The sequence below is a fragment of the Bartonella sp. OD88NMGDW genome (assembly GCF_042193775.1).
Lineage (GTDB): Bacteria > Pseudomonadota > Alphaproteobacteria > Rhizobiales > Rhizobiaceae > Bartonella > Bartonella grahamii.
The window spans coordinates 105,630-161,931 of the sequence record NZ_JBHIMA010000003.1 but is presented as its reverse complement, the minus strand read 5'-3'; the positions used below and the strand labels follow the sequence as shown (position 1 = coordinate 161,931).

Here is a 56,302-nt window from a genome sequence, read left to right as displayed (position 1 = left end):
TCAAATCCCAAATACATTCAAATCAAAAACACTTTGGTTGCTAATTCACATGCGTGTTTTAAAGAAACATCTCTCAAAACCCTCAAGCCCATTTTGCGACAGCACCCACAAGAATATAAAATCTATAGAGCACCATCTTTACACTTCATAAAAGTGCAAGATAAAAGTACAAGCTGGCACCATCCATCATACACTCCTACCCCCCAATGATGCCCTTGAAACGGTTTATTAAGAGGCATTTTTATTCATTTTTTGTAAAATTTCATTCCACAATAGCGCATCCAGCTTGCAATGTACAAGAGACATGATTTTGGTCAATTTAAAATAAACAGACTTAAAATGAGAGAATCCTATGGTATTCGAGGTTTTTCATTCAACATGCAAAACATTGAACACTGTTTATCAATTCCACATGTTTTATAAATCAACACGATGCGCCATAACAGGATAAAGGAAAATATTTATGAAGTGGTGCGGGTGGTCGGACTCGAACCGACACTCCTCTCGGAACCAGATTTTGAGTCTGGCGCGTCTACCAGTTCCACCACACCCGCACATTGCTATAAAAGACAGGACTATAAGAGACAGACTTGTCGATTATTCTTTTGCACTATATGAAGAAGCACAGATTCGTCAACAGAAGACTTCTCATTTTTTAAGAATTCATATCATTTTCTTATCTGTTTTATGAAATATTTTCTTTATTGGATTTCTCTACCGGATTTATAACAATCTCATTTGTAAAGTCTTTACCTCTTAAATTTATAGAAAGCCTCATGATATTAAACAAATTAAAGCTTTGGACGATTTCTTTAGCAAATCGGCGTACAGCACCACACTGGCTTGGTTTCATTGCCTTTATTGAAAGTTCTGTTTTTCCAATTCCGATAGATGTTTTATATATTCCGATGCTGCTTATCCATCAAAAGCGGGTTTATTACTATGCTTTGATTGCGACTATCTGTTCTGTATTAGGAGGCATTGCCGGTTGGTTTATCGGACATTTTGCCTATGATACTCTTGCCAAACCCATTTTAGAAATTTACGGTAAGGTTGAAAGTTTTGAATCTCTGAAAAATAGTGCAACCCTGCAATTTCTAGTCATTTTACTGATAACATCAGGTTTTTTTCATCTTCCCCCCATCAAGATTGTCACAATTTTGGCCGGTGTAATGAGTGTACACCTTGAACTTTTCATTCTTATTTGTATTTTTTCTAGAGGCGCTCGTTTTTATCTTCTCGCATGGCTGATTAAACATTTTGGACAAAAAGCAATGAATTTTCTAGTACAGCATTTCAAATGGATTATTCTCATTGGTTGTGTTAGTCTCGTTTTAATTTATGGGATTTTCATAGCTTTTTTAAACAAAAAGCTTTTATAAGGAACAGACTTAATGGCGTGCCTTTTGTCTTCTCACCCACTTTTATACAAGCACCTTCATCTTGAACCCAGCAGAAAAGAACAAAGTTTATGGGCTTTTTTTCTCGCTTTTTGCTTGTCCGCTACAATAGGTCTTGCCCTTGGTTTTGAATATTTTGGAGGGTATCTTCCTTGCGATTTGTGTCTCATAGAGCGTTTTCCCTATTATGGGGCCATACCCTTTTTGCTCTTAGCAGGTTTTGGGGCATATTTTTTTCGCATAACTGCTTGGATACAACTTTTATTTTTGTGTGTTTTTGTCTTAATGTGCATCAGCCTTGTTTTAGCCGTTTATCATGCGGGTGTTGAATATGGCTTTTGGGCAGCTCCCCTCAGTTGTGGTTTAAGCGCAGTCAGAAAAACCTCAGACATTAACCAGCTACTTAACCAATTAAACAACATTCATCCCCCTTCTTGTTCTGAAGCATCCGCACGCTTTCTTTTTCTTTCATTTGCCGGCTGGAATGTCGTCTCAAGCCTATTTTACATGCTTATCAGTTTTTATGTTGCCTCAAAAGGGCTCTTTTCAAGCAATAAAAAACTCTAATCATAAAATAGAAACAAAACCGCGTGCACTCGTTCTCTCCAATCGCTTCCCCCTAACCAACACCCTCCAGTCACCAATCACCACCCAAAACCACCCACCGCCAAACCAACCCACCAACACCAACGAGTCACCAACATCCCTCCTCTAGCGTTGTACACAAAAGACAAAAATAAGCAGATATATCCATTTTATGGTTTCACCTCTCTGTACTTATGAGCAACATTTTGATAAAAACCCGTGATAGAAAAGCCGTAAAATAATAAGTGAGGGGACCGATAAATATAAATGGTCTGCTATGGCTGAAGATAAGAACACAGCGCCTTCTACCCTATCACCTATTTCCTTAGATATAACCAAACTTGAAGAACCATGTGTTATGATGGAACATGATCATAATGCATGGCGCGAGCATATAAGAGAAACGGATTTAAATGCTCCTTACAAAAAACCACCTCACATAAAACCACGAATCAAATCGGCACCACGCATCAGACAAGTTTTTTGGTGCGATTTTCCTCATGATTCGATACTCCCTGAATTTTGGAAAAAGCGGCCTGTTTTAGTGCTTTCTAAGAATGCAAAATTATATGGAAATGTGACAGTTTTACCTTTTTCAACGAAATCACAACCCAATAATCCCGCTGCGTATCCAATACAATCTCCTATAGAGAATAAAAAAGCATGGATTATCTGCAATTATGTCACAACAGTTTCTGTAAGTCGTTTAAGTTGCTCACGTACCGTTCCAAGGTTATCCTGCGAAGATTTTCATAAAGTTGTAGCTCTGATGCTCAAATATTTACCGCATTTACAGTATTGACTTTTGAGAAAAATAAGTGTACCTATATCAGCATACACGGCATCAGTAATGGTGGCCGCTTCCCCGAAAGGGGAGATAGGAACGAAGGAGTGGGAAACCGCTCCTTTCGTCATTTTTAGTATTTTTTTTGAGAACTTTTTAGCCATTTTTTGCAACCTTCCCTAGAACATATCCAACATTCATTCTCCACCGTTGTTGTTTTGAAATATCTGCGATTTTGGGTAAGAAGAAGGCACTCTCCGTACTGTTAATCCGGTAAAGTTTCCCATGGAGATTACCGTGATGTTGTACATATTTATCATTTCATTGCACAAAAAACCGTGCTGCCGTTGCTTAAACTTTATATGATTTGCCGCAATGGGAATATCTTTCCAAGATTGAAAAAAACATTTTCATAATTTGGCATAACAAACAATCCCTTGTTCTTCGCGCTCTTGAAGTGTTCAATCGCTCAATTTACCAAAAGATATTCGACCTCACAACTTGTTTATTTACGTCCCTCAATACGGATGAAGCGGATGAAAAAGCCAGCATTTTTGAAAAGAAAAAAATAGTAAAGAGCATTTAATGATTCAAACGCTTTAAGACTACACAGAATACTCCATTCATCTTTGAACGCATCTGTTTCTGTAAAGAAAGCTAACAATGCTTATGTAATCTGAATAATATTAGTTTACTTACCATATGATAACCGATTGATAACGATAACGCTAAACACAGAACTTATATCACCAAACCGCAAAATAGTGTTTTTACGATATAACAAAGAAAATTCTGTAGTAAAACAGAAATCAACACCCAACCGATTTCTATCTCTTCACCAATAACAATTGTTTATTGCCCTAACCACATTATTTCACCGGTCACACGACCTAACATAGCTTTTGCAGATAGACTTTTCTTCCTCTTCTCCGAAAAACGATATATGTTAAGCTATTTGGGGATTTACTGCTAAATTGCTAATGCTTGCGCTTTGAATGCCTTTTTCTCGCCGTATAAAAGGTAGATAAAAAAATAATTTCGTTTATCAGCTTTATTTTAAAGACACACCTATTTTTTACAGGATGCGTTCTCCCCTCTATCAGCCCTATCGCATTTAATACACTTGTCGTTTCTAAACATGAACAACCAAGCATCAGAGTGGAGCAATAGACTCTCATCACTTTCATGGGCACTTGCATTGACAAGAGATAAACAAGAGTATTGATCATCACACACGGAGCAAAAATCTATAGCGACTACGCCATAGACTTTCGCCACGCACGGGTTATTCTTAGAGCATATTTATGATGAGATAATCATTTATGACATTCTTTTTGTTGCGCCACAGAACGGGTTTTGCTAACCAGTTTTACTATTGTGCAAATTTTTCAAGAGAAATCCTCACTCGCTCATAGATGACAAGATTTCTTTATGGAGAGCGCACATGGCGCTCAGTTTTGACCTTTTCCATAACAACGATAAGTTCAAACTTTAACCAACACGATAATAGACCTACTCTAAACGATTTACGCACCACCTCATCCGCAGCACATTGCCAAATATCCGTACATTTCCCCGAAAAATTTTCACACTTTTACGCATAGTAAAAAAAAGATTAACTTTAATCATGTTACTCTCCTTAAATTGACAACGGATTGCAAAATGCCCAAAAAAATCAAACAAAAATAGAGAGGTACGTTACGAAAACTACAGGGTAAATTTTACTGCCCCAAAATGTCTATTTTCCCCGTCTGAACCGTCAGAGGAACACTATAAAAATTATTTTCATTGAAAAACAATTACTTATAATCTAGGGAAGAAAAGTAAAAAACTCCCCCAGAAAAAGAGATTATCTTCAAAATTATCAAAAAAAGCAGCACAATTTTAGTGATCTTTTTATTTTTTTTCTTTTGATAAAAGAGAGCTGGCAGGTGTCTTAGGCGCCCCTCCGGTAGGTTCCCAATTCGCAACAGCCGCTAATTCCTCAATAACATCCTTTTTTAACTTACCATTTTTCTTATTGTGTAAATCATATTGATCAGCATTCTGTTGCAACCATTTTGCAAGCGTTCCTTTAACAGTTTTACCACCCTCAACCTCACTCACCGCTTCCCATGCCGCAACAATAGCAGCAAGCTTTGGAGCATAACGTGGATGCGTTGGATCTTGAAACGCATAATATTTTTGGTCCTTAGTCTCAGCAGAATCATCCTCAGGGAAAAAAAATGGAGGGTACAGACCACGCGATGAAAGCCATTCTTTTAAATCATCAACGCGAACATATGAGGAATCTGCATCTATAAAATCCGAAAAATTATAGTACGACCATTCTATCTCTAATCGATTGCTTTTTCCCGCTTGAACGATAGCATGATAAGCTGCACGGAAATTAGCAGTTTTCTCTGATGATACGGAAAGGTTATCTTCGTAAATATCACTTTTTTCTGGTTCTAATTTGTTGACAAACAAATACTTTCCTGGATTTAATCCAACTATTAAAAGCGCTGCCTGCAGTATTGTTAGTTTTTCAGAAAGCCGCCAAAATTTCAAACCATCACTATTTTCCATATATGCTCCCTTTTTTATCTGCACAATTTCGCTCTTTTTTAAAAACATCAAAAACGTTTGTTAACGCATAGAGATTATGCACTTCTCACATTTCAACTCATCCCATACTTTAAATAAAAACACAGCACCCACACCCCTCCTTGTGATCCACAAGAAAATGATTTGAATTGTTTCAATATAAGAAGTTTTGAAGTGAGAGAATCCTACTGAATTTTGGGCTTTCATGCAAGATATCAGGCAAGTTACAAGGCGATAAATGCCCCTTCATAAAGCATAAATTTTTATGCGTGATCTCAAACAATTTAATATGGATAATATCTCTTCATTTATGCACTCCCACCCTTAAACCTGTCCCTGCAATTACAGCACAAAAGATAATTCGTTACACGCTAACAAATCCACCTAAATGCAAAAGCTGTAACAACGCTAAAATGCGCGTAAATATCATAAGAATACTGTCTTACACCTCCACAAGTGGGATCAAGTGGCGTAAAACTGTACAATAAAATGCCATGCCTATAATGAACCGTGCTAAAGACTGTCACAACACTGGGAGCTAAGGTGTACGATGATGCCGGCTTGCTCTTTTATGAAGCGTAAAGATTAAGAAGACTCAATGGAGTTTATATTATTTCATGGAAATTTTGCGGCTCTACCCTTCTATACTCTTCACAGGGGCCCCCTCGCGAAATGGGCTTTTATCCCTTGAAAAAGATCTCTTTTTAAAGAATCATTTCAAAGTCCAAGAGCTGTTACAGTCTTTTGAACGCATCAAATGAATGATGATGCTAGCTTATTCCTTTCCTATATTCTCGAGCATCAATACATTGAAATACTTCATTGAAACGCCCCTTTAGCAAAATAAAGCACATTGTCTCTTAAATTTTTTCACGCAATTATTTCTTTCATGCGCCCCTGTCGTCTCCATTTGATAAATCTCCTTGTACTTTCTCAGCATCCCATCACCTTTTTTCTCAGTGCAACCTTTTTGTAATTTGTCAGTTTTTAACTTTTAGATTGACTTTTGGTTTATTTTTCTTATGTTTTAGAATTATTCTAAAGTGCAAAGGAACAGAAAATGTTGAAATTGTTTTTTTCATTTGTACAACGTAAAGCTCTGTCCTTTCGTTCAGCACAAAACGTGATGCTTAAAGCGCTCAAATTAAAAGAGCAACATGCGGCGCTCTATTTAAAATATGCAAAAGCTCTAGAACCTTATTCCTCTAAGGAAGCCGCGGTTTTTACCGCCATGGGGCTTCAAGAGCTTAAAAATTATAAGCAACTTTTGTGTCTTTCTTGCCATAATCGTGCAAACACTATCGGTTCATTATGTGACAAAACTTCTCTTGTGAAAGGCAAGAGCCGCCATCCATCCCCAAAAACAACAGCGGCAAATCACACCATAAAAAAACCTTCGAAAACGCAAAGACAAACACTTTTGACTTGGATTCAACCAGGTCTTGCAGGATTAATGGATGGCTCTGTCTCGACCCTTGCCCCCATTTTTGCCGCAGCTTTTGCCACGGGAGACACGCACCAAACTTTTTTGATAGGGCTCTCAGCTTCAATTGGTGCAGGACTTTCAATGGGTTTCACAGAAGCAGCCCACGATGACGGAAAATTATCAGGGCGTGGTTCGCCATTAAAAAGAGGTATTGCCAGCGGCATTATGACAACATTAGGAGGATTAGGCCATACTCTTCCCTATTTGATCAACTCTTTTTATGTAGCAACAATTATTGCTTTTATCATTGTTTTTTTCGAACTAGGCGCCATCGTCTGGATTCAGAACAAATTCATGTCAACTCCCTTTTGGCGTGCATCGTTACAAGTTATTATTGGCGGAGCGCTCGTTTTTGCTACGGGTATCTTCATTGGTAGTATTTAAAACAAACAGCATGAAAAATAAGCATTTCCCATACAAAACAAGCAGCAAAACCCATCGTCCCATCTATAGATTTTTCGCTGCTTGTTTCAAACGGAATCTTTTGTTAGAGTTGTGTTTGTTTTTTCTATTTTGGAGATGCTTTGACCATGCCTTCTACGCACCTGAACAGCCAAAAGAGTCCTTCTTCCTCGAATGCATTTCCTTCTCCCCCTCCACAACAAATAACCTTATCGATCCAGCGTCTTGAGCATGGACAAGGTTTAGAACTTCCTCACTACGCAACGGCTGGTTCTGCGGGTCTTGATCTACGGGCAGCAATTAGAGAAGAAGAAACGCTTGTTCTTGCCCCAGGGCAGCGCGCACTCATTCCAACGGGTCTCATTTTTCACCTTCAACCTGGTTTTGAGGCACAAATACGCCCACGCTCTGGCTTAGCCTTAAAGCACGGCATCACATGCCTCAACACTCCAGGAACGATTGATAGTGATTACCGTGGTGAAGTCAAAGTTCTTCTTATCAATTTAGGCCAAGAAGACTTTTCTATCCAACGGGGAATGCGCATTGCCCAAACAGTCATCGCCCCCGTATTCCAAGTCAAAGTTTGCGCTATTGAACCAGAGCAAAATACCCAAAGCCATAACGAGAGCCGTGGAACAGGAGGTTTCGGTTCAACGGGACATACTTAAGAAGCTCTGAAAAAATCACTCCCCTCAAAATATAACACTCGCTTATTCTAACTACTCTTTCACTGAAAGTCTTTCGGGCTTTTAAAGTATAGAAGGAGTGCGCATTTGCTTTCAAAGTTTTTTTTACCAAACACCCCTCTAAACGATCATCCTTACTCTTCCTCTGTCTCTTCTCAATCTTCACATGCCCTAACTTTATCCCTTCAGCGTCTTGCACTTGGAACAAGGAAACTTCTTCACTACGCAACGACTGGTTCTGCCGGTCTTGGATTTACAAGCAGCAATTGGAGAAGAAGAAACGCTTGTTCTTGCCCCAGGGCAGCGCGCACTCATTCCAACGGGTCTTATTTTTCATTTATCACGTGGGCTTGAAGCACAAATACGTCCACGCTCTAGCTTAGCCTTAAAACACGCCATCACATGCCTCAATACTCTAGGAACGATTGAGTGTGATTATCCGGAAGTGAAGTCAAAGTTCTTCTTATCAATTCGAGCCAAGAAAACTTTTCTATTTAAACGGAGAATGCGCATTGCCCAAACAGTCATCGCCCCCGTATTCCAAGTCAAAGTTTGCGCTATTGAACCAGAGCAAAATACCCAAAGCCATAACGAGAGCCGTGAAACAGGAGGTTTCGGTTCAACGGGTCATACTTAAGAAGCTCTGAAAAAATCGCTCCCCTTAAAATATAACACACACTTATTCTAACCACTCTTTCACTTAAAACCCCTTGGGCTTTTAAAGTGTAGAAGGAGTGCGCGTTTACTACTTTCAAAGTTTTTTCACTAAACGCACTTCTAAACAATCATCTCTCAATTACGTTTCTTGTACTACACAAAACTTCATTATCACCGGATACCCCTCCCCCATAACAAAAACATTGGCATTAACCATTAAAAGCTCACACACCGCTTGTAATGTCGACAATCTATATATCATATTGATTTATAATAATGAATTGTCTTTCAACTTAAATGAGAGATCTCAATACTGTAAGATTGTTTCATTGCAAATCTATTTATATTAAATCAATCAAAAGCATGTCTCTCACGTTCCAAACGTGGCTAGCATGTGGATAAAAACTGGAAAAATGCCTATAATGAATACTTGTACTCAGCACTGTCACAACATTGGGAGAAAATATAAATACTATAATGGTGCTCGCTTGCTCTTTTGTTAAGCATAAAGATAGTGAGGTTCAATAGATTTTTTATTATTTTACGGGAGGCTTTACCGTTATACCATTTATAAACACCGTCGCAAAAAGGGCTTTAAGATATATTAAGGCACACAACAATCACCCTTGCTGTTTTTCTTGATCGCACCTCTTGAGGCAAGATGAGCAGTGCTTAATCCTAAAAAAACCGATTCAATATATAAACCCCCTGCATAATATAAACCCCCTGCATATGCCTCCCCTGCGTAATATCAAACTCATGCGTATTGGGTTTAATAAATCCACGACAAAACCCTCATCAATTTCACTCTACGACTTTGAGTCATATGCTTTGCTTCCTGCAACAAAGGCTATTTTTATCACTGGTCAGAGGGCATCGGCTGGAATATTAGCGTTTACCGCAGTGCCCGTTATTACGGCATTCACATGCCCCACAACGTTACCACCCGCGCTACCACCCGCTCCATCGACAGCAACGTCCTCTACCCCTGTTGTTTTATTATTGATCTCACCTCTTGAGGTAAGATTGGTAGAGTTTTGCAATCCTACAAGACCGATTTTATTATATCCAGCCATGCGTATTTGATTTAATAAATCGATGACAGTACCATAATCAATTTCGCTATCGGCTTTGATTAAAATTTTTGTCTCTAAATTTTGCGTAGTTTCCCTCAACAAAGCTTCTCTTAAAGCTGCCTGTTCTACAAGATGATCACCAATGTAAAGAGAACGATCTTTTTGCAAAGTAACATAAAGGGGTTCATCAGACTGAACCACTGAAGGTGCTTGAGTTATAGAAGGAAGCTGAACGGAAATGGCAGATGTTGCCAAAGGCGCTGCAACCATAAAAACAATAAGCAACACCAATACAACATCAATAAAAGGGGTCACATTGATTTCGCTTTGCAACCCACTCTCGTCCATATCCCAATCATTATTAAGGCTTGCTTTCATTTTTTATGACTTTTCTGTTGTCTTTGTCTATCAAGTTCACGGCTCAAGAGCCTTTCAAGAGCAGCAGCGATATCACCTAAATCATTGCGATAACCACTCAAAGCACGCATAAGGCTATTATACATAACAACGGCGGGAATAGCTACAAAAAGCCCAATAGCCGTTGCGAATAAGGCTTCAGCAATTCCAGGCGCCACCACATCAAGTCGCGTTGTTTGAGACTGAGCAATCCCAATAAAAGAATTCATAATGCCCCAAACAGTTGCAAAAAGACCAACAAAGGGAGCAATTGCGCCAATAGTTGCAAGAACAGCGCTTCCACATGCAACACGGCGTGTAGCAGCCAGCAAGCAGCGTGACAAAAGTGAATGAACCCTTTCTTTTAAACCTTCATGAACATCGCGAGCCTTAGCATCGCGAACATCGCGGGAAACATCTTCATATTGATTGCTCTCCTCATAAAAGAGAATATCTTCAATCGTTTGTGCACTTTCCCCTGCACTGGTTTTTTCACCAGAGCTTTTATTTATCCCTTCAGGAGCAGAAAAATGAACCTGTTGTGTAGAAAGATACACCTCTTTAAGAACTTCTTTGAGAAAAAACACCCCAGCCCCTTTGCTTTCTTTCAAGCTAGCTGCCAAACGCGTAAGAGTCTGAGCATTAAGAACCAATTGAAGTTCATGACGTACTCTTCGTTTTACCAAAGTGATCTCAACAATTTTCACAAAAGCAATTGTCCAAGACATAAGTGAAGCAAGTAACAAAATAATGATAACGGCTTTCACCACCCAATCAGCAGCCATAAACATAGAAAGAGGAGAAAAATCATGCACTGTCAATATAGAAGACATATTATCTAAAGGGACTGTTTTATCTAAAGGGACTGTTTCAGATTCCATTTTTATCTCACATTCTTGTGCTCTTATCTTTATTTATGAGCTGGATCGTCACCCCGCACAGCATCACTGTTCCACAATGCCACTACCCTTTTAACGTCGCTTTCGCATTCCTCTTAAGAAAGAAAACTTGATAAATCAAGTATAGTTTTATTCCACAAGCTCTCTCTTATTCTAAAGAAATCACTCAAGAAATTTTTCTCTAACAATTCAACAAGTTTATCTTACTCAATCAATTTATTGCATAAATTAGGCAAAATGATAAACTTACAAGAAATATTGCATATAATATTTTCATTTATAAGAATAATTTATCATCGTTCCTGTTGAATAAATCCCTCATATCGCAAAGCTTCTTTCATTTCAGCGGCTCTTTTAAATCCAACAAAATAATTTCTTTCATGGAATAAGCAGCAAAAATATCATAAAATCCTTGGAGAAAAGGATATGCACTTCTCTAACAATCAGTGCACTAAAGTACCTTCTATCCAAATAAAAATATACCTTTTTTTAAAAAAGAACGATCGCAATATCTTAAACTGACCAAAAGTATAATGGGAGAGCGCGATTAGCCCTCAAATACATAGAGAGCAAAGAACAGAAATAGCATTTTCTTTTTCTTCTGCAAAAGCATAAAAATGACATTACTTCTGCCGCAAAATCACAATAACCATGTTTTTTATCTGTCACAAGCCCAAAAAATAAGCCTCAACACGCTTTTTAAAAAAACTTTTATAAAAAAACTGTGCCATGAGAAACTGAAGAATGGTGCTAAATTCCTGCAAAAGCATAAGACAATTTTCAACCGATGTAATCCTTTACGAACAGAGCATATTGTATAGGAAAGATTTATTTTATCAAAAACAGTTTTAAATTCGACAAAGTGAAAGGAACCAAAAAAAACTTTTGGCGTTACTCAAGCAGTGAAAATTTTCACTCCAATGCAAATGATCACTATGAACACACCAATGCAAATATAATGAATCAAGAGGGAAAAATATCATGGCCCATAATAAAACAACACAGCACGATAAATCAGCCGTAGAAAAAGACCTACAAGGACAATTAGAAACGTTACGCACTGAAATTTCAGGGATTACCTCAACCCTAACAGATCTTGGTGCAAACAAATTCAACGCCGCCAAAGACAAAGCGGAAAAACTATATCACTCAGCGAAAGAAAGTGGTGAAGACATGATGTCTCAAGCAAAAGAAAAAATCAGTGATCTTGAACAAACCATGAATCAATGCGTTCGCAAAAATCCTGGTAAAAGCGTTTTGTTTGCTGCAGGGGTTGGTTTTATTCTTTCTCAATTACTGCGTCGTTAAGCAATGCATAAGTTTATCGCTCCTCTTTTAAACCATCTTGTCGGTGGAGGGCTTAAAAGCACAGTCAAACAAGTACGCCTTCAAGCAATTTGCTATGGGTTTATTGGCATTTCATTCTTCATGTCTTTGCTTTTTTTATGTATCATCGTTTTTATTGCATTATGTTCTGTTATGAAACCTCTTGCCGCCGCTAGTATCATGTTTTTAATTTGTCTTTCTCTTGCAGGATTAGGTCTTATTATCAATCGTGTTCTCAAGGCTTATCAACGCTATGACCAACAAAAAAAGACAGAAGAACAACGCCACAAACTCATGACAGACGCGACCGTTTCCAGCCTTGCAGCTCTCAGTCAACATTTCCCTTTTGCCAAATTGAGAGTTCCCATTCTCGGACTTGTAACTTATTTTTTGTGGAAAAAAGATAAAAAAGACCGCTTTTCAAAGTAAAATATGTAAAGCTGTCACTCTAATCCCCCCAATGTGCTTTCTTTTGCTATAAAAGAAAGCACATCTTTTTCCTCATAGTCTCTTTAGCTTCTTCAAGTTCCTGAAAAGAAATCCCCTTTATTTTCGCTAAAAAATCCATGGATCCGATTAAATCTCTTTCAGATTGCAATCCATGTTTCATGAACATAGCAACATGAGGCAAAGCTTGCGTTAAAAATTCTGATTTGATTGGAAGCAATGTAGTGTTTTTTGAAGATAGGGATAATTCGCTTCTACCTTTCTCTATTTTTTCATAAGCCTTTTTTTCATGACCGAAGGTCATGTTATTGATTTGAGTATGTTCAGATTTTTCTGAACACTCGTTTTTGTTACAATTACAATCATAGTTAGGGGTTGTATTATGTAATTGCATAACATTTTTGTTATTTGTGCATAACATTTTTGTAAAAAATAAACGATCTAGGAGCCAATTAAAAAGCTTAATAGCTTTTTCCAATTTAAAGGTAGACGCTTTAAAAGGGGACCCAAGAACAGATTTAATCTTATTCATACGATTTAAAAACATTGAAGCAATAGATGTAAATTTTATCTCTTCAATACGAAGCTGCAATCGATGACAAACACCACAAAAGGTCCTAACAACCATATCATGATGTTTCTTTTCTTCTTTAATCGTTAAAATAGAGTGCTGAAGTTCAGGGTAACGCGCGATTAAAATGCTAAGGTCAATACCACAAGCAATTGGTACGTGATTAGCAGAATTAAAACTATAGCGTTTATAATTACCAGAATCCCGCATCACAATAAGACCTTTATCAAAAAGGCGTGAAAGTAATCTACTTACATGAACAGACGTACAACCAATTTCCAGACCAATTTGATGGTTGCTTTTAAAAACTAGTGGAATTTTACCTTTTTCAAAATGCGAAACGGGTACAGTATTCAAAAGTTTGGTTAATAAATGGACTTCCGTTCCTTTGATAAGACCAATTATAGGTAATTCTTGTACAAGAAAAATAAGTTGGCTTCTACTAATGTGTCCAATATCAGTATTATCAGCAATTTTTATATATTCCCAGTGCTTTGAAGTTAATTTTCTAGCAGATGTTTTATTAACCATAATTTTTAAAACCTCTCTATTGGAGGCAAAAAAATGCTAAAAATATCCCTTTTCTACAAAATTTCTCTTGCAGAATGCATCACGATAAATTAAATTGGAAATTACTTTGTATTTTTTTTAATTTACCGTACAGGTATTTAGAAACCCTTCTGTTAACGCAGTTGGGTTTTTATTTTTTTGCCATTATATTTCCCTCTATTTGAAACGACTCATAGCTCGAAAAAAGCGTGTCAAGGTCAAAGCTATATTAAAAAAAAAGATTTTCAATATGGTAAAGATTTTACAAACAAGCTACCAAAACAAATTCTAGATAAAAACATAAGAACCATTTTTAGTTCTTTCTTATACAAATTTGATCCACACACTCATCCCGCTTGTTATGTGCAAGCGAGTGGTTTTGATTGATTCAACATAAACAGGTTTGGAATGAGAGAATCTTGCGTTATTCGAGGGTCTAATTCAATATGAATAACGCTAGATTATCATTATAAATCAATATGATTGTATCTTTAATAAGAAATAAAAGTTTGTATTTTAGCGTCGAATAGAACCTCTTTTAAAGGTAATTTTACCGCAAGTAGTATTTCACAAAATTACAATTAAAACAGAAAAATAATTGAAAAATTTTTCTTCTGAGAAGCTGATTTACGCAACAACTATTCTTTATTTCAGCCCAAAAAAACCTTTTTAAAATTACTTGATAAAGCAGAGCATTGCATATTTCTTATTGCGATTGAAGTGAAATAACCATTGAAATCAAGAATAATACTTTTTGAATGAACTTAATAATTAAAATGGAAATTAGCTGATCAAAAGAGTTTTTCGATTTATACCAGTATAGGCCAATTTGTTTTCCAAACTGAATATTGCGTAATACAGTTAAATTGACTTTACAATTATAAAGTTATAAGTCTTCAGACTTTTTACAAAATACTAATTGTCTTGAATATAAATAAGGCACATAATAACAATATGAGGAGGATATTATGATATACGGGGGACAAATAAATTTGATCGCGTGTGGAAAAACATTGAAACAGTTAAGAATCTTCAACCTCTGCAAAGTATAGGAATAAGAGCGACAGTTACCAAAGAGATTCTAGAAAATATTATTAATTTTATCGATTTTTGTATAAGCAAAGATGTCCATTATATCGGATTCAGGCCGCTCGATACGTCGTCATTTAGTTTTTCTAGAAAAAATAATACAAAGGATCGATCTAAGGCTTTAAGAAACAAAACTCTTCCGCCAAACGCCTCACTTTTTCATTTGAGAGATGAATTATCAAGGAAAGAATCCCCCCTCCAGATTTATATAGATAAAAAGTTCCAAGAAAAGAAAATCTCATGGACGTCACAAAATTTTGTAAATTGTATTAATTATTACTTAGGCGAAAATTCTACGTACGTTTCGTCGCCGTTAATGTGTTTATTTCCATTTTCATCCTTGGTATTGGACTATAATGGAGATTTAAAAAATTGCTTTTATTCAGAAGCTTTTGGGAATCTACAAAATTATGAGGCAATAGATTGGTCTGCTCAAAGCGTTTTAAAATCTTTGAAAGAATCTGGCGCATGTAGCGGATGTCGTGGGAAGGTATTTTGTGGATAAGGTTAAGCAATTTAAGATTTATAGTGTTAGCAAGTCTACTGCTCTAGTGGTTGCTGTTTTACCACTTTTTTTGTCGGAAAAATTGCATTTGTCGCAAGCGGATATTGTTTTAATCGGTAGTTATTTTTTATTGCTTCCTTTGATCTTAGAAGTCCCCTTGGGTTTATTATCAGATGTTTATGGAAGTAAGCGCGTTATTTATACTGGTCTGTTTTTCTTTCTTTGCGGTTTTTTAGCTCTTTTTATGAATTATGCATATTTTGCTTATGCCACTTATTTGTTGTGTATTACATTAGCAGCCGCTTGTTTCTCAGGTGCGGAAGATAGTTTACTCTTTTCTGTAGTACCAAAGCATCGCACACTGTTTTCCGTTAAGTCCGAAGTGGCTGCTGTTACCTATAGTGTGACAACGGTACTTATTTTTTTAGGGGGAATACTTTATTATGTGCATCCTGCATTGCCTGTGATTTTTCAAGTCCTTTCATTAATTTTTGCTATTTTTATGTTTTCAAAACTGACGAAGGGATTAGATAGTTTTCATATCAACGCTCATCCGAGTATTTTCACAGTTATGTGCGCCAGTCGTAAAGAAGTCAAAAATCCTTATCGCTTCACTCTTATTTTTTTAAGTGCAGTTTCAGCTTTTGCTATTTTGGTTAATAATCGAACTGTTTCTATCGCATTTTCTGATTTTTTGCCATTTCAACCTGCTATTTTGGTTTCGATTATTTTTATCATTGGGAATTTTTTTTCAGCAAGTTCCAATATATTGTTTCAGAAGTATTTTTCAAAGTTTCAAAATCCTATTTTTCCTGTCTTAATGATTGGTTGTATGGTAACCATTGCTTTTTTTCTCATGTCATTTCAAATCATTGCGGCTCTTATATTAGGATTTTTACTGCTATGTGTTTTTAAATCTGCTTATCGATCTTATCTGTCGTCTCTTCTTATAAATTCACTGATTGATCCCAAAGCTATCGCGACTGTTTTATCATTTACAGCCATTATTACAGCTGTTGTATCCTTTGCATTCAGTTTTTTATACGGTCATGTTTTTTCAACATTCTGGCAAGCTAATTTGTGGTTAGCAGTGATTATGGCTGTGATTTTTGGGGGGTCTGCTTTAATTATTTTTGTCAAAAAGCAAGAAATCATTTGGTTACAGCCTGAAAATGCACAATCGTCAAAACAACATTTCTTGAAACGCAAGCATCAAGAGTTTTGCTATGGGCAAATTTATCCGGAAGCATCGTGCATTAATGAAAACATCAAGGATGGCTCTTTTCGACAAAGTCTCTATCCTGCACCAAATTTGATAACACTTTGCGATGAAGTAGTCGAATGGGAGTTTATCCGGGGTACTGTATTGAGCCAAATGGATTTTCTACATCAAAAGGCGATTATTGATCAAATCAATAAGATCTTTCAAGATCGATTAAGCAAGAATATAATCTTATCACATGGAGATTTACATCCTGATAATATCATTGTTACTCCTGATAGTTCTTTTATGGTAGTGGATTGGGATTTATGTCAAGAAGCCAGTCCGGAATTGGATATCTTAACATTTTTCACCAGTCCAAGATTATCTCTCAATTTAGAAGAACGGATAGACTATATTTCTCATTTGCTGTCTATATCAAAGGATGAAGCTTTACCAATGATAAAAGCGTTTGTGGCTAAAAAAATTTCTGATCTTTCTCTATACCAAAATATTTTCATGAAACAATTAGTATTGGATTATATGAACTTGAATAAGAAATTTCATGGGCGATAATATTGTAATTTGTAATGAAAATTGCAGTGCGGGCTGCAATCATTGTCCGTATTCGATAGAATGTATGGTGAGAGATGACGCGTTGCCTGAATCTTTATATCCAATAAATGACATAAAATCTGATTTTATTATTCTTTTTGGTGGAGAGCCTTTTGAGCTCGATTATGATTTACTTCATAAATATATAAGAGTTTGAGAGGCAGAAAGCCTTTCATTTAAAAAGCAAAACGAAATGACGTATAGCCAAGGGAACGCGCTCTTACATAGCGCTGTAGTGAGCAACCTATATGCATACGCGAGCTTTAAACACAATAATTTTTCATCATGAGAGTTGTCCACCAAGGACTGTGTGGATTATGATTAACTTTTACCTAATAAAGTTTGTAATGGAATATTGTCTTGATTTTTAAATAGCGCTTGAAAAGACGCTTTATCAATAATGGTCAATATTAATTATGGTCAATGGGATTATAGCTCCCGTGATCTCTTCGCCAATCTTCTGGTTGTTGAAATTTGCTCGACCATAAGCCATTTTGTGCTTTTTGAGCAGCAGATTGTAGAGTTTTATAGTCTGCTGGAGATGGAAAATTATGCTGATCTTGTGTTAACACCATCAACCCTTCTGCAAGCCCCAAACGTGCCAGATCAACCCCGTCCACAAAACATTGTGCATAATGAACCTGTTGAATGACACGTGCTTGCCGACAAGTAACATTTTTATCGATTGTTTTTGAGACAAGCCAAGCAGTAACAAAAGCACCACATGGCCACTTAACTCCGTTGCGTGAGGCAAATTGCCTCATTTCACAGCTTTCCACACCATATAAGCGGATATCACGGATAATCTTTTTTCTCCATCCATCGTCCACAAGCGTAATCATTTTAAAGGTCACACCACTTGTAACCTGTATAGCACCTGAATAAACCGGCACATTTTCTTCATAAAATTGTGATGACAATGGTTCTGGATGCAATACCACATTTTGTTGGTTTACATCTTGTTGGTTTGCATAATCTATCAATTGTGACTTCGGATTTTGAACGGGATTTTCTATTGTCTTTTCTGATCCTTTTAAAAAAGAATTTTGAGTAAGTTCTTCATTATTTTTACTTAAATAAAAGTATCCCCAAATAATAATACAAATTAAGACAATATATTTAGGCGCTGCTCTAAGAGATTTTAAAAGTATCATTTTGAATATTACTATATTTTTTGTTCATTAAATAATAAAAGATTAAATATTGTTAATTTATCGATAGAAAAATTTATTTTTTTCATTTATATGATTCATGATTAATATTTTGAATATTAATCTTACGATCAACTTAAACATAAAGCGGGGAATTTTTCATGAAAAACATGAATAATTTGTTCAGTTGTGAACATACCTTACAAAAAACTACTCTATCCAACACCCAAAAGAAATGGTTAACAGCAGCATTGATGCTGTTTATTGCCTTCATGGCACTGAGTGAACCAGCATTTGCTGATGGCGGCTTCGGAAAAATTGAAACTGCTCTTGATAAAATAATTGAAGCTTTAACAGGAAAAATTGCAACATCAATTGCAACCATTGCGGTTGCTGGTATTGGGCTTGCATGGATTGCTGGTTATGTTGAAATGCGTAAAGCTTTTTTTGTTTGTGTTGGCATCGGCATTGTTATGGGTGCAACGCAAATTGTATCAATGTTTTCCCATTAAACGTTGCCTTTCAAAGCCATGAAAGAGCACGACAAGCTAACAGAAGATACGTTATTTCTTGCTTGCACGCGCCCTGCAATGATCGCAGGCGTGACGGTGGAAGCTATGGGATTAAATGGGATAGGAACGATGATATTGTTCATTATGGCAGGCAATATTTTTCTTCTCACCTTTGGTGTGATGCTGCATTTCATATTCAAGGAAATCCTAAAGCATGACCATAACAAATTTCGTATTCTTCTGACATGGCAAAAGACATCTATTTTTGCCAGAAATTCGAGTCTATGGGGTGGGGGAAGTATTTCTCCATTACGATTAATTCGTAATTATGAGGAATTATAATGAATAGAACAGAGCGCAAACGTGAAAAGCAGCCAGAGGCGATCATTCCTTATGTGCGCCATGTCAATAAACACATCATTGCGCTGGATTCACGCGCTCTCATGTCCGTTATTAAACTTGAAGGCATTAACTTTGAGACAGCGGATATTATTGATCTGAATGTGCTTCACGAACAGCTCAATAATCTGTTTAAAAACATAGCGGATGAACGGATAGCGCTTTATAGCCATATTATCAGAAAGCGTGAAACCGTTTATCCGGATGGGACTTTCAGATCGGCATTTGCCAAGCAATTAGATGATAAATATCGCGAGCGGATGGTTTCACAGGAGCTTTATCGCAATGATCTTTATCTTTCGATTTTGTGGAATCCACACGTTGATCAAACGGATAAATTAGTGGAGTTTTTCAAACGTTTAGGCAAAGCCAAGCAAGAAAAGACAGAAGTTGATGCAGAGTCCATTCGCAAGCTTGAAGATATTACCACAGATCTTATTCAAAATTTAGAGCGTTATGGTGCAAAAAGACTGAGCCTTTATGAACATGAAGGTAATATTTATTCGCAGCAAAGTGAGTTTATCCACCAATTGGTGGGAGGTCGTCGTGAACGTATCCCTCTCACATGGGGGACGATAGCTTCGACTGTTTATTCAGACCGTCTCATTTTTGGAAAAGAGATCATAGAAATACGCACCGAGGCGGAACAACGGTTTGCGGGCATGTTTGGTTGGAAAGAATATCCAGCAAAAACCAGGGTAGGCATGGCGGATGGTTTGCTCACCCTTCCCTTTGAGTTTATCTTCACCCAATCTTTTGTTTTCAAGAGCAAAAACATTGCCAAGCAGATTATGGGGCGCAAACAAAACCAAATGGTCAATGCAGGAGATCGTGCGGGCTCACAAATTATGGAGCTAGATGATGCGCTTGATGATCTTGAATCCAATCGTTTTGTTTTAGGGGAGCATCATTTATCATTGGCAGTTTTTGCTGATACGCCGCAAGAGTTAGCGGATAATCTTGCCAAAGCGCGTTCTCGTCTCACAGATGGTGGGGCTGTGATTGCGCGGGAAGATTTAGGGTTAGCAGCAGCTTGGTGGGCACAATTGCCTGGTAATTATGCTTATCGCACCCGCTCTGGTGCAATAACAAGCCGCAATTATGCAGCGCTTTCTCCTTTTCATTCTTTTCCGGTTGGGAAAATAGATGGCAATGTGTGGGGACCAGCGGTAGCCTTGATGAAAACCTCTGCTGGTTCACCGTTTTATTTTAACTTTCACTTTGGTGATTTAGGCAATACGTTTGTTTGTGGTCCCTCTGGTTCTGGGAAAACGGTTATTGTCAATTTTCTTTTAGCACAACTTCAAAAGCATGATCCCAATATGGTCTTTTTTGACAAAGATCGGGGTGCAGAACTTTTTGTCAGAGCGGGTGGCGGCACTTATATGCCCTTGAAGAATGGTAGACCGACAGGCATAGCACCGCTAAAAGGCTTAGACTATAACAATCCAGCAGATAGAGTTTTTTTACGCCAATGGATTATAAAGCTTGTTTCGTCTGAAGATCAAAAGATCAGTGAATCAGAAAGACAAGACATCACGGCAGCTGTTGAGCAGCTTGCCTTGTTGCCAAAAGAACAACGGACAATCTCGGCCTTACAAATGTTTTTTGACACCACGCACAGGGAGGGGATATCGGGTCGTTTAGAAAGATGGTGTAAAGGCAATGCCTTAGGGTGGGTTTTTGACAATCCTGATGACGACATTGGCATTGATGCAAAATTTATTGGTTATGACATGACGGATTTTTTAGACAATAATGAAATTCGTCCACCTTTAATGATGTATCTTTTTCATAGGATTTTATCTCTGATTGATGGGCGTCGTATTATCATTGTCATTGATGAATTTTGGAAAGCCTTAGAGGATGATTCCTTTAAAGCCTTTGCGCAAGACAGGCTGAAAACTATTCGTAAACAAAATGGTTTGATGTTGTTTGCAACGCAATCTCCCAAAGATGCGATCAATTCGACCATTGCTCACACCATTATAGAGCAATGTCCAACACAGATTTATTTTCCCAATCAAAAGGGCAATCATGGGGATTATGTAGAAGGTTTTAAATTATCGGACAGAGAATTTAACCTGATACAATCAGAATTAAGCCGTGAGTCACGGCGTTTTCTCATCAAACAAGGGCAAAGTTCAGTTGTAGCAGAGCTAAATTTACGCGGCTTTGATGATGAAATAGCCATTTTAAGTGGCACCACCAAGAATATTGAACTCCTAGAGACCATTATGGATGAAGTTGGACAATCTCCAGAAAAATGGCTTCCTATTTTTCAAGAAAGGTCAAAGAAATGAAAAAACTTTTATTGGCAACAGCCGTCTATGCAGCTTCATTTGGCTTTCAAACAAATGCCTTCGCACAAATGCCTACATTCGATTTACAATCTTTTACGCAAGGGGGAAAGCAACTTGAACAATTGAAGCAACAAGTTGATAAAGCAAAACAACAAATTCAACAAGGCAAACAACAGCTTGAGCAATTAAAGAGCCAGCTCGATCAAGCGAAACAATTATATAACTCCTTAAATGTCAAGCCTGACATCTCGGGATTGAAAGACATGTTTAACAAGCAAGGGAGCAGTGGCGCCCTCCCTTCAGATTTCAACCACTTTCAACAATCAATGGGCAGTGGCGGTGGCGGTGGCGGCGGCGGCGGTGGCGGCGGTGGCGGCGGCAGCAAAAACGCGCAAAAATGGCAAGAAGAGCTTAAATACAAAGAGCCCTCAGGGGGCGCAGGATCAAAAGAAGCAGTAGATGATTTTTACGCACAAGAAGTGAAAAAAGCCGAACAGAACACGGTAGGACAAGCAGCAAAAGGCCAAGACGTCTACGAAGAAGCCAGTGAAACACAAAAAACCATTAACAAGCTCCTTGACGAACTTGGAAGTACTAAAGATTCGGGTAAAATTCAAGGCATTCAAGCACAATTATCAGCAATACAAGCAAAACTCCAAACACAAGTTCTCCAAATGCAAGCCGCCGCGATGATTCAACAAGCGGAATACAAAGCTGCCGAACAACGAGCTTACGAAGAATTTGCAGCGCGATATGCAGATTATGCCAAAAAACTGCGTGGTCAATAAACGAGAAAAAAGAGGGGCTTGAATATGAACAAGATCATCATAACAACATTGCTACTTTGCACAGGGCTAATCACCACTGGATGTGAAAAAACCCATAGCGTAGAAGAATTTAAGAAAGATCACAAATTATACGAAAAATGGAAAATGAAATGTATGACATCAGGGGATCTCGATTCGCAAAATTGTAAAAACGCAGAGCAAGCTTATCGTGAGAGTCTTCCAACATGGGGATGGGGGAGAACTGGCTCAACAAATGACAATAAACAAGAATCTGAAAAGAAACAGGACAATAAATCATGAATAAAGTTCTCATAACAACATTGCTACTTTGCACAGCGCTTCTCGCTGCTGGATGTGAAAAAACCTACAGCGTAGAAGAACTTAAAAAAAATAAAAAACTGATGGAAGAAGTATTAGTGAAATGTTTGACGTCAGGGGATTTGAATTCGAAAAATTGTAAAAATGCAGAGCAAGCTGAATTTGAAACCCGTAAAAAATGGAGAGGCTTTGGCTCAACAAATGACGATAAACAAGAATCTGAAAAGAAACAGGACAATAAATCATGAATAAAGTTCTCGTAACAACATTGCTACTTTGCACAGGGCTCATCACGGCTGGCTGTGAAAAAACTTACAGCGTAGCAGAATTTAAAAAAAATGAAAAATTGATGGAAGAATGGGGAGCAAGATGTGGATGGTCAGGAACTTCAAAAAATTGTGAAAACCTAAGAGTAGCAGCTTTAGAACTTGAAAAGGAACGTCGGAAAAAAGCTGAAGAAGAAAACCGTAAACTAGATGAAAAATTTAAAGCTGAACACAAAGCTTGGATTGAAAAAATGAGAGCTGAGAATGAAAAATTCCGAGCCGAACAAGAAGCAAAGCGACGCGCTGAAGAACAACAAGAAGCAAAAGAGCGCGCTGAAGAAGAACAAAAAGCAAAAGAACAAGCCGAAAGAGAAGCAGAAGAGCGCGCTAAAGCTAAACAACAGGACAGTCATTAATCATGAATAAAGTTCTCATAACAACATTGCTGCTTTGCACAGGGCTCATCACGGCTGGCTGTGAAAAAACTTACAGCGTCGCAGAATTTAAAAAAGATAAAAATTTACGCCTAGAATGGGATGCTAAATGTGGATTTGCAGGAACTTCAAAAAATTGTGAAAACATGCGGTTAGCATTTTTAGAACTTGAGAAAGAACGTCAGGCACAAGCTGAAGAAAGAAGCCGGAAAGAGGCAGAGCGCTTCAACAAAGAGATCGAGAAACTTGTAGCCAAAGAAAAAGCTGAAACTAAAAAATTACAAGCCGAACAAGAAGCGAAAGAACGAGCCGAACGAGAAGCAGAAGAGCGCGCTAAAGCTAAACAACAGGACAATAAATAATGAATAAAGTTCTCATAACAACATTGCTACTTGGCACTGGAATTATCGCTGCTGGATGTGAAAAAACTCACAGCGTAGCAGAATTTAAAAAAGATAAAAATTTACGCGATGAATGGAGACGTAAGTGTGGATGGACAGGAGATTCACAAAATTGTAAAAATTTAGACAAAGCAATAGAAGAAGTACGTCAAGAAAATTTTGATAACTATCTAAATAAATATCGTAAAAATGACGATAAACAAAAAATGAAAGAACAATCTGAAAAAGAACAAGACAAAGGCAATAACTAAATCAGTAAAAACATTTATGGCAACATTATGTCGCTGCCCTAGATTTATCATCACTGGTTATAAAAAACCAGAACATAGCATAATTTAAAAATTGTGCTCAAAACTTGTAAAACTGAAAGAAAGAAGGGGAAATATCTATGAATAAAGTTCTCATAACAACATTGCTGCTTTGCACTGGAATTATCGCTGCTGGATGTGAAAAAACCTACAGCGTCGCAGAATTTAAAAAAGATAAAAAATTGATGGAAGAGTGGAATGCTAAATGTGGATTCGCAGGAACTGCAAAAAATTGTGAAAACTTAAGATTAGCACAACTTGAACTTGAAAAGGAATATGAAGCAAAAGCTGAAGAAAGAGCGCGTGAACGCGAAGAAGAAGATCGTAAAGCGATGGAAAGATATGAAGCAGAAATAGAAGCTAGACATGAAAAATGGAAAATTGATTTTGAAAAAAGAAAAGCTGAAATGGAAAAAAGAAACGCTGAAGAAAAAGCAAAAGAACAAGCCGAACGAGAAGCAGAAGAACGCGCTGAAAAAAAACAAAATAATAATTAAGACATAATGAAGAGCGGAGCATCTCAATGGCAATAATAACCAAAGGCGTATTTACTGACATAGATGATATGTTGATGAAGAACCTTACAGATACAATGGATAAAACCATTTCACATTACTATTGCGCTTTAGCTGCTCAACTTAAAGAGCTTTGTGCACTTTATAATAGATTTATGGCAACATTATGTCCGTGCCCTAGATTTATCATCACTGGTTATAAAAAACCGATAACACAAGCATAATTTAAAAATTGTGCTCAAACCTTGTAAAACTGAAAGGAAAAAGGGGAATATCTATGAATAAAGTTCTCATAACAACATTGCTACTTTGCACAGGGCTCATCACAGCTGGATGTGAAAAAACCTATAGCGTAGCAGAATTTAAAAAAGATAAAAAATTGATGGAAGAGTGGAATGCTAAATGTGGATTCGCAGGAACTGCAAAAAATTGTGAAAACTTAAGATTAGCACAACTTGAACTTGAAAAGGAATATGAAGCAAAAGCTGAAGAAAGAGCGCGTGAACGCGAAGAAGAAAACCGTAAAGCGATGGAAAGATTTGACGCCGCAATGGAAGCTCAACATCAAGCAAGGCAAGCAGAAATAAAAAAACTAAAAGCTGAAATGGAAAAAAGAAAGGCTGAAGAAAAAGCAAAAGAACAAGCCGAAAGAGAAGCAGAAGAGCGCGCTAAACAAAACCAACATAATAATTGAATCAGAAATAATCATATTTGCAAAAATTAGATAGAATGGACGTGCAATGACATTCGAAGAAGTAGCTTACTTTACCATGGTAGAAAATATGTTAACGAAACCTATAATGAAAATAATGAATGATTCCGTTGAACATCTCTCAACAGGTTTAAGTACTCCGCTTAAAGCATCTTGTACAATCTACATTATATTTATAGGGTACAATATCATCTCAGGGCGTTCTTCTATGCCCTTATGGGAATTTATAACGACAGCTTTCAAACTTGGCATCATTGTTTCACTCGCCACTAATGCTGCTCTTTATAATGAGTGGGTCGGTAATATATTTTTTGAGGCTCTGCCGAATGCCATTGCACATGCCACACAAGGTACAATACACTCAGATAAAAATATATGGGATGATCTGATAAATAAAGCTATTTCACATATTTTAGATTCAACAAAATCTTCATCATGGCTTGCACTGGGGGCGTATCTTGTTTCATGGATTTATGCTTCGCTCTGTTACACAATTGCTATTATTTTTTGCCTAATTGGTTTTATCGTCACACTGTTTGCTAAACTTGGTTTGTTTCTTGTCATATCAGTAGGACCGCTCTTCATAAGCCTCTATATGTTTTCATCAACAAGGCGTTTTACAGAGGCATGGTTAGGACAAGTTGCAAACTTCATCATTTTACAGGTATTAGTCATCTTGCTTGGTAGTATGTATATCGAACTTGCAATGAGTGTCTTTACAAAAAACATTAAAGATTTCGTGTTAGCCTACGGCGAATTCTTCGTGGTTGGCGTTGGTGGTATTTTTCTTTTCTTCAATTTACCTAGTATGGCTTCCGCTTTAGCCTCTGGGGGGGCTTCTCTTACAGGCTCAGGAGGAGCTAAAACGATAACGAACGGTGCAAAAAAATTAGCATCACTAATAGCACAATTAGCAAAGGCCTAAGTTCAAATGCGGAAATTTAAAAAAATTGGGATTATCTTACCATTTCTCTTTCTCAGTGGCTGTGTGTCTTCACCAAACACACTGAAGTCACTCCCAAAATGTGATGGATATTCTAAACGTCCACTCAACAGATCAATGTGGAATTGGGAAGGGAAAAAACCCACGCCCACGCCCATTATCATTAGTAACAACACCCCTTCACCCCTAAAAGAAGGGAAGCTGGAAATGCTTCTGGCACAAAAATTAACGGATGAAGAAATCAAATCTTACAAAAATTGCGGGCAAAAAGCATGAAAGAAAAAGACATAGAACAATACATTGCTGAAGCGCGCTCGTTCGATCAAGATCGCATGCTCGCCTCACGCCGCACCACGCGCGCCTCGCTTGCCATTGCCGGCATCGCGGTTGCTGTTGCAATAATGTCTTCTCTCGCGGTCATCACCCTCACACCCCTTAAAACCGTGGAACCTTTTGTCATCCGTGTAGACAATTCAACCGGCATCACCGAAGTTGTGGAAGCCTTAAAAGAAGGTCCCACCAATGTCGACGAAGCAATCACACGCTACTTTGCTGCAAAATATGTCCGCTCCCGTGAAGGCTTCACCACAGAAGAAACACAACACAATTTCCAAACCGTCTCCCTCCTCTCTTCTTCTGAAGAACAGGAAAGATTTGCCAGCTGGTATGGAGCAAGAAATCCCCAAAGTCCTCAAATTCTCTATAAACACGCCGCCGTTACAATAACAATAAAATCAATCTCCTTTATCAATGACGATGTCGCCCAAGTGCGTTACTACAAAACCATTCACGACAACGACAACAACAAAGAATTCATCACCCACTGGGTTGCAACACTTACCTTTGAATACATCAATGCCCCTATCTCTGTCCAAAACCGTTTGATAAATCCTCTAGGGTTTATTGTTAATGAATATAGAACCGATCCGGAAGTGGTCAACTGATCATGACAAAAAAAATTCTTTTTCTCATTCTTAACATCGCTATTACCCTCTCTCCTATACCGATAAGCCATGCCAGTATTTTTCCCACCCGCGCGCCAAGCGATAGCCGCATTCGCTTTATCAACTATGATGCCTATAATGTCACAAAAATTATTGGCTCCATACGCTCATCGGTACAAATAGAATTTTCTCCCAATGAAGAAATTGCCCATGTAGCAATTGGCAACAGCGTTGCATGGGAAGTCGCCCCCGCTGGCAATATTCTTTTCCTCAAAGCGCGGGAAGTCCAACCCATTACCAATCTCCAAGTCGTCACAACAAAGCTTGATGGCTCAAAGCGCTCCTATCAATTTGAACTGATGGTCAAAGATGGAGAAATTTCCTCTGGACAAGAAACATATTTCCTTGTGAAATTTCGCTACCCACAAGAAGAAGCAGAACAAAGAAGACTCGCAGCCCTTATGCGACAAGAAAAACAACAAGCCCAGCGTATCGATAATGTCTTCAACGCTTCTGAAACCTACGGACCACGCAATTGGGCTTACACCGCTCAAGGATCAAGCGTGCTCGAACCCTCCTCCGTTTATGACAATGGCAAAACCACAACATTTACATTTCCAGACAACCAAGAAATCCCTGCCATTTACATTGTCAGCAATGACGGTACAGAATCGCTGGTTCCCAAAACCACAAGAGGCAACATGGTGATTGTCCATGCCATTAGCGCACGCTTCACCCTAAGACAGGGAAAAAACGTCCTATGCGTCTTTAACGAAGCCTATCAACCAAAAGGCACCAATCCAAATACCGGAACAACCTCACCATCTGTTGAACGTAAAGTTGCATCAGATCTTTAAATAAGCGGGAATTGAAGGGGACAACACATGAGTGATAAACCAATCATCGAAGATCGCGGATCTATTGGGGATGGCAAAAACAATAGCGCCAAAACCGCCGGCAAAAAAATAGTTGTCGCAATAGCCTGTATAGGAATCTGCGGCTATGTGCTCTGGAACATCTTATCCACCCCCACAGAACAAAAAGACACCGCAAAAGCTCATAAAAAACAAGCACAAAACTTTCACAATTCCCTCGCCCCTTTAGAGCTCGCGCCCTCTGACCCGCGCGCCAACATAGCGCCAATAACCTTACCACCCCCACAACCACTCGCACAAGAACCCAAAAAAGATGACCCACTACTTGATGCCGCAAGACGCGCCCCTGTTCTCGCTTTTGCCAAAGGCTCTAAATCGCAATTAAAAGACATCGTCAACACCACTCTCAACCCCCTTGAAAAATTCCATGCCCTTGAAAATCTCGCGAATGCGCAAAATTCTCCTGCCCTTCAAAACACACAAAATTTTGCAACCCTCTTAAAACCCACCACAACAGAAGAAACAAAAGCAAAACTCATCGGCAATAGAAACTTTATCATTGCCATGGGAACCTCTATCCCCTGTATCTTAGAAACGGCATTAAACAGCGACCAACCAGGCTTTGCAAGCTGCATCATCAACCGTGATATCCTCTCTGACAATGGGCGCGTTGTTTTGCTTGATAAAGGAACCCAAGTCGTTGGAGAATACCGCGGTGGAATAAAACAAGGTCAATCTCGCCTCTTTGTGCTCTGGACAAGAGCAAAAACCCCAACCGGCGTTATCATTCCCCTTGCCTCTCCAGCAACCGACAGTTTAGGCAGAGCCGGTTTTGATGGCAACATCAACACCCATTGGTGGGAACGCTTTGGCTCTTCCCTTTTACTCACCGTTATTGATGGTGCCACAACCGCCCTAACAAATAAAACAAAAAACAATTCCAACGCAGGTGCCAACAACTCTGGAGGCGGTGGTTTTGAAGGCGCAAACAACACTGGAAAAGAAGCCGCCAATATTGCCCTTGAAAATCAAATCAACATCCCCCCTACCCTAGAAAAATTTCAAGGCGAACTCGTCAACATCTTTGTAGCAAGAGATCTCGATTTTTCATCTGTCTATAAACTAGTCGTAAAGAGCAAAAGAAACCGCTCTACTACCAGCTATTCCTTTTTTCATTAAGCCAATAAAGTCACATTATGCCCTCAGCAAAAAATGCAGAACGCGCCTCTATCGTTTTAACAAAATTAAAGATCTTAGATGACTTCCTTAATGATGAAAATTTATTTGAAATTGTCATCAATCGCCCCGGCGAAGTAATCGTTGAGGGTCCCAATGGTTGGCAAACCCACATCGTAAAAGAACTAACCTACAGCGAACTAGAAGGGATTGCAAAAGTTGTTGCTGCCTACACAACACAAAAAATCAGTGTAGAAAACCCCGTTCTCTCCGCAACACTGCCAAACAACGAACGCATACAAATTGTTATGCCTCCAGCAGTTGCTGCCAATACCATTAGCATGACCATTCGTAAACCTTCATCACGCACTTTTTCTCTTGAAAGTTTACATGAAAACAATCTGTTTTCTGTTACCCAAAACACCAGTTTCACACCCACGCAACAAATGACAGAACGGTTATCTGAACTCTCTGATACAGACAAAGAGCTAACAGATCTCTTTATCGCTAAAGATTTTTGCACCTTTTTAGAACGCGCCGTTATTACACAACAAAATATCTTAATATCTGGCAAAACCGGTTCTGGTAAAACAACCCTCTCTAAAGCTTTAATTGCAAAAATCCCTGACTATGAACGAATTCTCACCATTGAAGACACGCCAGAACTTGTCGTTCCGCACGCCAACAAAGTCCAACTTTTTTATTCAAAAGATAACCAAGGCTTAGCAAAAGCAGGCGCAAAAGAACTGCTTGAATCAGGATTACGCATGCGCCCCGACAGAATCCTTCTACAAGAGCTGCGTGATGGTACAGCCTTTTACTATATCCGTAATGTCAACTCTGGTCACCCAGGCTCCATTACAACCGTCCACGCCTCAACAGCACTTGCAGCCTTCGAACAAATGACCCTTCTTGTCAAAGAAAGTGACGGTGGTGGTAATTTAGCACGCGATGATATCCGCGGCTTATTAATCTCGATGATAGATGTCATCATCCAATGCAAACGCCTCGAAGGAAAATTTCGTGTAACAGAAATCTATTACGACCCCTTCAAACGCCGTGATGCTTTCTAAAAAAACGCGACCCTCACACCCCTTTTATACCAATAGAGCTTTCTTAAAAACACGATTATAAGCCGCGGATATCATCGCGTGCTAAATTACCACCATAGCTTCAAGTTCATTTTCAATGAATTGAAAGCAAAAAGAAGTAAAAATATCATCCCCATTCCCAATCACGCATGCGCCCCACAAAAAAACCACAACGTGCCGAAAATGATATCTATAACCCAATATTTTTTCTGATTTTTTTGACATCAACATTTGCAGGAATATAGATACCAAATTTCGTATCCACTTCACCTTTAGCTTCAGACAAAAGCTTCACAAACACCTTGTAATATACGAGATCCTGCTTTATGTGCCTTATCCATTATTATTCTTTTCGATATTCATCAAGGCGCAGTATAAAAATTTTCTTCCACGCATTCCTTTCTGATTTTATCAAATTGCCTCAAGATAATTGACTGTAAACATCTTCGATCAACACCGAAATATTTTGACCACCAAAAAAGGGTATAACCCTATATCTCCCTCTTTTACCCCTCATGCTTTAAAACCTAACTTTCCTTGGCTTCCCTCCCGTACCTTCCATAAAATCACCAGCATCTGGATGAGTAGCAATAAAAGAAACAATATCAAATAATTCTTCAAGCGATATGCCTTCTTCTTTTGCAGAAATTCAATAAGCTGCCGTTTCAATCACGGTTTGCATACATCATTCAATATACGGAAAACACCCATAACGATAATGATGTAAATGAAAAGCTAATTTGAAGTGAATGATCAGAAATATCAAATATCCAAATGATGAAACAAATCTTACCTATCTTTAGCAATACATATCTCTTAACCCTTATCACTTTTCTCAAAAGTTTTAAGCGTTTCCAAATTAGGAATATACATATCAAATGGCAATCCCTTTTCATAAACAACTTTTGTCAAAGCAATACGGATGAAATCAGACACCGTAAGTCCTAAATTTGCTAATATTTCACCGGATTTTTTTAACGCCCTATCTATGCAGGCACGTACAACATCTTTTGTCACACCCATATTAAACACCTTTTGAGTACCTCTCTTTTGTCATATCGCTTAATAGGGCTTATACAGCATAAGGCTTTATCCTTGCCCTCACCGTATCATATCTATTGATCTTGCACGCGCTATTGCGTTGATTTTCTCCTGTTGTCTCTGTTGCAAAAATTTAACCGCCATTTGAAACTCTTTTATGCAATCTTTATCATGAGACTGTTCTTTGGGGACCACTTTTGATAAATCAAAACCATATTTATGAATGGCATCATGTCCAAAACGTTTATCTAAAGCACTTTGTAGCTTTAAAAACTCTTGATTGATCTGCTCTGGTATCTTTGAATAACTATCACGACCAGCTTCAACATTTTTCATAAAAGTCACTGCTTCTTGTGAAAGCGAGGGGACTTCAACTTTCAATCGCTCACGCTCCCGTGTAAGCCTATTTATATGTCTCTCATAAGAATTCTTATAAAAGGATTGAAGCTTTTCAATAGAAGAAAGTGTACGAGGAACATGAGAAAGCGCTTCTTTTCGTTCTTTTCCTGTAGCCTTCAATTTATCGATAAAACGATCTGATCCACGCAGTTCTCCTGCTCTATCAGGTTCCCTTTCCAAAATATCAGATAATTTATCGCCTTTACCTGCTAAAATCGTTTGCTCAATCCTAAGCGCAGCCTCTTGTGGATCTCTATAAATAAATGCTAAACGACTGTTTAACTCCTTAAACATATTAACATAAGATTTTTCATTCCTAAGAGCGCTGAGCACCTTCTGTTCTAGATTAGAGTTATCCGTATAAGCAGCAAGGTATGGGGCTTTTTCTGTTGCTTTTAACGTAGCATTAACATCCCTTTGCGATTGCTCAACTTCAAGTTCTTCTTTTTGAAGTCTGCTAAAAGCTGTCTTTTCTCTATCCCAAGGAGTTTCAATCTTCTCTTTTTTTGTTCCAAGCACTCTTTATTAAGATCAATGCAAAAAGCAATATTTTTGCCAATACCTTGAGAAACATCATCCCTTTTATTTTCTGTAAACTTGGTAAGGTTCTTATAGATGAGTGCAGACAGATATTCTGAATTACCAAAATGTGCTTCAATTGACGCACGTGTCATTTCTTGTCGCTCAATACCCTTCCAGTTGATACGATAACCAGCTTCACAAGCAAGTTGCACCATAAATTCGCGCTGAGTGCGCCCATTCCCCTCTCGAAACGGATGCAACGCATTCAACTCGCCCATGTAATACCCAGCCCTTTGGCTAAAGTCATAAGCGCCAAGACCACGCAGATACTGTTCTTTTGCAAGCTTTTGTGTAATCTTCGGTGCATAACTTTCAATCTGATTATAACTAGCAAACATACTATTGCCTTTGGCAATATCCACTAAACGAACTTGTCCCGCGCCATTCATATATGTCACCAAACAGTCTTCTATGAATCTCTTTCATGTAATTCAGATCAAACTTACCACCAATAGGAGTATGTACAAATTCGAAAGATTTTACATAAGAAATCGTAGATTCTACACGCTGCAGTGTGGCTTTGTCTTTAATACCAAGCCGATTATACATCACACCAGTTTCATGATCAGTATAAGGATCACCGCTCCCCTTATACTTCCCCACGTTTTACCCGCTCCATATAATCTTTGATGATATCACTTATTTCAAGCTCTCCAATAATAACACGTTCCATTTGCTCAACGACTTTTGGATCTGGCTCTAATCCCTCTAAACGTTGGCTTGCCAATGCATTTTTAGCAGCAAAGCGACGTCGCTTAATTTCCTCTTCACTCAACATATAAAACCCTCCTTTGCTTATATTTATTATAGCCAAGCAGACTACAGAAACAAGATTTTATTGCCTTATCTTACCGTGTCACATCTTTTGCCTTTATCCGCACTATCGCGTTATTTTGCTCTTCCACATGTCTTTGTTGCAAAAATTTAACAACCATTTGAAGCTCTTTTATGCGTTCTTTATCATGAGACTGTTGTTAAAAAATTGCTTTTGATAAATCATAGTTTGTTTGCATAGCAAGCCAAGCACGTGCTGTGCTTACACCAGACATTTCAAGCCTAATAGCAAGATTAGCACTCATAGCGGCTTTTCCATTTAAAACTCTAGAAAGTGCTCCACGAGATATACCAAGCCACTCTGCTGCTTCATTAACGGATAAACCAAGCTCTTTGATCACATCTTCACGCAATAACTCACCAGGATGTGAAGGATTCTTCATCATTATTTAGATCTCATTTTTGATGATAATTTAGATAATCAACCATTTCGACATCTATGCTATCAAAGCGAAATATTACACGACAATTTCCATTTACAGTAATTGACCAATAATCCTTGAAATCGCCTTTTAGCAGATGTAATCAAAAAGACGGATAACTCAAATCTTTTGGCGATATAGCAACTTCAAAAACACCCAGAATACGCTTCAATTTTTGAGCATGGGCAGTTCTAATCCCTTTAGTCGTACCAGTATTATAGCAGGATTCAATCCTCTTATATTTAAATCCTAAAATCATAAATTAATATAGCCTGTAACACTACAAGATACAAAAAACGTTCATTATTTTTATACCACAGGGCTTTTTTTACTTTATAAACATTAGAACTGTCGTGAAAAAATTGCTCATTCTCATCTCTCTCATTATTCTACTCATTATTAGAAAAGTATAAGTTCATAATTAGGAGGAGCTAAACGTAATAGGAGCGCATCATATCCCCAATTGGCAGCTGCACTTAGAAACATAACGACGATATAACCAATGACCATTGCTGTTTGATGTTCATAAGGATCTGCCCCCGCTGTATATCCAGTAAAAAGAATGAATAAGACTAATAAATCCCCCCTGCTATAAACTCTGTTAAAATAATAACTGGTTTACGAATAAGTAAAAGAAAAAGGAAAATCAAAAAAGGTATATTTTAAATATCTTACGAACTATAGAACACTCTACGCGTTATATTTATTAGAACTCTATTTTTCTCTTTTTTATTTAATTGATTAGTAGATAGAATATCCATTACCGTTATTACATCACTCACATAGTTAATAATCACAACTTTTGTAATTGCCAAAATCCCACATTACAATAAGATCTTTATCAAAAGATAATCTGATAATTTTCTCAAAAAATTCAAGATTCCTCAAGTGCAGTACCCATGCGTACATCATGATGAATAATAACATCCATCAACTCTGTCACGACTGTGTCCAATACTTCTCGTGCATCGCCTTCAGCCATAAGGCGGATAACCGGCTCAGTTCCAGAAGCACGGATCACCAGCCGTGCCTCTTTTCCCAACCGCTTCTCTGCTTGATCAATGGCCGCTTTGACTGGATTTTTTTTCAAAACATTTTTATTTTTAATCGTTACATTTTTTAAAATTTGCGGTACAGGTTCAAACCGTTTACACAATTGGCTCATAGGACTTTGACTTTCCTTCATACAGGCTAAAATCTGCAATGCAGCCACCAAGCCATCACCCGTTGTACCAAAATCACTGAGCACAATATGCCCAGAAGCCTCACCACCCACATTATATCCCTTTTGGCGCATAGCATCGACAACATAACGATCTCCAACATTTGTCCTTACAAGGTGCAATCCTTTACTGTGCAAGAAACGCTCCAGTCCAAGATTTGACATAATCGTTGTGACAACACCATTGCGCCGTAATCGTCCCATTTTATGCCAATTTTCAGCAATTACAGCAATCAACTGATCTCCATCAACCGTTTGTGCTTTTTCATCAACAATAAGAACACGATCTCCATCTCCATCAAGAGCAATCCCCACATCAGCACGCACTTCATGCACTTTTCGTTTTAAAGAGCTTAAATCGGTTGATCCACATTTTTGATTAATATTGGTACCATTGGGCTCATCATGAATAGCAAAAACCTCAGCCCCCAATTCCCATAAAGCACGGGGAGCAGCTTTATAAGCAGCCCCATTGGCACAATCCACAACAATACGCAAAGCATCTAAGCGAACATCACGCGGCAAGGTTCGTTTGGCATATTCAATATAACGATAAATATCCCCCTCAACCCGCTTTGCATAACCAATTTCAGCAGAACTTGCTAAAGACTTTGAAAGATCTGTATCGATCAATTGTTCAATTTTAGCTTCCATATCATCTGAAAGTTTAAAACCATCAGGACCAAAAAGTTTAATGCCATTATCATAGAACGGATTATGAGAAGCAGAAATCATCACCCCAAGATCCGCTCGCAAAGAGCGGCAAAGCATTGCAACAGCAGGTGTTGGCACTGGACCCAATAAAAAAGCTTCCATCCCCGCAGAAGTCAACCCTGAAACCAAAGCATTTTCCAACATATAGCCAGATAATCGTGTATCCTTACCAATCACCACACGACGTGATTGATGTTGTGAGCGGAATAAAACCCCTACAGCCATCCCCACCTTCATGGCAAAATCGGGTGTCATAGGAAATGAATTGGCTTTCCCCCGAATCCCATCTGTACCAAAATATTTTTGCACCATGCCTCTTTCCTTTAATATATAATTCTTCCCTTGGCTTTTCTTTAAAACCCTAACAAGCCCCCTTGGTACAATAGTCCCCTCCCCATATAAAATCAGATCATTGATCTAAACCTTCATGCATTTAGACAATCAAGAATCCTATTCATCATCTACACATCTAAACCCCTCTCAACCCATTATGTTCACACCCTCACACATAAAAGCAATAGTATCTCCTCAAAATGCTTTACACATCTCCTGAACACAACCAAAGGATAATCTCACACATTTGCTAAACCCGTAAAAAACCCCAGCACCTAACCTCTAACCTTATCAAATCCGTAAGGAAATCTATCGCCAACCTCACACCTTGCTAAATCAGTAAAGGAAAATACCACCTCGCCTTATCGCCTGCTAAAACTGTCATCATACAACAGCTTTGCTTAATTTTTTGCTTCCATATTTTTGCAAATATTACATTAAAGGCGCAAGCTTTGCTTGCGCCTTTCTCAAAGAATTTAGAAGTTTTCCTAAAACATCGTTACTCAAGCGTTATTAAGCAGTTCTTATTTTTCTTTATCATCTCCCGCAGTACTGGGCTTCTTTTCAGCATTACTTTTAGAGCGGTTGACTGATTTTGTGGTACCTTTTGTGCTTTGCGCTTTTTTCTCAGTCTCATCCGATCGGACTTCATTAGACTGAGCCTCCTTAGGCTCAACATTACCGGATTTTGCTGTTTTTTTCCCAACAACTCCCTCTGCTTTGTCTGCCTCTAGTTTACTGATCTCTACTTTATGAGGCGCTGTGTTAGCGTTTTTTTCATCTTCCACTGTTGTCTCTGTCTTCATTTTTCCAGTTTTTGGAACAGAAGATCCCCGTGGCGCAGCATTCTCATCTTTCTGTGTGCGTGAAGGAGGCTTTCCTGCAATAACTTCGTTAATTTCAGCTCCCGTTAAAGTCTCATATTCCAACAAACCTTGTGCCAAAGCAAACCATTCTTTTCTTTTTGTTTTCAAAATGTTAGTCGCATTTTTATAGGCATCATCAATAAGCTTACGCACTTCCATATCAATCATGCGCGCTGTTTCTTCAGAGACATTTTGTGTTCGCGCAACAGAATGACCCAAAAAGACTTCATCTTGGTTATCGCCATAAGCTACATTTCCAAGCAGATCAGAAAATCCCCACCGTGTGATCATTGCGCGTGCTAGTTTAGTTGCTTGCTCAATATCAGAAGAAGCACCGGATGTGATATTTTCCTTTCCAAACTTTAATTCTTCAGCCACACGTCCACCCATCATAATGGCCAAACGAGAAATCATCCACCGATAACTCATGGAATAGCGGTCGCCTTCAGGCAATTGCATCACCATTCCCAATGCTCTTCCCCTTGGAACGATTGTTGCTTTGTGGACAGGATCAGCAACTGGCACATTAAGAGCCACAATAGCATGCCCTGCTTCGTGATAAGCAGTGAGTTCTTTTTCCTCTTGTGTCATAGCAGTTGAACGACGTTCAGCCCCCATCATCACCTTATCTTTGGCATCTTCGAATTCTTGCATCGTGACAACTCTTTTATTACGGCTCGCAGCCATAAGAGCAGCTTCATTGACCAAATTCATCAGGTCTGCACCGGAAAATCCTGGTGTTCCCCTTGCCAAAATTTTCAAATCAACGTTAGGTGCTAAAGGCACGTTGCGCACATGCACTTTCAAGATTTGTTCACGCCCAGAAACATCAGGATTTGGCACAACAACTTGTCGGTCGAAACGCCCTGGTCTTAACAAAGCGGGATCAAGCACATCGGGACGGTTTGTTGCGGCAATAAGAATAATACTTTCATTGGGCTCAAACCCATCCATCTCGACAAGCAACTGATTTAAGGTCTGTTCACGTTCATCGTTTCCACCACCAAGTCCAGCCCCCCGATGACGTCCAACAGCATCGATTTCATCGATAAAAATAATACAAGGTGCATTTTTTTTAGCCTGTTCGAACATATCGCGCACACGGCTCGCCCCAACACCAACAAACATTTCAACAAAATCAGATCCTGAAATGGTAAAGAATGGCACATTGGCTTCACCTGCCACAGAACGTGCTAGCAAAGTTTTACCGGTTCCAGGAGGACCAACAAGCAAAACACCGCGCGGAATACGTCCCCCTAAGCGTTGAAATTTTTGTGGTTCGCGTAAAAATTCAACAATTTCTTGAAGATCTTGCTTTGCTTCTTCAACGCCAGCAACATCTTTAAAGGTAACACGTCCTTGCGCTTCATTAAGCAATTTTGCTTTTGATTTCCCAAATCCCATTGCACCGCGTGATCCATTTTGCATTTGCCGCATAAAAAAGACCCACGCCCCCACGATAATAATAACAGGCAATAAGGAAAAGAGGAGATTGAGGAAAATGCTATTTCCAGAGCTTTCCGGAACAGCTTTAACATTAACGTTTTTGCTTTCCAATTTTTGTATCAAACCTGGATCGCGAGGAGCATAGGTTGAGATAGTTCTATGTTCAATGGTTTGTCCTGTTAATTTTTGACCTTGAATGGTCACAGATTTTAACTCATTATTCTCAACTTTTTGCAAAAATTCAGAATAGGAGACTTCTCCACCACCAGAACGCTGACTATCTCCATTAAAGAGAGAAAACGACACAATCAAAATGAAGGCAATAACTCCCCAAATAAGGAGAGAGCGGTAATTGGAATTCATATTCAGCCCACTTAATCAAATATAGATTTCAAACAGTTCCCCTTAACATATAACCTTGTCAGCCCCTTGCCAAGAGATGAGAAGCTGTTTATTTTCTTTTAGAGTAATTTTCCTTTATCTTTTCACCTTAATATTAAAAAAAGGTTCCACAACATTTACCAAGGCAGCATCTTCTCGTGAAGAAAGCCAATCGAAAGGTGCCATAATACGCTTGATTATAACATGTTTATGAACAACTGCTTGAGAAATCAACTCTGGAATATCATACCCTTTGTGATTTGAGATCATCAGCAGCGATTGTAAAGAGGGAAAATGAGGCTTTTCAAGCTCAAAATCGCTATTTTTTAATAAAAATTTCAGCTGTTCTAAATTTGCGGCTCCAACCTTTATAGCCTCAGATCCATGATTTATGATTTGATAGCGCCCATCCCATATAAAAGTTTTATCTGGCTCAACGATAGCCTCTTTCATATTTCGCCCTTCACGCCACAAAGAAATTCCGTGCTTGTTATATTCAATAACAGAGCCCGCATAAGTAAAACGCTTCTTTTCTGGAGAATCGAGACAGAGTTTTTGAACAAGCATGCTTAATTTCTGATTGGGAAGTAAATAAAATCCCCCTCCCATCAGCACCGCAAAGAGCCCCACCACAAAAGGAAAACTGGAATGTTTCTGTAAAAATAGCGCAGGCTTTGCTATGAAACAACGCCCATGTTGAACAGTAATATCCAGCGCTAAGATCAAATCAGCGATATTTTTCGCTTGTTGACGACGCTGCAATGCGGCTTCATTTATTTTTTGAGCAATATAAGCCAATTTTTCAGGATGAAGAGATTGACGCACGCGCACACGCTCAAATTTGCGATCTTCATTGGTTGGATCATCAATCCATGTTTGTCCTTGTAAGCGTAAATAATTCCGTAATGTTTGGCGTTTTACACCAAGGAGTGGACGAATCAAACGTACTTTTCTATGCAACAACGCTTCACGCGGAATACAGGATAAACCACGCTCATAGAGGAGACCATAGTTTTTTTCGGCAATATTTTTTCTCGTTTCTCTGGCATGATCCTCATCATGTATACCCTCGGCTTCACCGCGCAAAGAACCGGCAAAACCACTGGAATAAACCTCATCACGCATGGCACCAACTTCACCGTGCAACGCACCAGCAAAACCGCCCGCAGAAACTCCATCACGCATGGCACCAACTTCACCGTGCAATGCACCTCTATTTTTTTGGAGACGTTGATACCGCATTTGATAGGTTTCAACCTGATCATTGAGTGTATGGCCCGTCATAATAACTGATGCACCTTGTTTTTGTGCTTCTTTAACCAAAAGATCATAGCGTGCAACACGAGCACTGGAAGCAATATGCGTCTTTGGTTTTTCGCCTTCCCACCGCACAGCGATATGTTTAATGTGATAAACGCGACAAATTTTCGCAACAGTTTCTGCTTCACGCGTCGATTCTTTACGCAATTGATGATCAACCGTGACAACAATCATTTCTGGAGGAACTGAGAGAGTTTCCAAATGCTCTTTGACCAAAAGCATCAAAGCCAAAGAATCACTCCCCCCTGAGACGGCAAGAATCAACTTCTGACATTGAATAAAATCCGATGTTTTAAAGAGATTTCTTGCCAGTCTAACGCACACCGAAAACGACCTCGCTATTTATTCTGCAGGTTTACAAAAAATAGACTCTAGTGTGTTTTGACGTTTTGATTTTTTCACAAAATGAGCACAATCGTCTTTATTTGGCTCAAGAGCGACCATACTTCTTGCTAATTTCAGCAAAATCTCAGAGGTATAGAGCTTCTTTTTATCTGCATACCATGCGGTAAGATAAACTTGCGCTGCTTCATGATAGCGTTTTTGTCCCAACAAAGATTCAGCCAACCAAAATAAAGCATCATCACTCAAAGAATCTTTTTTGTAACGATTTTGAAAAGCGCAAAAGCTTTTTTCAGCATCAACATAGTTGGCAGAACGAATAAAATCATACCCTTCCTTATACAAAGCTTTAGAAGAAGAAAGATTGTCACTCTGATATGCTTCAATTGGAGCACTTACTTCATGCGCTTTTTTAAAATGTTTAGTGTTTTCATGATCATGGCTCTCCACCTTAGCTTCCACAGCAGCAACCTGTGTCTGATCACCTGCACTATGGTCCTGCTCCATCTCTTCTTTTACAGTCTGAGATTTTTCATCCACAGCGGACTTTTCAAAAGAACAAGAATAAACAGAAGAGGCTTTTTGATCAAAAAGTCCATGAAACTGCTTGTTAACATTTTTTAGATTGTTATGCTCAAGCACCATTCGTATTTTATGCAAAAGCTTATCTAAATCATAATCTTTAAATAAAGCCTGTTGATTCTCTAAAATAATCCCTTGGTGCTCCACAACACTAGCGGCTTTTTCCACCGCGCTAGATGCTGCTTTATCAGCTGCTTCAGGCGCTTTCTTCACTGCATCAATAGCCTTATCAACAGCGTCAGTGGCTTTTTCCACTACACTAGACGCCGCTTTATCAGCTGCTTCAGGTGCTTTCTTCACTGCATCGACAGCCTTATCAACAGTGTCAGTAGCTTTTTCCTCCACGCTAGATGCCGCTTTATCAGCTGCATCAGGTGCTTTCTTCACTGCATCGATAGCCTTATTAACAGCGTCAGTGGCTTTTTCCTCCACGCTAGATGCTGCTTTATCTGCTGCTTCAGGTGCTGTCTTCACAGCATCAATAGCCTTATTAACAGTGTCAGTGGCTTTTTCCACTACACTAGATGCTGCTTTATCAGCTGCATCAGGTGCTTTCTTCACTGCATCGATAGCCTTATCAACAGCGTCAGTGGCTTTTTCCACCGCACTAGACGCTGCTTTATCAGCTGCTTCAGGTGCTTTCTTCACTGCATCAACAGCCTTATCAACAGCGTCAGTAGCTTTTTCCTCCACGCTAGACGCTGCTTTATCAGCTGCTTCAGGTGCTGTCTTCACTGCATCAATAGCCTTATTAACAGTGTCAGTGGCTTTTTCCACCGCACTAGACGCTGCTTTATCTGCTGCTTCAGGTGCTTTCTTCACTGCATCGACAGCCTTATCAACAGCGTCAGTAGCTTTTTCCACCGCACTAGACGCTGCTTTATCAGCTGCTTCAGGTGCTTTCTTCACTGCATCGATAGCCTTATTAACAGTGTCAGTAGCTTTTTCCACCGCACTAGACGCTGCTTTATCAGCTGCTTCAGGTGCTTTCTTCACAGCATCAACAGCCTTATCAACAGCGTCAGTAGCTTTTTCCTCCGCACTAGATGCTGCTTTATCTGCTGCTTCAGGTGCTGTCTTCACAGCATCAATAGCCTTATCAACAGCGTCAGTAGCTTTTTCCTCCACGCTAGATGCCGCTTTATCTGCTGCTTCAGGTGCTGTCTTCACAGCATCAATAGCCTTATCAACAGTGTCAGTGGCTTTTTCCTCCGCATCAGATGCCTTATCAACTGCATCAACTTTATCTGTATCATGTGCAGGATATTCGGAAGCCTTTCGTGCCGCACTTTGAACAAGTGAAGTAGAACAAGCTATGAAAACCGCCATATAAAAGAGTGTTTTCCAATTGATTTTACGATACATTCTTTTTTCCCCTTAAGAGCTCATTGAATAGTTGAAACAAACAATCTTCTTTTTAATGACTATTCATGTCACTCAACGTTGTTACTGCACGTCGATTTTGATTCCAACAGGAAATATCATCACATACTGCTACAGGTCTTTCTTTTCCGTAAGAAATTGTTTGAATCCGTTGTTCAGACACACCTAGAGATACCAAATAGTTTCGCACAGCAACAGCGCGGCGCTGTCCAAGTGCCAAGTTATATTCACGTGTTCCCCTCTCATCAGCATGACCTTCGATCATAATAGAATAATAAGGATAATGAAGCAACCATTCTGCTTGGCGCGTTAAAATACGTTCAGCATCAGCATCAAGTGAAGAAGAATCGAGACCAAAAAACACGCGATCACCCACATTAACCGTAAATTCTTGTCCTGAGCCTGGTGACACCTGGTTCAAACCAGCATCATTCATATAAGCGCCATTCATACCGTTAAGTGCACCGACATTTTTTTTGCCACACCCACCCAGGCATAGTGAGAAAAGAAAGAGGATAGCTAAAGAATGAGAGAGTTTTTTTTTGGTAGAGCGCATAGTCCGTTTCTCCTTGAGTGTCATAAAGAAAGGTAAATTCTTAAAAAGATTTCCAAGAATAACCGTTAATTCCTAATGAAGACGAAATTTTTCTATTTTTTTGGTCATCATTTTTATTTTTGAGTCTCTGCCAAATTTTCTCTCTCCAGCCATTCCTCTAACATTTCCATAAGAAATGTTTTCCTTATACGTCATGGCTTTTTATGCATCATCTTGATCTTGACGATTTTTTTGCAGCGCGTTCAGCTTTGCAAAAACTTTATCAGCATCAAAAGTCTTATGCAGATTATCTTCACTCTCATTTTCCTCTAGGTCAGCGTTTTCCGTCACAGAAGCGGGAAGCAACGACCTATCTTCTTCTGCAGCAACAGGACGATTTTTCGCTGCACGCTGGAGCTCAAAATCTAAATCGATTTGCGAACACAAACCAAGTCCTACAGGATCAAGAGGAACCAAATTTGCACTATTCCAGTGGGTTCTAAGGCGGATTTGTTCAATTGTCGCTTTTGTTGTCCCAATCAACCGTGCAATTTGTGCATCTTTCAACTCCGGATGGTTCGTGACCAACCATAGGATACCATTGGGACGATCTTGGCGTCGAGAAAGAGGGATATAGCGCGCCCCTTTTCGTTTTTTTTCAGGAATATGCACCCTAGATTGAGAAATTTTCAAGCGTGCGTTTTGATCAGCCTCCACCCGTGCAATTTCACTGCGCGTCAATTGTCCAGAACTAATCGGATCTAAACCTTTAATACCATAAGCCGCATCACCATCAGCAATAGCTTTTACTTCCAAGACATGCAATTTACAAAATTCTGCAATCTGATCAAAAGAAAGAGCTGTATTATCAACCAACCAAACAGCTGTTGCTTTGGGCATCAAAAGTTGCGTTGCCATTTTTATAAATCCTCTTCTGCGCCTCTTCCTATGAGGCCGGTTACCGCCCACTCAAGAGCACTAGAACTTTTTATACGTTAGGTCTCTCCAACCACTCCTAAAACAAAGCGAGGCATGGAATAAACCATTTTGCCATGAGATTACATTCTGTTATAGCGTTATTTTTTCCCAACGACAAGAGATCTCTCTTGTAATGATCCTCAACTAAGGTGTCTTTACCTTTAAGATGAATTTTCTTATAAAGGGTTTATTCGATTATTTCACCTCATGCTGTGGCACATTTATTCTGGTGGGATGCGTATTTTATTGTCTTAAATTCTAAAGAGTATCCAACTGGAAAGAAAGCCCTCAAATAGGAAGGAAAACTATGGCAGGCCATTCACAATTTAAAAATATTATGCACCGTAAAGGGCGTCAAGATGCAATGCGCTCGAAAATATTTTCTAAGCTTGCGCGCGAAATTACCGTAGCAGCAAAACAAGGTGCTCCTGATCCAGCCATGAATCCACGTTTAAGGCTGGCTGTTCAAAATGCCAAAGCACAATCGATGCCGAAAGATAATATTGAACGCGCGATTAAAAAAGCTTCAGGCACCGATGTCGAAAATTATGATGAAGTACGCTATGAGGGCTATGGACCAGGCGGCGTTGCCGTCATTGTTGAAGCTTTAACTGATAACCGCAACCGGACCGCTTCAAATGTGCGCGCCGCCTTCACAAAATCAGGAGGAGCCCTAGGAGAAACAGGATCGGTCAGTTTCATGTTTAATCGGATTGGTGAAATAATCTATAAGCCAGAAGCAGGAACAGCCGATAACATCATGGATGCAGCGATTGAAGCCGGTGCCGAAGATGTGCAATCAGAAGAAACCGGACATCATATTACCTGCGCATTTGAAGATATTGGTGAAGTTTCCAAAACTCTTGAGGCAAAACTTGGTGAAGCAGAATCGATTAAAACGATTTGGAAAGCCACCACCCTTGCACCAATAGATGAAGAAAAAGCTTTGTCCGTTTTGCGACTGATTTCAACATTAGAAGAAGATGATGATGTACAAAATGTTTATGCAAATTTTGATGTCAGCGATGAGATTTTGGCAAAATTATCTGTATAATTCCCACCATTTGCATAAGCCCTCTCTTCATTCATGAGGGCTTCAAAAGCATCTGTCAGCTCTCCTCTTTATCCGCACATATAAAAACCCCGCGTCAATAGCGGGGACTAACCATTGGTGCAACAAGAAAACCGCCATTAATTCCAGAAAACATCACCAAAAAATAAAACATAAAAAACTCTTTAGTCTCAGGCCTTTCTTACATACCCCAAAGATTATCCCTATAGCCCCTCTCTATTTGATCTTTTTGTTCTTTAAGATTAACCTCCCCACCCTCAAGTAATGAAGATGATCCGGTCTATAAACAATTCGGATTTTCTTGACGTATTTCTATGACGAATCACCCATGGAATTCACTTGAAACTTACTGCTCATAAAATACACACTCCCCTAAATATTCGCCACGCACTTAAAAAAATACTTAAATATCTCAAGGAGGTTTATATGCCCTATATCGCCACACCTCAAATGACAGTGTTTTGACAAAAACACAGAATAAAAATAAGCAAATGGAAAGCCAGAGCTGATTGTTTAGCAAAGTATTGTACAAAAAGCCGTTATATTTCTCTAATCCGTTGCGGATAAATTTTTGACTTTATAGTATTAACTTTATGGCGTCGTATGTTTCATAAAATAACGTCATTTATCTTAAAAATCTGTCCTTTTGCTATTACCGATCAGTCAATACTCAGACCTAAAACAACAGCGTACTTAAATAAAACACTTCAGAGAGCAGCAGAAAAACACCCTTGACAAGAGTCCAGACTCTTCGCAAACTAGATCGAAGAGGAAGTCAAAAATATATAGCGACACTTTGAATAAAAAGTTGAAATCTAGAGACCTCAGAATTTTCGACTCTATTTTTTCAAGGTATTGTTTTGAATTTTTTTAAGCATTTTCCCCCAAGGAAATTCCATTGTCGATAAACAACCGTAGATAATGGATGAAATCTACATAACTCCCCATGCCCACTATAATCAATTTCTTCTTTTAAATAATCAAAAACAATTGAGATTGTGTAAACTGAGATTGTGTAACCTTGAGACTGTATAGACCATATTCCTTCTATGTTCTGTTTTTAAGCATTTTGTTTTACTGTATATTGAGCAAAGGCGACCATGCTGGATCCGAAGCATCATTGGGTGTAGGGAGTTGTCGTTCATTGCGACCCGTAATATCAATCGTATAAATTTTTGGTCCCATACCGGGATTTTTGCGAAAGAACATCAGCACGCGACCATTAGGTGCCCAAGTTGGTCCTTCATTGTGAAACCCTGTGGTTAAAATTCGTTCTCCTTGTCCATCAGGGCGCATAACACCAATAGAAAATTGTCCGCTTAATTGTTTTGTAAAGGCGATATAGTCACCCCGTGGTGACCAAATAGGTGTCGAATAACTCCCATCGTTTGAAGAAATACGCTGAATATCACTCCCATCCGCATTCATTTTATAGATTTGCGGCTTTCCACTACGATCTGAGGAAAAGACGATGTGTTTTCCATCCGGTGAATAAGACGCAGAAGTATCGATAGCAGAAGTTGTAGTAAGTCGCGTCATCGTACGGGTTCGTAAATCCATGGTGTAAAGATTTGCACTGCCATCATTTTGTAACAAACTCATGATGACCTTTTGTCCATCAGAAGAAAAACGCGGAGCAATTGTCATGTTATTAAACGTTCCGATCAACTCTCTTTGTCCCATTTCAATTTGTTGAAGATAAACATGAGGTACTTGATTATCCTCATAAGCCATATAGGTCATTTCTTGTCTTTTTGGGGAAAACCGTGGTGTAAGCACCAATTCACTTCCATCAGACATATAAATCAAATTTGCGCCATCTTGATCCATCATTGCTAAGCGTTTAATGCGTGCATTTTGGGGTCCTGTTTCATCGATAAAAACAATTCGTGTATCAAAATAACCACTTTCTCCTGTCATCTCGCTATAGATCTCATCTGCGATCATATGTGCCACACGCCGCCAACGTTCTGTCGCGGTATAAAAACGCCGTCCTTTCAATTGTCTTTGTCCAAAAACATCCCATAAACGAAAATCGACCCTCAAACGTCCATCGATTTCTCTCATGACTTGCCCCGTAACTAAACCTTGCGCTTTTATTTTCTGCCAAGACGCAAAATGCGGTTGTTTATTAGGATTAGAAATATTTTCAAGAAAATTTTCTTTATTAAGCGGTAAAAAAAGCCCCGACCGCTCAAGATCAGCGGTCACCACAGCAGATATTTTCAACCCAATCGAATCATTGGAAATAAAGTCTGTAATTGCAATGGGAATGGGATTAAAATCAGCGCTCGAAATAGTCCCTTTCAATTGCGCATAGCCCGATGAAATACTTGAAAGCCACAACCCACAAGTGACAATAAACCAAGCTAAAACTTTATGTCTCGTTATAGTCATCATGGAATGTGTCCTTTCGTTAAGCCAATTTATTTTTTCTCATTCATCATCTTATTTCTTGGAGGGGATCAACATTAAAGTCAAAACCTTGCCCCCATAGATCATATTGATCACGTGGGAGATCTGCATAAGGTTGGCATGAAAAGACAGCGGCATACACCTGCCTCATCATAATAGCTTGTTGACTCTCAAGACCACTTACGGGATCAATGATAGGATCGCCCATAACCATCCCTTCACGATCTAAATAAAATCGCAACCGCACAACGGGACGGTTTTTTAAATCGCCACCAAGCGCCACAAGTTTAAGCTTCTGTTGAATACATCCCCCCGCAATATTGACCAATGTTTGTGCCATTTTTGTGGTATCATCAATGTTTTTTCTTGCACCCAAAGCTTCTGGTGTATGAGAACGTTTTGCTCCCCCTCCTTGTGACCGCGCACGATTGAGCAAATTATTTTCCTCCAGTGCTAAAATATCTTCAATGGTCTGTTTCTCTTGGTTTTTCTTGTTAAGCTTTGGCTTCTTTTGATTCAATGCAGCCCCTTTCTTCCTTGGAAATTCTTCGTCAAATTTTGGTTTAAACTGTGGAAGAAGAGATTTTTCTGGAAGTGTAATTTTGGGTGCTTGATGAACAATCTGCTCTGCTGGTACCTTCTGTACCATTGGAGCCAATTCTTTTGGCGATATCATCTCTTCATTTTTGTGCGCAGGCTTGAGCACATCTTCCGGAGCCTTCAAAGGCATCTCAGGCGCAACCTTGGGAGTATCCTCCGGTGGTGCCTCCAAAGGCATCTCAGGTGCAACCTTGGGAGTATCCTCCGGTGGTGTGCTCAAAGGCATCTCAGGTGCAACCTTGGGAGTATCTTCCGGTGTGCTCAAAGGCATCTCAGGCGCAACCTTAGGAGTATCTTCCGGCGTGCTCAAAGGCATCTCAGGTGCAACCTTGGGAGTATCCTCCGGTGTGCTCAAAGGCATCTCAGGTGCAACCTTGGGAGTATCCTCCGGTGTGCTCAAAGGCATCTCAGGCGCAACCTTAGGAGTATCCTCCGGTGTGCTCAAAGGCATCTCAGGTGCAACCTTGGGAGTATCCTCCGGTGTGCTCAAAGGCATCTCAGGCGCAACCTTAGGAGTATCCTCCGGTGTGCTCAAAGGCATCTCAGGCGCAACCTTAGGGGTATCCTCTGTTTTTGCTTCTAATAATTCTGGTTTTGTAAGTTCGGGTGCAAATGTTTCTGACGTGTTCTTGCTTGGTGGTAGCGATGCTGTTTCAACAGAACGCAGTTTTTCCTTTGGTTGAAAAGGTGCTAGACTATCTATTTGTCCCTCTCCAATATGGCGTGCATCTTCTTTCTCTTGTGGTTGCATAGTTGGTTTAACGGCAGGAATTGCACGGATGGGAGCCTTCACGGATCCTTGTTGAGAGGACAACTCGTCCACTAAAGGAGCAAGAGTGATAGGAATTGCTTCCAATGGTTGTGGTAAAGAGACAGAGCTTGTAAACTGAACGGCTCCCCAACTGAGAAAAATGACATGGACCACAAGGGATAAAGCCAAGCCTCGTTTCATGCTATGATAGGAGTCTTTGTTCATTCTTTATGCCTTATTTATGACTTATATTTTTTCATTTTTAATCACTCTATGCTCTCTTAAAAACATTTTAAAAACAACAGGGTATGCGAAATTTTATCACTTATTATTTATTGTGCTAGACTTGCTAACGCAACTTGAGAAAACCCCGCTTTTTGAATATCTGCCAGCAGTTTTAATACTTGTTGATATTCAACAGTTTTAGCAACCCGCACAAAAACCCGTTGATCTTTTTGTGTAGCATCTTCTTCCAGAAGAGTTTTAAGGTGTGCAATCAGTGCTTGTGACGTTTCATAATAATCTTGATTAATGGCAAAACGCCCTTGCGCGTCAAGTGAAACCGTAAGAGGCGTTTTTTGAGCTCGTACGGGACCTGCTTGACTACGAGGCAAATCTAGAGGAACACCGTTCACTAAAAGGGGAGCAGAGACCATAAAGATAATCAACAAGACCAGCATGACATCCACAAAAGGAGTGACATTGATCTCACTCATCAGTTGGCTTCGTGAATGATGGCGCCTACGTTTATTTTTCCGAGAAGAAGAAGCAACAGAAATTCCCATGGGATAAGCTCCTTTTTATAAAGAGGAAGGTGCTGTGCGTGTTTCATCAATACGCCGCGATACAATTGTTGAAAATTCATCGGCAAAATTTTCTATTTGTGCAATGATGCGCGCACTTTCATGAGTCAACTTGTTATAAGCAATAACGGCTGGAATTGCTGCAAACAAACCAATAGCGGTTGCTAAAAGCGCTTCTGCAATCCCTGGCGCGACAATGGCAAGTGATGTATTTTGAGAAGCTGAAATAGAAAGAAAAGACTCCATAATACCAATAACTGTTCCAAAAAGTCCGATAAAGGGTCCCGCAGATCCCAATGTCGCAAGAAAACTTAATTTTGATTCTATTTTTTCACTTTCACGCCCCAGCGTCAAATCCATAGCCTTATCAATTCTGCTCTGCAAACTTTTCGATGTATGGGTCCCTTTTTCAAGAGATTTTTTCCATTCAACCATTGCCGCCATAAAAACTGCGGATATACTATTGGTGCGTTGACTTTTACATGATGCATAAAGATCTTCTAGCGCTTTGCCTGACCAAAATGTACGTTCAAACTGCTTTATTTCACGCCGTATTCTCCGATACGTAAAAATTTTATCAAAAATAATTGCCCAACTCCAAATGGAAGCGAGCAGCAACCCGATCATAACACCTTTCACGATCCAACTCGCTTGCATAAACAAATGCAACATTCCAATTGTTTCCGGATTCGTTAGTTCACCATGCGGCATAATTTTTGTCCCTCTAAATAAAAGGTGTATTTTTTAAAATTCTATAAAACAGATTATTTTATAGTTTCTAAATTTAAGTAAAAAACTTTAGTCTCACATAAATCCATGCGCTAAAACAAGACTTGTTTTTTAAATTTCCTTAAAAAGTGATGACGAGAGACATCCCTCAACACACACACCCCTCATTTCACAACAGCATTTATGAAAAATATAACGATAAAGCCTTCCCCATAAATGCTATAAAAATAAAAGATATAAAAATGCGTGATATCAAATCTATTATGCACCACCATCTTTACGCTCATGAAAAGAAAGCTAAACCCTCATACACGTTTTAAGCTTAAAATGCAGTGATAAGTCTTAGCACTTGAAAACATTCATAAGAGGCATTTTTATTCCTTATCTTAAGTGTTTTTGTCCCCACTCACCAAGCCCGCTTGTGACATGTAAGAAAATGTTTTTTATTAATTGGCAGCAATAGAGCTTGAAAAGAAAAAATCTTACAAGTTTCAGAGTTATCTGAAAATGACAACGCAATAAATTATCATTATAAATAAATATGTTATAATCATGAAAGATTACGCTTTACCTCAGACTATTTTTTCTCTCATTTTGCATCAAATTTAATACGGGGACACCCTCGAACACAAAAAAACGACAATAAACCACCATAAAATGCCTCACAACAATGTGCCTCACCCATGCACCCCTAAGATAAGTCCCATATAATAATCTATTGTAAGTCTCATATAGTCTCATTGTATTGTAAATTAATCCCTTTCAATGCCCATCATCTCTCTGACACCATGGCATGGTATAACGTAAAAGCTTCTGTAACATGAAAAAAGCCTTTTCACATCTTTACTTCATGAAAACAGGCTTCTTCGTTCTCTTTTCTCACTTGCGATATTTGATCGTTATTGCATTGAGAATGATCTATAAAAAATATTTTTACAATTTTTCAATGATTTATATTGCTCATCTTATGATATGTAAGCAAATGATTTCAATTGTTTCAACATGTACAGATTTGAAATGAAAGTATTTTACTCTCATTACTCTATTGGAATTTGTGCCCGTGAGAAGTGATAATTTACCTTTCTGAGTCGATCTATCATATAAAATAATATGCTTTTAAAACTTTAAATCAAAAATGCATTTCTGCTTTGTATACATTGACCTCTCACTCATTCACTGCGTTTAGAAGCACAGATAAAGCCATGTATTATGGATGAAAATGGATAGGACATGCGCTCTTGTGATGCCAAATGACAATCCAGTAAAAAACAAATCAAATTGCTTAAAATACTCTTTGGGTGTTTTGAGAAAATTTTTGACCTAATAGCTTATTATCACTTTATTGCAACATTGCAATATTTTGCTGGGTATGTGCATTTTTATAAAAATAAATCTTAATCCATTTTTTATTTCTTTTTTTGTTTTGTCCTTTTCTGCTGTTTTCCTATGCCAACGAACCTTTCTTCAAAAGAAAGAAAATATCTTGAGTTTATAGCAGAAAATAGATGATGAGACATTGATTTTGAATCATAACATAGATGAGGCGTGTTTAATTTTGTGGGATATCATCTTCAATTTATTGTAGCTACTGTAGTAGAGGCGCTTTCTTTTGATGTATCGCGTGACCTTGTTGGAAAACATTTAGGCTATGATAAATGTATGATCTTAGATTGTAGATTACTTTATATCCCCTGATCTCTCCTAAAGCTGCTCGTTCAATGAATAACACTTTTAACCAAGCATTTTTGCAAAAAGTTCTTTGGGTAAACGTCGCGGTTTTGCCTCCTCATTAATCAGAGCAATTTCAACTTTGGCTGTTACCAACGTGGTCGCCTCATGCAAAATAGATTGCTCCATAAAAAAGCGTGCCCCTTGGATATGAGTAACACGTGTTTTAACAACTAAAAGATTATCAATTTTAGCTGGTCTTGAAAAATTAATTTCCATATGACGCACAACAAAAAACAGTTTTTCCCCCTCAACCCCTGCTGCTAACATCTTATTATTAAAACCGGTATCCCGTAAAAACTCTGAACGTCCTCGTTCAAAAAACTCAAGATAACGCGCATGATAAACCACACCGGAAAAATCTGTATCCGCAACATAAACGCGGACCTGAAAATTATGAAAAGCATTTGTATGATTGCTCTTAAAAGGAGTTATTTCTGTCATTGGCTTCATGTCCCATAAAATCATCTAATATAGCAAATTGTTTATCAATCAAAAGATTGAACACATTTTTGTGTTGAAGTTGTGAAAAGCAAAAGCCCCCTTAATCGTGCAAGACCTTTTTGGTCAGAATATGCTAAAAGAAGCACGTCTCTTGTATTTTATGACCTTACTATAAAATATTCACATAGTTTCTTTTAATTAAAGAGAATGTCTTAGTCATCTTCCCCATCCCATAAAGACGTCTGAAGTGATGAATTGTCTTGAGCATCAGAAAGTTGAGAACGCCTTTGTATAGACGTTGTAGAGGCAGGAGCAGAAAGCCCTAAATGGCTCCAAGCCTTTTCAGTTAGAATGCGTCCACGAGCGGTTCTTTGAATAAAACCTTGTTGGAGCAAATACGGTTCAACAATATCTTCAATGGCATCGCGTGGTTCTGATAAAGCAGCAGCAATTGTTTCAATCCCCACCGGTCCCCCTAAAAAAGTTTCCGCAATCAGGAGCAAGTAGCGGCGATCAAGCGGATCAAGCCCAAGATGATCGACCTCAAGGCGCGAAAGCGCTTCATCAGCGATTTTTTGGTCAATTTGTTTTGCCTGTTTAACCAAAGCAAAATCACAAACGCGCCGTAAAAGCCGCCCAGCAATACGAGGAGTCCCCCGTGCTCGGCGTGCAATTTCATGAGCACCATCATCACTGATCTTGACGGCAAAAAGCCGTGCATTACGCTGCACAATATATTCCAATTCTTCTATAGTATAAAAATTGAGACGAATTGGGATGCCAAAACGGTCTCTCAGCGGTGTGGTCAAAAGCCCCAAACGTGTAGTTGCCGCTACCAAAGTAAATTTAGCCAGATCAATTTTCACCGAGCGTGCGGCCGGCCCCTCCCCAATGATCAAATCAAGTTGATAATCTTCCATGGCTGGATAAAGAATTTCCTCAATCGCCGGATTTAAGCGATGAATTTCATCAATAAACAAGACATCACGTTCTTCGAGATTGGTCAAGAGAGCGGCTAAATCTCCTGCTTTAGCGATGACCGGTCCTGAAGTAGAGCGAAAATTAACGCCTAATTCTTTTGCCATAATCTGTGACAGCGTTGTTTTTCCCAGTCCCGGTGGTCCTACAAACAAAACATGATCCAGCGCTTCTTGCCGCGTTTTTGCTGCTTCAATAAATATTTTTAAATTAGCCCGTGCCGCTTCTTGACCAATAAAATCATCGAGAACTTGTGGTCTTAAGGAACGATCTGGATCGTTAGGAAGGGGTGCGGAACCCAGAAGGCGTTTATCTTCATCTTTATGCATTGTTACCTTGATTTTAAGTAGGAGAAGAAAGCAATTTGAGACTATGGCGGATCAGCAGAGCAGAAGAAACAGTTTCCCCCTCAAGAGCGTTCATCGCAAGAGCAAGAGCACGGGATGCATGCTCCCGCTCAAACCCTAGCTTCATTAACGCAGAAAGCGCATCATGCGCAGGTTGATTGGTCATCTCACGCTGAGGAACCGAAACAGTCTTGAGCGCTTGTTCAAAGGGGAGTGTTTTACTTTTCAACTCACCCACAATTCTTTCACTGACTTTTTTACCAACGCCCGGCGCTCGACTAATCATCGCAACATCGTTTAAGGCAATAGCCTGTGCGAGTTCATCTGGTGATAAAGTACCCAAGATTGCCAAAGCAACCTTCGCCCCTACTCCAGGAACATTTTGTAGAAGACAAAACCACTCCTGTTCAGCTCTTGTAGCAAAGCCAAAAAGGCGGATTGCGTCTTCCCGAACATGCGTTTCAATAAAAAGGCTTAACGCCTCCCCAACAGAGGGTAAAGAAGGACGGAGCCGATTTGACACAAAAACAACATAACCCACACCGTGAACATCAAGAAGGATATGATCATCAAAGATATGTTCAAGGGTGCCCTTTAATTTACCAATCATACCGCCATCCTTGCCTGATAAGATCGGTCAATACTCTTACGGTGCATACTATGACAAAGAGCAAGAGCAAGAGCATCAGCCGCATCACTGCTATCAAATTCAGCCCGTGGGAGGAGAACTTTGACCATCATATGAATTTGTTCTTTAGCACCGTGTCCAACACCAATAACCGATTTTTTCACTTTGTTGGGCGCATATTCAAAAACAGGAAGATTGGCTTGCGCAGGAACCAGCAATGCAATTGCACGCGCTTGCCCAAGTTTTAAAGTTGCTGTAGCATCTTTGTTGACAAACACATGTTCTACAGCGGCTTCATGGGGCATAAATTGATGCACAACCTCTGAAAGACCTTTGTGGATCTGACATAGTCTGGAAGCCAGCTCACACTTTACATCAGAAGAAACGGTCCCTGCTGCAATAAACTGAAGACGATTACCCGCAACATCGATAACCCCCCACCCTGTACGCCGCAATCCGGGATCAATGCCTATAATACGAATCGTCTCTGCCATAAACTACAGTCTATACACTTTTCCCCCCTGTGAATAAAGATGTGAATAAAGATGTGAATAAAGACAAGACCACAAAGAAAACAACAGCACAAGACAAAACCAGTAAAAAGATGATCATGCCCCCCAATTATAACACGCAACGAACAGCATCTTTATGAAACATACTTTATGAAGCATAACTGAAATCAATCAAAACCATTCACACATCACAAGCAAGCACCCTATCAAACACCTTATAAAACATAAAAATTCTCTTTCTTTATCATGTCCAATGCCATAACAGTTAAACATCGCAAGCGAGCAAATAGAGAGTGCTGGATTGTACATTCATTAAGTGTAAAGAGACTATGCAATAGATAGTATACACTTTACGGAAACTTTTTACATTATAACATGTTGCTACCACAGTAATTCAACAAATTGATTTATAAAGATAATTCATTATTTTGTATGTTGAATAAGAATCCCGAATATCCTAAGATTTTCTCATTACAAACCTCTTTATATTGAAGCAATCAAAACCATTCGCTCACATATGAAACGTGGGATTTCCCTATGGAGTAAAACTGTACAAGAAAGAACTAAAAATGCCTCTCATGAACCATCTCTAATGCCAAGGGCTTATCACAACATTGGGAACTGGCAAATATGATGATCGTGCCGGCTTGCTCCGTTGCAAGCGTAAAGATGAGGAGGCTCAATGGATGTAAGCAAGAACTGAGAGGTGTTTTTGAATATGCCCATTACACCACAATGACATTGCATAGAGAGGGACATTATGCATGGGACACAGAGAACCCCCGAGGCATTCATTATAGAGCACTTTATTTTGGATGTTTTATTTTACGAGAAGGAAAATAACTTCCATTCAAAACAAGAGAAGCCCAAAAACTAACACAATGTGTATCATCCTCATTAACACACGCTTTACAGCAACTTTATAGGCATAAATTATAGAGCATAAATAAATTGATGTACAAGCCCCAGCTCTATCTAGCGCCTGATCATTATCATAGCCAAAACAAAATCACACGATATATCAACAGAAAGTGTCCCAGCTGCAATCAACCGAAGCCGATTTTACAAGACCAACCATACCCCACATTCCATGCCATATTCGAAATCAATACCTATACACCCCCTCCCTCTACCCCCCTCTCAGCTATAAGCTCAAGATATTTCCTACGCTCAAATAGAAATTAGGCAGAAAAAAGCACTCTAGATTAGTTTTAGTTGTGAAATTTCGGTTGTAAAAAATGGGTAGATTGCTCTAAATATCGCAAGAAAGAAGCAAGGAGCTATTCTTCTCAGAACACTCAAAAGCTGTTTTCAGTCATTCGATTTGTTTTCCCACTAAATTATCATTTCTTAAACTACAACCGCCCCTTATTTACCAGAGTGCTTAAACTACAGCCGCATCTCTAAACGAAAAAATGCACGCTCTTAAAAGCAATGAATGAGAAACAAATTGGCGAAAAACTTCTGGCAATTCATGCCAATGAGGGGTTTCAAGTTCCAATGTCGGTGTATGAAGTGA

55 protein-coding genes and 1 tRNA gene are annotated in these 56,302 nt (G+C 39.0%); 29 read left to right on the top strand and 27 right to left on the bottom strand.

Features of this window, described 5'->3' with window-relative positions; all coding sequences use genetic code 11:
* Positions 1-469: 469 nt before the first annotated feature.
* A tRNA-Leu gene (locus ACFIJR_RS03695) sits at positions 470-554 on the bottom strand.
* 222 nt (positions 555-776) lie between these two features.
* Between ACFIJR_RS03695 and ACFIJR_RS03690 the strand changes: the two genes are divergently transcribed.
* The 3 genes from ACFIJR_RS03690 to ACFIJR_RS03680 all read left to right on the top strand — a co-directional run bounded on the left by ACFIJR_RS03690 (position 777) and on the right by ACFIJR_RS03680 (position 2,787).
* Positions 777-1,382, top strand: a complete 606-nt coding sequence (locus ACFIJR_RS03690; protein ID WP_375625309.1) for a YqaA family protein — start codon at positions 777-779, stop codon at positions 1,380-1,382.
* Positions 1,383-1,394: 12 nt separating this feature from the next.
* Positions 1,395-1,967, top strand: coding sequence for a disulfide bond formation protein B (locus tag ACFIJR_RS03685; RefSeq protein WP_375653632.1), 573 nt, complete (start codon positions 1,395-1,397; stop codon positions 1,965-1,967).
* Between the two features lie 295 nt (positions 1,968-2,262).
* Positions 2,263-2,787 (top strand): type II toxin-antitoxin system PemK/MazF family toxin, encoded by a 525-nt coding sequence (locus tag ACFIJR_RS03680; protein ID WP_375625307.1) that lies wholly within the window; start codon positions 2,263-2,265, stop codon positions 2,785-2,787.
* A gap of 1,878 nt (positions 2,788-4,665) precedes the next feature.
* On the opposite strand, the gene ACFIJR_RS03675 is transcribed toward ACFIJR_RS03680, so the two are convergent.
* Entirely contained in the window at positions 4,666-5,337 is a 672-nt protein-coding gene (locus ACFIJR_RS03675; RefSeq protein WP_375625305.1) for a hypothetical protein, read from the bottom strand.
* A gap of 1,078 nt (positions 5,338-6,415) precedes the next feature.
* Between ACFIJR_RS03675 and ACFIJR_RS03670 the strand changes: the two genes are divergently transcribed.
* The 3 genes from ACFIJR_RS03670 (at position 6,416) to dut (ACFIJR_RS03660) (ending at position 8,566) form a co-directional block, all read left to right on the top strand.
* Positions 6,416-7,225, top strand: a complete 810-nt coding sequence (locus ACFIJR_RS03670) for a hypothetical protein (protein ID WP_375653630.1) — start codon at positions 6,416-6,418, stop codon at positions 7,223-7,225.
* A gap of 146 nt (positions 7,226-7,371) precedes the next feature.
* Complete coding sequence (dut, locus tag ACFIJR_RS03665) at positions 7,372-7,911, top strand: dUTP diphosphatase (protein ID WP_375625303.1); 540 nt, start codon at positions 7,372-7,374, stop codon at positions 7,909-7,911.
* A gap of 211 nt (positions 7,912-8,122) precedes the next feature.
* Positions 8,123-8,566: a dUTP diphosphatase gene (dut, locus tag ACFIJR_RS03660; protein ID WP_375653629.1), complete on the top strand. Its 444-nt coding sequence runs from the start codon at positions 8,123-8,125 to the stop codon at positions 8,564-8,566.
* A gap of 886 nt (positions 8,567-9,452) precedes the next feature.
* Here dut (ACFIJR_RS03660) and ACFIJR_RS03655 read toward each other — a convergent pair.
* Entirely contained in the window at positions 9,453-10,040 is a 588-nt protein-coding gene (locus ACFIJR_RS03655) for a biopolymer transporter ExbD (protein WP_375653627.1), read from the bottom strand.
* A complete protein-coding gene (locus ACFIJR_RS03650) occupies positions 10,037-10,939 on the bottom strand; it encodes a MotA/TolQ/ExbB proton channel family protein (RefSeq protein ID WP_375653626.1) in 903 nt (300 codons plus the stop codon). Before ACFIJR_RS03650 ends, ACFIJR_RS03655 begins: the two co-directional genes overlap by 4 nt.
* A gap of 999 nt (positions 10,940-11,938) precedes the next feature.
* Here ACFIJR_RS03650 and ACFIJR_RS03645 point away from each other — a divergent pair.
* Together ACFIJR_RS03645 and ACFIJR_RS03640 are read left to right on the top strand one after the other, a co-directional pair.
* Positions 11,939-12,265: a YqjD family protein gene (locus ACFIJR_RS03645; protein WP_375626476.1), complete on the top strand. Its 327-nt coding sequence runs from the start codon at positions 11,939-11,941 to the stop codon at positions 12,263-12,265.
* A gap of 3 nt (positions 12,266-12,268) precedes the next feature.
* Positions 12,269-12,712, top strand: a complete 444-nt coding sequence (locus ACFIJR_RS03640) for a hypothetical protein (protein ID WP_375626478.1) — start codon at positions 12,269-12,271, stop codon at positions 12,710-12,712.
* A gap of 46 nt (positions 12,713-12,758) precedes the next feature.
* Here ACFIJR_RS03640 and ACFIJR_RS03635 read toward each other — a convergent pair whose 3' ends face one another.
* On the bottom strand, positions 12,759-13,832 hold the full coding sequence (locus ACFIJR_RS03635) for a helix-turn-helix domain-containing protein (protein WP_375653625.1): 1,074 nt from the start codon (positions 13,830-13,832) through the stop codon (positions 12,759-12,761).
* A 1,018-nt stretch (positions 13,833-14,850) separates the two neighbouring features.
* On the opposite strand from ACFIJR_RS03635, the gene ACFIJR_RS03630 reads away from it, so the two are divergent.
* Together ACFIJR_RS03630 and ACFIJR_RS03625 are read left to right on the top strand one after the other, a co-directional pair.
* The gene (locus ACFIJR_RS03630) at positions 14,851-15,444 is read left to right on the top strand and encodes a hypothetical protein (RefSeq protein ID WP_375651762.1); all 594 of its coding nucleotides are present in this window, start codon (positions 14,851-14,853) and stop codon (positions 15,442-15,444) included.
* Positions 15,437-17,221 (top strand): MFS transporter, encoded by a 1,785-nt coding sequence (locus ACFIJR_RS03625; protein ID WP_375653623.1) that lies wholly within the window; start codon positions 15,437-15,439, stop codon positions 17,219-17,221. Before ACFIJR_RS03630 ends, ACFIJR_RS03625 begins: the two co-directional genes overlap by 8 nt.
* Positions 17,222-17,670: 449 nt before the next feature.
* Here ACFIJR_RS03625 and ACFIJR_RS03620 read toward each other — a convergent pair whose 3' ends face one another.
* Complete coding sequence (locus ACFIJR_RS03620) at positions 17,671-18,414, bottom strand: nuclease (protein WP_375648720.1); 744 nt, start codon at positions 18,412-18,414, stop codon at positions 17,671-17,673.
* Positions 18,415-18,572: 158 nt separating this feature from the next.
* Between ACFIJR_RS03620 and ACFIJR_RS03615 the strand changes: the two genes are divergently transcribed.
* The 18 genes from ACFIJR_RS03615 (at position 18,573) to virB11 (ending at position 30,378) form a co-directional block, all read left to right on the top strand.
* Positions 18,573-18,923, top strand: a complete 351-nt coding sequence (locus tag ACFIJR_RS03615; RefSeq protein ID WP_375648718.1) for a TrbC/VirB2 family protein — start codon at positions 18,573-18,575, stop codon at positions 18,921-18,923.
* 18 nt (positions 18,924-18,941) lie between these two features.
* Positions 18,942-19,265, top strand: coding sequence for a type IV secretion system protein VirB3 (locus ACFIJR_RS03610; protein ID WP_375617900.1), 324 nt, complete (start codon positions 18,942-18,944; stop codon positions 19,263-19,265).
* Positions 19,265-21,625, top strand: a complete 2,361-nt coding sequence (locus tag ACFIJR_RS03605) for a VirB4 family type IV secretion/conjugal transfer ATPase (protein ID WP_375626492.1) — start codon at positions 19,265-19,267, stop codon at positions 21,623-21,625. The genes ACFIJR_RS03610 and ACFIJR_RS03605 overlap by 1 nt, the downstream gene beginning before the upstream one ends.
* Positions 21,622-22,413: a type IV secretion system protein gene (locus tag ACFIJR_RS03600; RefSeq protein ID WP_375653694.1), complete on the top strand. Its 792-nt coding sequence runs from the start codon at positions 21,622-21,624 to the stop codon at positions 22,411-22,413. Before ACFIJR_RS03605 ends, ACFIJR_RS03600 begins: the two co-directional genes overlap by 4 nt.
* A 24-nt stretch (positions 22,414-22,437) precedes the next feature.
* A complete protein-coding gene (locus tag ACFIJR_RS03595; RefSeq protein WP_375653622.1) occupies positions 22,438-22,713 on the top strand; it encodes an EexN family lipoprotein in 276 nt (91 codons plus the stop codon).
* Positions 22,710-22,979: an EexN family lipoprotein gene (locus ACFIJR_RS03590; protein ID WP_375653620.1), complete on the top strand. Its 270-nt coding sequence runs from the start codon at positions 22,710-22,712 to the stop codon at positions 22,977-22,979. The genes ACFIJR_RS03595 and ACFIJR_RS03590 overlap by 4 nt, the downstream gene beginning before the upstream one ends.
* On the top strand, positions 22,976-23,413 hold the full coding sequence (locus tag ACFIJR_RS03585) for an EexN family lipoprotein (RefSeq protein ID WP_375653619.1): 438 nt from the start codon (positions 22,976-22,978) through the stop codon (positions 23,411-23,413). Before ACFIJR_RS03590 ends, ACFIJR_RS03585 begins: the two co-directional genes overlap by 4 nt.
* Before the next feature lie 2 nt (positions 23,414-23,415).
* The gene (locus tag ACFIJR_RS03580; protein ID WP_375653618.1) at positions 23,416-23,793 is read left to right on the top strand and encodes an EexN family lipoprotein; all 378 of its coding nucleotides are present in this window, start codon (positions 23,416-23,418) and stop codon (positions 23,791-23,793) included.
* On the top strand, positions 23,793-24,083 hold the full coding sequence (locus tag ACFIJR_RS03575; protein WP_375653616.1) for an EexN family lipoprotein: 291 nt from the start codon (positions 23,793-23,795) through the stop codon (positions 24,081-24,083). The genes ACFIJR_RS03580 and ACFIJR_RS03575 overlap by 1 nt, the downstream gene beginning before the upstream one ends.
* 137 nt (positions 24,084-24,220) lie before the next feature.
* A complete protein-coding gene (locus ACFIJR_RS03570) occupies positions 24,221-24,637 on the top strand; it encodes an EexN family lipoprotein (protein WP_375653615.1) in 417 nt (138 codons plus the stop codon).
* 26 nt (positions 24,638-24,663) lie between these two features.
* Entirely contained in the window at positions 24,664-24,879 is a 216-nt protein-coding gene (locus tag ACFIJR_RS03565; protein WP_375653613.1) for a hypothetical protein, read from the top strand.
* A gap of 53 nt (positions 24,880-24,932) precedes the next feature.
* On the top strand, positions 24,933-25,349 hold the full coding sequence (locus tag ACFIJR_RS03560) for an EexN family lipoprotein (protein ID WP_375653612.1): 417 nt from the start codon (positions 24,933-24,935) through the stop codon (positions 25,347-25,349).
* A gap of 46 nt (positions 25,350-25,395) precedes the next feature.
* On the top strand, positions 25,396-26,292 hold the full coding sequence (locus ACFIJR_RS03555; protein ID WP_375653611.1) for a type IV secretion system protein: 897 nt from the start codon (positions 25,396-25,398) through the stop codon (positions 26,290-26,292).
* A gap of 6 nt (positions 26,293-26,298) precedes the next feature.
* On the top strand, positions 26,299-26,586 hold the full coding sequence (locus ACFIJR_RS03550) for a type IV secretion protein VblB7 (protein WP_375653609.1): 288 nt from the start codon (positions 26,299-26,301) through the stop codon (positions 26,584-26,586).
* Positions 26,583-27,254 (top strand): virB8 family protein, encoded by a 672-nt coding sequence (locus tag ACFIJR_RS03545; protein WP_375622639.1) that lies wholly within the window; start codon positions 26,583-26,585, stop codon positions 27,252-27,254. Before ACFIJR_RS03550 ends, ACFIJR_RS03545 begins: the two co-directional genes overlap by 4 nt.
* Positions 27,255-27,256: 2 nt before the next feature.
* Positions 27,257-28,111, top strand: coding sequence for a P-type conjugative transfer protein VirB9 (virB9, locus tag ACFIJR_RS03540; protein WP_375625280.1), 855 nt, complete (start codon positions 27,257-27,259; stop codon positions 28,109-28,111).
* A gap of 27 nt (positions 28,112-28,138) precedes the next feature.
* Positions 28,139-29,308, top strand: a complete 1,170-nt coding sequence (gene virB10 / locus ACFIJR_RS03535; protein WP_375648958.1) for a type IV secretion system protein VirB10 — start codon at positions 28,139-28,141, stop codon at positions 29,306-29,308.
* Between the two features lie 17 nt (positions 29,309-29,325).
* A complete protein-coding gene (virB11, locus tag ACFIJR_RS03530; protein WP_375653608.1) occupies positions 29,326-30,378 on the top strand; it encodes a P-type DNA transfer ATPase VirB11 in 1,053 nt (350 codons plus the stop codon).
* A gap of 834 nt (positions 30,379-31,212) precedes the next feature.
* Here the strand turns inward: virB11 and ACFIJR_RS03525 are convergent.
* The 13 genes from ACFIJR_RS03525 to ACFIJR_RS03465 form a co-directional block, all read right to left on the bottom strand.
* Positions 31,213-31,419 carry a type II toxin-antitoxin system RelB/DinJ family antitoxin gene (locus ACFIJR_RS03525; protein WP_375648956.1) on the bottom strand — a complete coding sequence of 69 codons (207 nt, stop codon included), beginning with the start codon at positions 31,417-31,419 and terminating at the stop codon, positions 31,213-31,215.
* Positions 31,420-31,497: 78 nt separating this feature from the next.
* Positions 31,498-32,331 carry a BID domain-containing protein gene (locus ACFIJR_RS03520; RefSeq protein WP_375653693.1) on the bottom strand — a complete coding sequence of 278 codons (834 nt, stop codon included), beginning with the start codon at positions 32,329-32,331 and terminating at the stop codon, positions 31,498-31,500.
* Positions 32,232-32,807: a Fic/DOC family protein gene (locus tag ACFIJR_RS03515; protein ID WP_375625276.1), complete on the bottom strand. Its 576-nt coding sequence runs from the start codon at positions 32,805-32,807 to the stop codon at positions 32,232-32,234. The genes ACFIJR_RS03520 and ACFIJR_RS03515 overlap by 100 nt, the downstream gene beginning before the upstream one ends.
* Positions 32,758-33,021: a hypothetical protein gene (locus ACFIJR_RS03510; protein ID WP_375625275.1), complete on the bottom strand. Its 264-nt coding sequence runs from the start codon at positions 33,019-33,021 to the stop codon at positions 32,758-32,760. The genes ACFIJR_RS03515 and ACFIJR_RS03510 overlap by 50 nt, the downstream gene beginning before the upstream one ends.
* A complete protein-coding gene (locus ACFIJR_RS03505; RefSeq protein WP_375625274.1) occupies positions 33,008-33,196 on the bottom strand; it encodes an antitoxin VbhA family protein in 189 nt (62 codons plus the stop codon). The genes ACFIJR_RS03510 and ACFIJR_RS03505 overlap by 14 nt, the downstream gene beginning before the upstream one ends.
* A 196-nt stretch (positions 33,197-33,392) precedes the next feature.
* On the bottom strand, positions 33,393-33,638 hold the full coding sequence (locus tag ACFIJR_RS03500; RefSeq protein ID WP_375625273.1) for a HigA family addiction module antitoxin: 246 nt from the start codon (positions 33,636-33,638) through the stop codon (positions 33,393-33,395).
* A gap of 10 nt (positions 33,639-33,648) precedes the next feature.
* Positions 33,649-33,771 carry a type II toxin-antitoxin system RelE/ParE family toxin gene (locus tag ACFIJR_RS03495; protein WP_375625407.1) on the bottom strand — a complete coding sequence of 41 codons (123 nt, stop codon included), beginning with the start codon at positions 33,769-33,771 and terminating at the stop codon, positions 33,649-33,651.
* A 777-nt stretch (positions 33,772-34,548) separates the two neighbouring features.
* Entirely contained in the window at positions 34,549-35,922 is a 1,374-nt protein-coding gene (gene glmM, locus ACFIJR_RS03490) for a phosphoglucosamine mutase (protein ID WP_375625271.1), read from the bottom strand.
* A 545-nt stretch (positions 35,923-36,467) separates the two neighbouring features.
* The gene (gene ftsH, locus ACFIJR_RS03485; RefSeq protein WP_375626535.1) at positions 36,468-38,618 is read right to left on the bottom strand and encodes an ATP-dependent zinc metalloprotease FtsH; all 2,151 of its coding nucleotides are present in this window, start codon (positions 38,616-38,618) and stop codon (positions 36,468-36,470) included.
* Between the two features lie 114 nt (positions 38,619-38,732).
* Entirely contained in the window at positions 38,733-40,280 is a 1,548-nt protein-coding gene (gene tilS / locus ACFIJR_RS03480) for a tRNA lysidine(34) synthetase TilS (RefSeq protein WP_375653606.1), read from the bottom strand.
* Between the two features lie 18 nt (positions 40,281-40,298).
* Positions 40,299-42,245: a tol-pal system protein gene (locus tag ACFIJR_RS03475; protein WP_375653605.1), complete on the bottom strand. Its 1,947-nt coding sequence runs from the start codon at positions 42,243-42,245 to the stop codon at positions 40,299-40,301.
* A 52-nt stretch (positions 42,246-42,297) separates the two neighbouring features.
* Positions 42,298-42,819, bottom strand: coding sequence for a peptidoglycan-associated lipoprotein Pal (pal, locus tag ACFIJR_RS03470; protein WP_375626541.1), 522 nt, complete (start codon positions 42,817-42,819; stop codon positions 42,298-42,300).
* Positions 42,820-43,020: 201 nt separating this feature from the next.
* Complete coding sequence (locus ACFIJR_RS03465; protein WP_375625266.1) at positions 43,021-43,716, bottom strand: DUF1013 domain-containing protein; 696 nt, start codon at positions 43,714-43,716, stop codon at positions 43,021-43,023.
* A 367-nt stretch (positions 43,717-44,083) separates the two neighbouring features.
* Between ACFIJR_RS03465 and ACFIJR_RS03460 the strand changes: the two genes are divergently transcribed.
* Complete coding sequence (locus ACFIJR_RS03460) at positions 44,084-44,830, top strand: YebC/PmpR family DNA-binding transcriptional regulator (RefSeq protein WP_005774608.1); 747 nt, start codon at positions 44,084-44,086, stop codon at positions 44,828-44,830.
* 1,092 nt (positions 44,831-45,922) lie between these two features.
* Here the strand turns inward: ACFIJR_RS03460 and tolB are convergent.
* From tolB to ruvC, 8 genes are all read right to left on the bottom strand, one after another.
* Entirely contained in the window at positions 45,923-47,248 is a 1,326-nt protein-coding gene (tolB, locus tag ACFIJR_RS03455) for a Tol-Pal system beta propeller repeat protein TolB (protein ID WP_375648419.1), read from the bottom strand.
* 43 nt (positions 47,249-47,291) lie between these two features.
* Positions 47,292-48,839 (bottom strand): cell envelope biogenesis protein TolA, encoded by a 1,548-nt coding sequence (locus ACFIJR_RS03450; protein WP_375653603.1) that lies wholly within the window; start codon positions 48,837-48,839, stop codon positions 47,292-47,294.
* 107 nt (positions 48,840-48,946) lie between these two features.
* The gene (gene tolR, locus ACFIJR_RS03445) at positions 48,947-49,399 is read right to left on the bottom strand and encodes a protein TolR (protein WP_375625263.1); all 453 of its coding nucleotides are present in this window, start codon (positions 49,397-49,399) and stop codon (positions 48,947-48,949) included.
* Positions 49,400-49,414: 15 nt separating this feature from the next.
* Positions 49,415-50,128: a protein TolQ gene (tolQ, locus tag ACFIJR_RS03440; protein ID WP_375606538.1), complete on the bottom strand. Its 714-nt coding sequence runs from the start codon at positions 50,126-50,128 to the stop codon at positions 49,415-49,417.
* A 1,749-nt stretch (positions 50,129-51,877) separates the two neighbouring features.
* Positions 51,878-52,318 (bottom strand): tol-pal system-associated acyl-CoA thioesterase, encoded by a 441-nt coding sequence (gene ybgC, locus ACFIJR_RS03435; protein ID WP_375635534.1) that lies wholly within the window; start codon positions 52,316-52,318, stop codon positions 51,878-51,880.
* Between the two features lie 212 nt (positions 52,319-52,530).
* Entirely contained in the window at positions 52,531-53,625 is a 1,095-nt protein-coding gene (gene ruvB / locus ACFIJR_RS03430; RefSeq protein ID WP_375613207.1) for a Holliday junction branch migration DNA helicase RuvB, read from the bottom strand.
* A 13-nt stretch (positions 53,626-53,638) separates the two neighbouring features.
* Positions 53,639-54,253, bottom strand: coding sequence for a Holliday junction branch migration protein RuvA (gene ruvA, locus ACFIJR_RS03425; protein WP_375626548.1), 615 nt, complete (start codon positions 54,251-54,253; stop codon positions 53,639-53,641).
* Positions 54,250-54,765: a crossover junction endodeoxyribonuclease RuvC gene (gene ruvC, locus ACFIJR_RS03420; protein ID WP_375626550.1), complete on the bottom strand. Its 516-nt coding sequence runs from the start codon at positions 54,763-54,765 to the stop codon at positions 54,250-54,252. Before ruvC ends, ruvA begins: the two co-directional genes overlap by 4 nt.
* Positions 54,766-56,302: the final 1,537 nt, after the last annotated feature.

Excerpts from the sequence above, each read along its gene's own strand:
- ruvA (WP_375626548.1), bottom strand. The coding sequence starts at position 54,253 with ATGATTGGTAAATTAAAGGGCACCCTTGAACATATCTTTGATGATCAT.
- ACFIJR_RS03500 (WP_375625273.1), bottom strand. The coding sequence starts at position 33,638 with ATGATGAAGAATCCTTCACATCCTGGTGAGTTATTGCGTGAAGATGTG.
- ACFIJR_RS03465 (WP_375625266.1), bottom strand. The coding sequence starts at position 43,716 with ATGGCAACGCAACTTTTGATGCCCAAAGCAACAGCTGTTTGGTTGGTT.
- ACFIJR_RS03545 (WP_375622639.1), top strand. The coding sequence starts at position 26,583 with ATGAAAGAAAAAGACATAGAACAATACATTGCTGAAGCGCGCTCGTTC.
- ACFIJR_RS03580 (WP_375653618.1), top strand. The coding sequence starts at position 23,416 with ATGAATAAAGTTCTCATAACAACATTGCTGCTTTGCACAGGGCTCATC.
- ACFIJR_RS03600 (WP_375653694.1), top strand. The coding sequence starts at position 21,622 with ATGAAAAAACTTTTATTGGCAACAGCCGTCTATGCAGCTTCATTTGGC.
- virB10 (WP_375648958.1), top strand. The coding sequence starts at position 28,139 with ATGAGTGATAAACCAATCATCGAAGATCGCGGATCTATTGGGGATGGC.
- glmM (WP_375625271.1), bottom strand. The coding sequence starts at position 35,922 with ATGGTGCAAAAATATTTTGGTACAGATGGGATTCGGGGGAAAGCCAAT.
- ACFIJR_RS03525 (WP_375648956.1), bottom strand. The coding sequence starts at position 31,419 with ATGGGTGTGACAAAAGATGTTGTACGTGCCTGCATAGATAGGGCGTTA.
- ybgC (WP_375635534.1), bottom strand. The coding sequence starts at position 52,318 with ATGACAGAAATAACTCCTTTTAAGAGCAATCATACAAATGCTTTTCAT.
- ACFIJR_RS03585 (WP_375653619.1), top strand. The coding sequence starts at position 22,976 with ATGAATAAAGTTCTCGTAACAACATTGCTACTTTGCACAGGGCTCATC.
- ACFIJR_RS03555 (WP_375653611.1), top strand. The coding sequence starts at position 25,396 with ATGACATTCGAAGAAGTAGCTTACTTTACCATGGTAGAAAATATGTTA.
- ftsH (WP_375626535.1), bottom strand. The coding sequence starts at position 38,618 with ATGAATTCCAATTACCGCTCTCTCCTTATTTGGGGAGTTATTGCCTTC.
- ACFIJR_RS03615 (WP_375648718.1), top strand. The coding sequence starts at position 18,573 with ATGAAAAACATGAATAATTTGTTCAGTTGTGAACATACCTTACAAAAA.
- pal (WP_375626541.1), bottom strand. The coding sequence starts at position 42,819 with ATGCGCTCTACCAAAAAAAAACTCTCTCATTCTTTAGCTATCCTCTTT.
- ACFIJR_RS03460 (WP_005774608.1), top strand. The coding sequence starts at position 44,084 with ATGGCAGGCCATTCACAATTTAAAAATATTATGCACCGTAAAGGGCGT.
- ACFIJR_RS03680 (WP_375625307.1), top strand. The coding sequence starts at position 2,263 with ATGGCTGAAGATAAGAACACAGCGCCTTCTACCCTATCACCTATTTCC.
- dut (WP_375625303.1), top strand. The coding sequence starts at position 7,372 with ATGCCTTCTACGCACCTGAACAGCCAAAAGAGTCCTTCTTCCTCGAAT.
- ACFIJR_RS03640 (WP_375626478.1), top strand. The coding sequence starts at position 12,269 with ATGCATAAGTTTATCGCTCCTCTTTTAAACCATCTTGTCGGTGGAGGG.
- ACFIJR_RS03595 (WP_375653622.1), top strand. The coding sequence starts at position 22,438 with ATGAACAAGATCATCATAACAACATTGCTACTTTGCACAGGGCTAATC.
- ruvC (WP_375626550.1), bottom strand. The coding sequence starts at position 54,765 with ATGGCAGAGACGATTCGTATTATAGGCATTGATCCCGGATTGCGGCGT.
- ACFIJR_RS03590 (WP_375653620.1), top strand. The coding sequence starts at position 22,710 with ATGAATAAAGTTCTCATAACAACATTGCTACTTTGCACAGCGCTTCTC.
- ACFIJR_RS03565 (WP_375653613.1), top strand. The coding sequence starts at position 24,664 with ATGGCAATAATAACCAAAGGCGTATTTACTGACATAGATGATATGTTG.
- virB9 (WP_375625280.1), top strand. The coding sequence starts at position 27,257 with ATGACAAAAAAAATTCTTTTTCTCATTCTTAACATCGCTATTACCCTC.
- ACFIJR_RS03690 (WP_375625309.1), top strand. The coding sequence starts at position 777 with ATGATATTAAACAAATTAAAGCTTTGGACGATTTCTTTAGCAAATCGG.
- ACFIJR_RS03675 (WP_375625305.1), bottom strand. The coding sequence starts at position 5,337 with ATGGAAAATAGTGATGGTTTGAAATTTTGGCGGCTTTCTGAAAAACTA.
- tolR (WP_375625263.1), bottom strand. The coding sequence starts at position 49,399 with ATGGGAATTTCTGTTGCTTCTTCTTCTCGGAAAAATAAACGTAGGCGC.
- ACFIJR_RS03575 (WP_375653616.1), top strand. The coding sequence starts at position 23,793 with ATGAATAAAGTTCTCATAACAACATTGCTACTTGGCACTGGAATTATC.
- ACFIJR_RS03645 (WP_375626476.1), top strand. The coding sequence starts at position 11,939 with ATGGCCCATAATAAAACAACACAGCACGATAAATCAGCCGTAGAAAAA.
- ACFIJR_RS03450 (WP_375653603.1), bottom strand. The coding sequence starts at position 48,839 with ATGAACAAAGACTCCTATCATAGCATGAAACGAGGCTTGGCTTTATCC.
- ACFIJR_RS03650 (WP_375653626.1), bottom strand. The coding sequence starts at position 10,939 with ATGGAATCTGAAACAGTCCCTTTAGATAAAACAGTCCCTTTAGATAAT.
- ACFIJR_RS03475 (WP_375653605.1), bottom strand. The coding sequence starts at position 42,245 with ATGTATCGTAAAATCAATTGGAAAACACTCTTTTATATGGCGGTTTTC.
- ACFIJR_RS03560 (WP_375653612.1), top strand. The coding sequence starts at position 24,933 with ATGAATAAAGTTCTCATAACAACATTGCTACTTTGCACAGGGCTCATC.
- ACFIJR_RS03605 (WP_375626492.1), top strand. The coding sequence starts at position 19,265 with ATGAATAGAACAGAGCGCAAACGTGAAAAGCAGCCAGAGGCGATCATT.
- tolB (WP_375648419.1), bottom strand. The coding sequence starts at position 47,248 with ATGATGACTATAACGAGACATAAAGTTTTAGCTTGGTTTATTGTCACT.
- ACFIJR_RS03610 (WP_375617900.1), top strand. The coding sequence starts at position 18,942 with ATGAAAGAGCACGACAAGCTAACAGAAGATACGTTATTTCTTGCTTGC.
- ACFIJR_RS03670 (WP_375653630.1), top strand. The coding sequence starts at position 6,416 with ATGTTGAAATTGTTTTTTTCATTTGTACAACGTAAAGCTCTGTCCTTT.
- ACFIJR_RS03635 (WP_375653625.1), bottom strand. The coding sequence starts at position 13,832 with ATGGTTAATAAAACATCTGCTAGAAAATTAACTTCAAAGCACTGGGAA.
- tolQ (WP_375606538.1), bottom strand. The coding sequence starts at position 50,128 with ATGCCGCATGGTGAACTAACGAATCCGGAAACAATTGGAATGTTGCAT.
- ruvB (WP_375613207.1), bottom strand. The coding sequence starts at position 53,625 with ATGCATAAAGATGAAGATAAACGCCTTCTGGGTTCCGCACCCCTTCCT.
- ACFIJR_RS03570 (WP_375653615.1), top strand. The coding sequence starts at position 24,221 with ATGAATAAAGTTCTCATAACAACATTGCTGCTTTGCACTGGAATTATC.
- virB11 (WP_375653608.1), top strand. The coding sequence starts at position 29,326 with ATGCCCTCAGCAAAAAATGCAGAACGCGCCTCTATCGTTTTAACAAAA.
- ACFIJR_RS03550 (WP_375653609.1), top strand. The coding sequence starts at position 26,299 with ATGCGGAAATTTAAAAAAATTGGGATTATCTTACCATTTCTCTTTCTC.
- ACFIJR_RS03515 (WP_375625276.1), bottom strand. The coding sequence starts at position 32,807 with ATGAATGGCGCGGGACAAGTTCGTTTAGTGGATATTGCCAAAGGCAAT.
- ACFIJR_RS03620 (WP_375648720.1), bottom strand. The coding sequence starts at position 18,414 with ATGATACTTTTAAAATCTCTTAGAGCAGCGCCTAAATATATTGTCTTA.
- ACFIJR_RS03655 (WP_375653627.1), bottom strand. The coding sequence starts at position 10,040 with ATGAAAGCAAGCCTTAATAATGATTGGGATATGGACGAGAGTGGGTTG.
- ACFIJR_RS03685 (WP_375653632.1), top strand. The coding sequence starts at position 1,395 with ATGGCGTGCCTTTTGTCTTCTCACCCACTTTTATACAAGCACCTTCAT.
- ACFIJR_RS03505 (WP_375625274.1), bottom strand. The coding sequence starts at position 33,196 with ATGTTGAGTGAAGAGGAAATTAAGCGACGTCGCTTTGCTGCTAAAAAT.